Origin of the sequence: Ciceribacter lividus (genome assembly GCF_003337715.1) — a bacterium.
Classification (GTDB): domain Bacteria; phylum Pseudomonadota; class Alphaproteobacteria; order Rhizobiales; family Rhizobiaceae; genus Allorhizobium; species Allorhizobium lividum.
The window spans coordinates 224,094-279,451 of sequence record NZ_QPIX01000007.1 but is presented as its reverse complement, the minus strand read 5'-3'; the positions used below and the strand labels follow the sequence as shown (position 1 = coordinate 279,451).

Sequence of the window (55,358 nt, the reverse complement as noted above, 5' to 3'; positions counted from 1 at the left end):
CGCAACTGGCGCATTGTCGGCATCGCGCAAGGAACTCGACGTGATCGGCTTCCTGTTCCTCGCTGCCGTAACGGGCATTGGCGGCGGCACGCTGCGGGACGTCGTACTCGGCAGTCTGCCGGTCTTCTGGGTGATCGATCCCGGCTACATCCTCGTCTGCGTGTCGATGGGTGCACTGGTCTTCTTCACCGCACACCTCTTCGAATCTCGCTATCGACTGCTGATCTGGCTCGATGCCATCGGGCTTTCGGCCTATTGCGTCATGGGCGCTGCCAAAGGTCTGGCGGCCTCCGGCTCGCCGACCGTGGCGATCGTCACCGGCACCCTGACGGCAGCAGCCGGCGGCATACTGCGCGATATCATCGCCGGCGAGCCTTCGGTTCTGCTTCGTCCCGAGATATACGTTACGGCGGGCCTTGTCGGAGCATGTGTATTTACTGGAGCGACAGTCGCTGGAGCGCCGGTTTTCGTGGCGTCCGGGGCTGGTGCTCTGACGGCATTCGCGATTCGCGGGGGTGCCCTGCGCTTCGGCTGGAGCTTTCCCCGCTACAAACCGAGGCCCGGCAGGTCGCCGGAGGACGTATTGCGATGAGGGGGTAACCGGAGGATTACGCGCCCTTTTGCCGCAGGCGGATGACCACGTCGACGTGACTGATCTCCAGACCTTCGGGAGGTTCCGGCAGGTTGTCGATCACGATATTGCTCACCGGGATGTCGAGGACTTCGTTCTCTCCCTCAATGAAGAAGTGATGATGGTCCGAGACGTTGGTGTCGAAATAGGTCTTGGCGCTTTCGACGGCGAGCACGCGGATAAGGCCGGCTTCCGTGAACTGGTGCAGGGTGTTGTAGACGGTCGCAAGAGACACGGGAACGTCAGCCGCAAGGGCTTCTTCGTGTAGTTCCTCGACCGTCAGGTGTCGATCACCCTTGGCGAAGAGCAGGCTGGCGAGCGCAATGCGCTGGCGCGTGGGACGAAGCCCAGAGCGACGCAGTCTCGCTTCCGTTTCCTTGAGGCGTTCTGCCATCATGGAGTTGCTCTCCGGTTCTACTCGAATGCTGGTCTTCTTGTTTAGCGATATAACTTCTAAGCGGGAGGCTTTCAATACTTCAGTGCAGGTATACGGCGGCAGGGCGCCGGAGATACGGTATTTTCCTCCGATTGACTCTGGCCGCGCCGCGATGCTTCCTGTATGGCCACGGCTGAAATATGCGGCTTGAGGCGAGAGCAAGGCTGTCCAACGGCCGACAGGGGCGATTGTGGGACTTCATTTTGTCCCTATCTTGCTCTATGGGTCCAACATTCGCGCAAGCCTGGGGACGACGAAGAAGAATGAAACCGAGACAATCCAGCTACAACTACGAAGAAATCCTGTCCTGTGGTCGCGGCGAGCTTTTCGGCCCCGGCAATGCGCAGCTCCCCCTGCCACCGATGCTGATGGTCCATCGTATCACGGACATCTCGGAAACCGGCGGCGCATTCGACAAGGGCTATGTCCGCGCCGAATACGACGTCCACCCGGACGATTGGTATTTTCCCTGCCACTTCCAGGGCAATCCGATCATGCCCGGCTGCCTCGGGCTCGACGGCATGTGGCAGCTGACTGGCTTTTTTCTCGGCTGGCTGGGTGAAGAGGGTCGCGGCATGGCGCTCTCCACCGGTGAGGTGAAGTTCAAGGGTATGGTCCGTCCTCACACCAAGCTCTTGGAGTACGGCATCGACTTCAAGCGGGTCATGCGCGGCCGCCTCGTGCTGGGGACTGCCGACGGCTGGCTGAAGGCGGATGGCGAGATCATTTACCAGGCGACCGACCTTCGCGTAGGTTTGTCGAAGGATAAGACGGCCTGATCTCAGGCACCGTCCAATTGTGATAACGAGAAGGTCTGTTGAGATGAGAAGGGTAGTTGTTACGGGTCTGGGTATCGTTTCCTCCATCGGGAACGACGCCGCAGAGGTTACGGAATCCCTGCGCAATGCGAAGTCCGGAATCTCCTTCTCTCCCGATTTTGCCGAGCACGGTTTCCGCTGCCAGGTCTGGGGGAAGCCCACGCTGGACCCCACCGATCTTGTTGATCGCCGCGCGATGCGTTTCCTCTCTCAGGGGGGGGCATGGAACCACGTCGCGATGAAGCAGGCGATCGCTGATTCGGGGCTTGAGGAATCCGATATCAGCGGTAATGAACGCACCGGCATCATCATGGGCTCGGGCGGTCCGTCCACGCGCACCATCGTCGAGGCAGCCGACATCACCCGCCAGAACAACAGCCCGAAGCGCATCGGCCCGTTTGCCGTGCCCAAGGCCATGTCGTCGACCGCGTCGGCGACGCTCGCCACCTGGTTCAAGATCCATGGCGTAAACTACTCGATCTCGTCGGCTTGCTCGACTTCGGCGCATTGCATCGGCAATGCGGCCGAAATGATCCAGTGGGGCAAGCAGGACGTGATGTTCGCCGGTGGCCATGAGGATCTCGACTGGACCATGTCGGACCTCTTCGATGCCATGGGTGCGATGTCTTCGAAGTTCAACGACACGCCCGGCAGTGCATCACGTGCCTATGACGCCTCGCGTGACGGCTTCGTCATCGCCGGCGGCGCCGGCGTTCTCGTTCTGGAAGAGCTGGAACACGCCAAGGCCCGCGGCGCCAAGATCTACGCGGAAATCGTCGGTTACGGAGCGACCTCGGACGGCTACGACATGGTCGCACCGTCGGGTGAAGGCGCCATCCGCTGCATGCGGCAGGCACTCTCGACGGTGACGGGGGAGATCGACTACATCAACACCCACGGCACGTCGACACCGGTCGGTGACTCCAAGGAAATCGGCGCGATCCGCGAAGTGTTCGGGACAAAGATCCCGCATATCCAGTCGACCAAGTCGCTGACTGGTCATTCGCTGGGCGCTGCCGGTGTTCAGGAGTCGATCTATGGGCTTCTGATGATGCAGGAACGTTTCATCGGCGAAAGCGCGCACATCAGCGAACTGGACCCGGAATTCGACGGTGTCCCGATCGTCCGCAAGCGGATCGACAACGCCAAGATCGACACCGTGCTCTCGAACTCCTTCGGCTTCGGTGGCACCAACGCCACGCTCGTGTTCCAGCGTCACAATGGATAACGGAATGATTGCCTCTATGCAGGGAAAACGCGGCCTCATCATGGGCGTCGCGAACAACCACTCTATCGCCTGGGGTATTGCCAAGGCGCTTGCCGGCGCTGGCGCCGAACTCGCCTTCACCTACCAGGGTGAAGCTTTGGGCAAGCGCGTGAAGCCGCTTGCTGCCGAACTCGGCTCGGATTTCCTCCTGCCTTGCGATGTGGAGGATCTCGCTTCCGTCGACGCAGTTGTCGCGGCCCTGAAGGAGCGCTGGGGCACGCTGGATTTCGTCGTTCACGCGATCGGCTTCTCCGACAAGAACGAATTGAAAGGGCTCTACGCGGACACCTCGCGTGAGAATTTCGTGCGCACGATGGTCATCTCCTGCTTCTCGTTCACGGAGATTGCCAAGCGTGCCGCCGAGATCATGTCAGACGACGGATCGATGCTGACACTGACCTACGGTGGTTCGGTTCGCATCATGCCGAACTACAACGTCATGGGTGTCGCCAAGGCGGCGCTGGAGGCGTCCGTGCGCTATCTCGCCGGCGATTATGGTCCGCGTGGCATCCGCGTCAACGCCATCTCCGCCGGTCCGATCCGCACACTTGCCGGTGCAGGGATCGCCGACGCCCGCGCGATGCTGTCCTGGCAGCAGAAGAATTCGCCGCTCCGCCGGACGGTGACGATCGAAGACGTGGGCGGTTCTGCTCTCTACCTGCTGTCCGATCTCTCGCGTGGCGTGACCGGAGAGATCCACTACGTCGACTCCGGCTACAACATCACGTCGATGCCGACTGTCGATCTCTTGAACAAGGCCGACACGGAATAGATTTCCGGAAAGACGAAGAATAGAGAAGCCCGGCGCTGATCGCAGCACCGGGCTTCTGCCGTTTCATGGGACCGAGCCGTCAGGCCTTCATTTCTTGGCCCATAGAATCTTGTAACGGGCGTTACGACAGGTCTCTCCGTGTTCGCGGAAGTTCTCGCCGAGTGTCGCCTCGTAGGGAAGGCCGCGATTGGCGACGAGCATCAGCGTTCCACCGCCACGCAGTGCCTGACTGGCGGCGGTGATCAACGCCTTGCCGAGCGATGGTTCGGCTGCGTGTCCCTCGTGGAAGGGTGGATTCATGATGACCAGGTCGTATTTCTCCCTGATCGGCTCGCGCGCGAGATCCTGCCAGAAGAAACGTGCAGAGACGTCCGGGCAGTTCGCCGCCATGTTGGCCTTGGCGCATTCGAGCGCTTGGTAGTCGGCTTCGAAGAGGTCGATACGGTTGACCCGGGGGGAGCGCTCCGCAAGCATGACGGAAAGATAGCCCCAACCGGCTCCGAGATCGGCAGCATTGCCGTCGAAGTTTTCCGGCAGGCGGCCTGCGAGCAGCTCTGAACCGGCATCGATGCGGTCGTGGGAGAACATGCCGGCAACGGTGCGAAAACGGCCGTCAACCGTGACATGGGCCGCCTCGAGCACGCCGACCGCCGCCGACCGCTCCTCGGGAACAACGAACCATAGCGCCACACCATGGTACTTCGGCATATGGTCTACGACGAGCCCAAGTGCATCAAGGCGCTTGCGCAGCGGCTGAATGCCATCCTCCTTGCCGCCTGCCACGACGATGAGGCCTCCCGTCTTTGTACGCTTCAATGCCTCGGCAATCCGGTTCTCGTTCTCGCCGCGATGCTTTCCGCAAAGGACCAGAGCGCCGTCGTAGCCGTCTCCCTCCGGCAGAGGCAGTGGCTCGGCGCCTGCAGCCTCCAACTGGAGGTAGGCCGGGCGTAGCCCCTGCACGGCGACGACCGCCGCCGCGAAGCCGCTCGGAGGGGCAATTCCGGCTTCTGCACCAAGGAACAGAAAGCGCTCTCCTGCCTGCGGCATCGGCAACACGTCGGAAGCGAAGGGGTGGAACAGGGTCTTCAGGGTATCGCGGCTCATGGCTCGGTCTTCTCTCTCGGCGAACAAAAAAGGCGCGGAATTTCTCCCGCGCCTCGGATCGGGGACGAAACGTGCTTATTCGGCAGCCTCGCCGTCGTCCTTCTTCTTCTCGGCAACGATTTCCTTGCCGGTCGCCTGGTCCACGGCCTTCATCGACAGGCGGACCTTGCCGCGTTCATCGAAGCCCATGAGCTTGACCCAGACCTTGTCGCCTTCCTTGACGACGTCCGTGGTCTTGGCGACGCGCTCGGAAGCGAGCTGCGAAATGTGGACGAGACCGTCGCGAGCGCCGAAGAAGTTGACGAACGCGCCGAAGTCCGCGGTCTTGACGACCGTCCCTTCGTAGATTGCACCAACTTCCGGCTCTGCCACGATGGAGTGGATCCACTTGCGGGCAGCCTCGATCTCCTTGCCGGAAGACGAGGCAATCTTGACGGTGCCGTCGTCTTCGATGTTGATCTTCGCGCCGGTCTTCTCGACGATTTCGCGGATGACCTTGCCGCCGGAACCGATGACTTCGCGGATTTTGTCGACCGGAATGTTCATAACTTCGATGCGTGGCGCGAATTCGCCGAGTTGGCCGCGGCTCTCGGTGATGGCCTTCGCCATTTCGCCGAGGATGTGCTTGCGACCGCCCTGCGCCTGGCCGAGTGCAACCTTCATGATCTCTTCGGTTATACCGGCGATCTTGATGTCCATCTGCAGCGAAGTGATGCCATCCGCCGTGCCGGCGACCTTGAAGTCCATGTCGCCGAGGTGGTCTTCGTCGCCGAGGATGTCGGAAAGAACGGCGAAACGATCACCTTCGAGGATGAGGCCCATGGCAATGCCGGCGACGGGCTTGGACAGCGGAACGCCGGCGTCCATGAGAGCGAGCGAGGTGCCGCAGACGGTCGCCATCGAAGACGAACCGTTCGATTCCGTGATCTCGGAGACCACGCGCAGCGTGTAGGGGAACTGCTCGGCGGTCGGCAGCATCGGGTGGATTGCGCGCCAGGCGAGCTTGCCATGGCCGATTTCGCGACGGCCCGGGGAGCCCATGCGACCCGTTTCACCGACCGAGTAGGGCGGGAAGTTGTAGTGCAGCATGAAGTTTTCTTTGTACATGCCGGTCAGGCTGTCGACATACTGCTCGTCTTCGCCGGTGCCGAGCGTGGCAACGACGATGGCTTGGGTTTCACCACGGGTGAAGAGGGCCGAACCATGGGTGCGCGGCAGGAGGCCGACCTCCGCGATGATCGGGCGAACGGTCTCGAGATCACGCCCGTCGATACGGCTCTTGGTGTCGAGAATGTTCCAGCGGACGATCTTCGCCTGCAGGTGCTTGAAGACGGCGCCGACTTCTTCGGCCGAGTACTTGGCTTCGCCTTCTTCCGGAAGGAAGTGAGCCTTCACCTTGGCCTTGACGGCATCGACAGCGGCGTAACGCTCGGCCTTCTGCGTGATCTTGTAGGCGTCACGCAGTTCGGCTTCGGCGATCGAGAGCATCTCGGCTTCGAGCGCGGAATGATCTTCCGGCTCGAATTCACGCGGCTCCTTGGCAGCGACTTCGGCGAGCTTGATGATCGCATCGATGACCGGCTGGAAGCCGCGGTGACCGAACATGACCGCGCCGAGCATGACGTCTTCGGGCAATTCCTTGGCTTCCGATTCGACCATCAGCACCGCGTCCTGCGTGCCGGCGACAACGAGATCGAGGCTCGATTCGTCCATCTCGTCGAGATGCGGGTTCAGAACATATTCACCGTTGATGTAGCCGACGCGGGCGCCGCCGACCGGGCCCATGAAGGGTACGCCGGAGAGCGTGAGTGCAGCCGAGGTGGCGACCATCGACAGGATGTCCGGGTTGTTTTCGAGGTCGTGCTGGATGACGGTAACGACGACCTGCGTGTCGTTCTTGTAGCCTTCCGGGAAGAGGGGGCGGATCGGACGGTCGATCAGGCGGGAAACGAGCGTCTCGTTCTCGGAAGGACGACCTTCGCGCTTGAAGTAACCGCCCGGGATCTTGCCGGCAGCATAGGTCTTTTCCTGGTAGTTGACGGTGAGCGGGAAGAAGTCCTGGCCGGGCTTCGGCGCCTTGGCCGAAACGACGGTGGCGAGAACGACGGTTTCGCCATAGGTCGCGAGAACGGCGCCGTCGGCCTGACGGGCGATCTTGCCGGTTTCGAGCTTCAGCGGGCGGCCTGCCCACTCGATTTCTACGCTATGAATGTCAAACATTGTCTTTTCCTTCTCCGCGGAAAGCAGCGCTCATGTTCCTTCTTGCGGAACAGGCCGTCGCGGCCGCGGGAATGCTGACGTATCACGGGCAAGACAGCAGGAAGCTCTTCAGGTGGCTCATGGCGTCAGCGGTACGATATTCCGCGCCATCACGCCCCGCGCGCTCTCGAAGCCGAAGCCTCGTTGCGCGTGCCAGACCATCCTGGCAAAAGCACCCGGCAATCCTGCCCCATGACAGGTCATCGGTTGGTTCTGGCGGCACCGGCCCATCCGGCCCGCCCTATGTTGCTGCCCGGGAGCAGTTTCGCTCCGGCCGGGCCTTCGGGACATTAGTCCCGATAGAAAGCCGGCGGACCTCCGCAAGGAAGTCCGCCGGAACATGTTAGCGGCGAATGCCCAGGCGAGCGATCAGGCCGTTGTAGCGGGCCTCGTCCTTCTTCTTGAGGTAGTCAAGAAGCGAACGACGGCTGGAAACCAGGGTCAGAAGGCCACGGCGGGAGTGGTTGTCCTTCTTGTGGCCCTTGAAATGTTCCGTCAGGTTGTTGATCCGCTCGGTCAGGATCGCGACCTGTACTTCCGGCGAACCCGTGTCGCCTTCCTTGGTCGCATATTCCTTGATCAGGGCAGCCTTGCGCTCTGCAGTAATCGACATCGCAGTATCCTTTCAATGTCAGGAGAGAAGACGCCATATGCCGAGATGTCGTCCAGCATTGGCCATGAAAAGCAGGTGGACGGACCGCCATGCTGGCGCTGCCTATAAACCATTCAGGCGAGAATTGGAAGCGCTGATTACAGGCTGCCGCTTCAGGTAAAAACCCGCCGTGGATGAAACTCTCCACCGGCAATCTCGCCGATCGCGACCAGCTTCCCAGCGGCAAGCGCCACCGCTTCCGGCTCCGCAACTGGTGCATCGCGACCACGCAGGATGATCGGATTGCCCATGCGAAGACGATGCGCCTGATCCTCGCTCACCCTGATCTGCGGCAAGGCGGCGAGCGCCTCGCTGGTGTCGATGAGAAATTCGTCCAGCGCCGCCAGCCGCTCGTCGCGGTCCTCGATTTTTTCCAGTGCGACAAGGTCCGCCAGCGGAACCATGGTCTCTTCCGCAAAGGGGGCGACATAGGTGCGCCGGAGGAGAGATATATGGCCGTAGCAACCGAGGTCGCGGCCGAAGTCGCGGGCAAGCGAGCGCACATAGGTGCCCTTGCCGCATTCCACCTCGAAATGTGCCTGGTCCTTCTCGCACTTCAGCAATGTCAGGCGGTGAACCTCGACTTCGCGCGACGGGATGTCGACGGTCTCGCCGTCACGTGCCAAGTCATAGGCGCGTTCGCCTGCGATCTTGATTGCAGAGAACTGCGGAGGCACCTGCGAGATGACGCCGGTGTACCGTGGCAGTAGCGCTCGTATCGCCTCTTCGGTCGGCCGAGCCGTGGATGTCTGCGTTACGTCGCCTTCGAGATCGTCGGTCGAGCGCTCTTCGCCCCACGTGACGGTGAACTCGTAGATCTTTCTGCCGTCCATGACGTAAGGAACGGTTTTCGTCGCATCACCGAGCGCAATCGGAAGCATGCCCGAGGCGAGCGGATCGAGCGTGCCGGCGTGGCCGGCCTTCTGGGCGTTGAACAGCCACTTGATTTTGGAAACCGCTTCCGTTGAACCGAAATCGGCAGGCTTGTCGAGGATCAGCCAGCCCGAAACGGGGCGGCCCTTGGGCTTGCGAGGCTTGGACATGCGTCTCTATTCTTGTTCGTCGTCTCGGTCGGCGTCGAGATCTCGGCTGACTTCGGGCGAGCGCAGCAGCGCATCGATCTTCTGGTAGTTGTCGAAACTGGTATCATCGCGGAAGCGAACTTCCGGCATGTACTTCATCTGCCGCAGTTGCGGGCCGAGGCGGCCACGAATGTACTTCGCATTGCGGTTCAGCGCATCGATGACCGCATTGTGGTCGGGGACGCCGAGCGGCGTCACATAGGCCGTGGCAATCTTCAAATCCGGCGACATGCGGACCTCGGAGATGGAAATCACGGTCTTTTCGATCAGTGGATCGCGTACTTCGCCGCGCTGCAGAACCTGGGTGATCGCGGCGCGAACCTGTTCTCCGACGCGGAGCATGCGCTGGGATGGAGCGGAAGAGGTTGGTCTGGTCATCGTCATCCTGCCTTAAACAAAGCGAGCGCCGGATCGCCGGCGCCCGCAACTTGTTCGGATTGTGATCGCCGGCTTTAGAGCGTGCGCGTAACGTGCTCCACGCGGAAGCACTCGATAACGTCCCCGGCACGGATGTCTTCGTAGTTCTCGAAGGCCATGCCGCATTCCTGCCCGACAGGTACTTCCGAGACTTCGTCCTTGAAGCGCTTGAGCGTCTTGAGCTTGCCTTCGTGGATGACGACGTTGTCGCGTACCAGGCGTACACCTGCGCCACGCTCGACCTTGCCTTCGGTGACGCGGCAACCCGCGACCTTGCCGACCTTGGTGATGTTGAAGACCTCGAGGATCTCCGCATTGCCGAGGAAGGTCTCGCGCCGTTCCGGTGAGAGAAGACCCGACATCGCCGCCTTCACGTCATCCACCAGGTCGTAGATGATGTTGTAGTAGCGGATCTCGATGCCGCCGCGTTCAGCCGCCTGGCGGGCTTGCGTGTTTGCGCGGACGTTGAAGCCGATGATGGCAGCGTTCGACGCCTCGGCAAGCGAGATGTCGGACTCGGTGACGCCGCCGACCGCCGAGTGGACGATGCGCGCACGCACCTCCTCGGTACCGAGCTTGTCCAGCGCGCCGGCAATCGCCTCGATCGAACCCTGCACGTCGCCCTTGATGACCAGCGGGAATTCCTTCATGCCGGAAGTCTGAAGCTGGCTCATCATCTGTTCGAGCGAACCGCGAGAACCCGACTGGCGGGCCGCCGCCTTGTCGCGTGCCAGACGCAGACGATACTCGGAGATCTCGCGAGCGCGGGCCTCGTTCTCGACGACGGCGAACTTGTCGCCGGCTGCCGGCGTGCCGGAAAGACCGAGAACCTCGACCGGCATGGCCGGACCGGCTTCCTTGACGTGGTCGCCCTTGTCGTTGACGAGCGCACGCACGCGTCCCCACTGGTCGCCGGCGACGATGATCTGGCCGGGGCGAAGCGTACCCTTCTGCACGAGGACAGTCGCGACGGCGCCGCGGCCGCGGTCGAGTTCGGCTTCGATGACCGTACCTTCGGCCGTGCGGTTCGGATTGGCCTTGAGGTCGAGGATTTCGGCCTGCAGCAGGATGGCCTCGAGCAGCTTGTCGAGATTGGTGCCGTTCTTCGCCGAAACCTCGACGTCGAGAACTTCACCGCCCATGGATTCGACGAAGACTTCATGCTGCAGCAGTTCCGTGCGGACCTTCTGCGGATTTGCCGTCGGCTTGTCGATCTTGTTGATCGCAACGATGATCGGAACGCCGGCCGCCTTGGCATGATTGATCGATTCGATCGTCTGCGGCATCACGCTGTCATCGGCCGCAACGACCAGGATGGCGATGTCGGTCGCTTGCGCGCCACGGGCACGCATCGCAGTGAAGGCGGCGTGACCGGGCGTGTCGATGAAGGTGATCTTCTGACCGTTCTGCTCGACCTGATAGGCGCCGATGTGCTGCGTAATGCCACCGGCTTCGCCCGCCACGACATTTGCGTTGCGGATGGCGTCGAGCAGCGACGTCTTGCCGTGGTCGACGTGGCCCATGATGGTGACGACCGGCGGACGCGGAAGCAGTTCGCCTTCCTCGTCGGCAACGTCAAAGATACCTTCCTCGACGTCGGACTCGGAGACCCGCTTGACGGTGTGGCCGAATTCGGTTGCGATGATTTCTGCCAGGTCGGCGTCGATGACGTCGCCGGGCTTCATCATCTGGCCTTCTTTCATCAGGTACTTGATGACGTCGACCGCGCGTTCGGACATACGCTGCGACAATTCCTGGATGGTGATGGTCTCCGGTAGCACGACCTCGCGCACGATCTTCTCGCGCGGTTCCTGCATCTGGCTGCGGCGGAACTTTTCCTGGCGGCGGCGCATCGATGCGAGCGAACGGCCGCGCGACGGCGCGCCTTCCTCGTCCACATCGGCTGTAGTGACGGTCAGCTTTCCACGCCGGCGATCCTCTTCACCCTTGGGCCGGGCGGGAACCTTTGCCGGGGCCGGCGCGACAACCTTGCCACGCGCAGGGCCACGAGCGGCGCCGCGTTCCTCTTCCTCTTCCTCCTCCTTCCGGCTGCGGCCGAAGACAGGAGCTGAAGGCGCTGCGGGGCGCGGGGCCGCGGGACGAACTTCGGAAGGACGAACAGGAACCGCTGCCGGTGCCGGAGCTTCGACTTCCTGTGCCTGCGTCCCTTCTTCCTTCACTTCCTCCGCACGACGCGCGGCGTCCTCGGCGGCACGGCGGGCAGCCTCTTCTGCTTCCGCCTTGCGGCGCGCTTCGTCGATGGCGCGCTGCTTGGTTTCCTCGACCTCGCGAGCCTGCGCCTCCACGAGGGCGCGGCGACGCGCTTCCATCTCTCCGGCGGACAGGTCGTGAAGGACGGCACCTCTCGGGCGCTCCTGACGAACGGGCTGTTGCGGCTGAGGTGGGCGCTGCTGCGGCGCGCTCGGCTGGTGAACGCGCGGAGCAGCGGGCGCGGCCGGCCGCGGGGCAGCCGGAGCCGGCTCTGCGGGGCGTGCCTGCGGGACAGGAGCGGAGGCTTTCTCGTCTTCGGGGCGGGTCAGGCGCCGCTTCCGCGTCTCGACCACAACCGCCTTCGTGCGACCGCGACCGATATCCTGGCGCACGGTACCTTGGCTCACCCCCGAAGGTTTCAGGGTGAGAGTCTTCTTGCCCGTTACGCTGAGTGTCTTGTCGTCTTTGTTGTCGGTCATTCCGTTCCCGTTCCTTCGAGCGTGGCCGGATGTCCTACATCGACCGCGTCGCTCAATTCCTGTTCATCGATGCAGTGGCCGGCCGAGCCGGTGACCGCGTCATTGTGGTTTCTGGCCGGCGCCACCCGTCGTTTGCGGCGCGCCGCCGCGATACGTTTTGAGCAGGTTTGCGCGTTTCACTACACCTTCACCCGCCTGCCCTGCAAGCGCCGCAGCATGGATAAAAGCATTCTGGCCCATCAGTTCTTCCATTTCCGCCTCGGACAGGAGACGAAAGGAGGGTATCTCCGCATCGGTTTCCATTCCGAGGTGCCAAGCCTTGCGTGCCTGGTCGATCTTTCTCACACCGTCGGCTGCAGCATCTGCCGCATGAAACACCGCGATGGCTTCGCCGCTGCGAACCGCCAAGTCGACCTTGGCGCTGCCGGTGATGAACTGGCCCGCCTTGCGGGCCATGTTCATCATCCCTGCAAGCTGGGCGACGAGCAGGCGGTCCACGCGTTGGCCGAGATCAGGATCAGCCTTCACATCCGCCTTCAGCGCGCGCGCGAAAAGCTTCTTTGCTACCGCCTTGTCGACCGCCTCGCGGCTTGCCGAAACCCAGCATCCGCGACCTGGAAGCTGCCGCTTCAAATCCGCGACGACGCTGCCGTCTGGACCGGCGACAAAGCGGATCAGCGTCTCCGGCGTTCCGCTCTGCCGCGTGACGATGCACGTGCGGCCGTTCATGTCCGCACTCTCAATGACATCGTCATTCGGCAAGCCTTCCGGCGCATCGCCTCGCATCATTCGGCCTTGTCTTCGTCCTCGGCCACTTCTTCGTCCACGACCTCAGCGGCGAGATCCTCCTCGGTGATCCAGCCGGCCGCCAATCGGGCCTGAACGATCATGTTTTCGGCTTCCGCGCGAGAAACGTCGAACTTCGAGAACAGTCCTTCGAACTTCTTGGTCTCGCCATCCTTGCGCTCGCTCCAGCCGACGAGATCGTCGGCTGCGCAGCCGGCGAAGTCCTCGATCGTCTTGATACCGTCTTCGCCGAGGGCGACCATCATCTGGGCCGTCATGCCGTCGATCTGGCGCAGGTCGTCGGAAACGCCGAGTTCCTTGCGTTTGGCGTCCATTTCCGCCTCGATCTTCTCCAGATAATCGCGGGCACGCGACTGGATCTCCTGGGCGGTGTCCTCGTCGAAGCCCTCGATCGACGCGATTTCGTCGAGATCGACATAGGCGAGCTCCTCGACCTGGGCGAAGCCTTCGGAGGCGAGCACCTGACCGATCATCTCGTCGACGTCGAGTGCATCCATGAAGAGGTTGGTGCGCTCGTTGAATTCCTTCTGACGACGCTCGGATTCTTCCTGCTCGGTCATGATGTCGATGTCCCAGCCGGTGAGCTGGGAGGCGAGGCGGACGTTCTGGCCGCGACGACCGATGGCCAGCGAAAGCTGCTCGTCCGGAACGACGACCTCGATGCGCTCGGCATCCTCGTCGAGAACGACCTTGGAAACCTCGGCAGGCTGCAGCGCATTGACGATGAAGGAAGCCGGATCCTGGCTCCAGGGGATGATGTCGATCTTCTCGCCCTGCAATTCGCCGACGACAGCCTGGACGCGCGAGCCGCGCATACCAACGCACGCGCCGACCGGGTCGATCGAAGAGTCATTCGAAATGACGGCAATCTTGGCACGCGAACCCGGGTCGCGGGCAACCGACTTGATCTGGATGATGCCGTCGTAGATTTCCGGCACTTCCATGGTGAAGAGCTTAACCATGAACTGCGGATGGGTACGCGACAGGAAGATCTGCGGACCGCGCTGTTCGCGGCGTACGTCGTAGACGTAGGCGCGCACGCGGTCGCCATAGCGGAAGGTCTCGCGCGGGATCATCTCGTCGCGGCGGATGATGCCTTCGCCGCGGCCGAGGTCGACGATCACATTGCCGTATTCGACGCGCTTGACGGTGCCGTTGACGATTTCGCCGACACGATCCTTGAACTCGTCGTACTGGCGATCCCGTTCGGCTTCGCGCACCTTCTGCACGATAACCTGCTTGGCGGACTGGGCGGCGATGCGGCCGAAATCCATCGGCGGCAGCGGATCGGCGATGAAGTCACCGATCTTGGCGTCTGGATTGCGGTCACGGGCAAGCTCGAGAGCGATCTGCGTGGAATAGTCCTCGACCTTCTCGACGACTTCAAGAAGGCGCTGCAGACGGATCTCGCCGGTCTTGGAGTTGATATCGGCGCGAATGTTGGTCTCGGAGCCGTAGCGCGAGCGAGCGGCTTTCTGGATTGCATCGGCCATAGCGGCAAGCACGATTTCGCGGTCGATCACCTTCTCACGCGCGACCGCGTCAGCGATCTGCAAGAGCTCGAGCCGGTTAGCACTGACTGCCATTGTCTTATGTCTCCGTCTTCACTGCCGGGGCCTGGCCCTCGAGGCGGTTAGTCTATCGGGGTTTCGTCGTCATTCTGGTTCGCCGCCTGGGCTCGAGCGGCCTTGTCGGCCTTCAGCGCATCGCGGATAAGATCGTCCGTCAGGATCAGCTTCGCTTCCGCCAGCGCTGTGAACGGAATGGTTACGCGCGGCTCCTCGCCATATGCGATCTGGTCTCGCTCGATGGTAAAACCGTCCCCGTCCACTGCCGTGATCTTTCCGCGAAACCGTTTGCGGTTGTCGACCAGAATCGACGTTTCGCATTTGACGAGATGGCCCTGCCAGCGTTCGAAATCGGACTTGCGCACCATCGGCCTGTCGATACCCGGGGAGGATACTTCCAGATGATAAGCCTTGTCGACCGGATCTTCGACGTCGAGAACCGGCGAAACCGCCATCGAGAGCTCTTCGCAATCCTCGACCGTCATGGTGCCGTCGTTGCGTTCGGCCATGATCTGGAGGGTAAGGCCGTTCTGGTTCAGGAGCCGAACCCGCACGAGCTTGAAGCCCATGGCGACGGCCACGGGCTCAATGATTTCAGCGATGCGCCGATCCAGACCGGTTTCCGTGACAATGCGCGGCTCGCGGTCCTGCGGCGCCGGTACTTGTTCCGACACGCGTCATCCTCCTGGATGAATTCTGCAGCTTTCCCGACCGCTAACAAAAAAGAGCGGGTCCTTGCGGCCCCACTCTTCATCTATCGATCAAGAATTTAGGCACGATATACGCTTGCTTGCGCGCAAATGCAAGCTTTGCGAGGAACCACGTCGTCCCGGTGCTATTTTCTCGTTCGAGATCGCGAGAGATAGGCAGCGTGCTTCAGATTTGCATATAGTGGCCCGCTCCGCTTCGAAAGTTGCAGGTGAACAGGACGTGTCGGACCGCAAATCGCCCTTGGCGCCACTGAAGAACGAATTCTACCGGACGATCTGGGTTGCAAGCATCTCGTCGAATCTCGGCGGACTCATCCAGGGCGTGGGAGCCGCCTGGCTGATGGCGTCCATTTCCCGCTCGGAGAATATGGTCGCCCTTGTCCAGGCATCCAACACCTTGCCGATCATGCTGTTCTCATTGCTCTCCGGGGCCGTCGCCGACAGCTTTGATCGCCGCAAGGTCATGCTGCTATCGCAGTTTTTCATGCTGGCCGTTTCGGTCTTGCTCGCCGCCTTTGCCTTTGTCGGACAGATTTCTCCGTGGTCGCTGCTGTTTTTTACGTTCCTGATCGGCAGCGGCACGGCGCTCAACAATCCGTCCTGGCAGGCTTCCGTCGGCGATATGGTGCCGCGAAGCGATCTCCCGGCTGCCGTCGCCTTGAACAGTATGGGCTTCAACATTACCCGAAGTGTCGGGCCGGCACTCGGAGGCATGATCGTCGCCGCGCTTGGTGCCGCTGCAGCCTTCCTCGTGAACGCCTTCAGTTACCTGCCGCTCGCCTATGCGCTCTATCGCTGGCGTCCGGAAGTTCCGCAGACGACCTTGCCTCGCGAGCAGCTGGGTGCCGCCATCTCTGCGGGACTTCGCTATGTCGCGATGTCGCCGAATATCATGAAGGTGCTTTTCCGCAGTTTCGTCTTCGGCCTGACGGTGGTCGCGATCCTCGCGCTCCTGCCGGTGGTCGCCCGTGACATGGTCGCAGGTGGGCCGCTCACCTACGGCATTCTGCTGGGCGCCTTTGGCGCAGGTGCGATCGCAGGTGCACTATCGAGTGCCCGGCTGCGGGAACTTCTTTCGAGCGAGGACATCGTGCGATTGTCGTTCGCAGGTTTCGCCCTGAGCACCGCAGTCGTCGGCATCAGCGGGTCGGCTTGGCTCACCGGGGCGGCCCTTCTCCTTGCCGGTGCCTGTTGGGTCCTCGCACTTTCGCTCTTCAATACGGTCGTGCAGCTCTCCACGCCGCGCTGGGTGGTCGGTCGGGCACTCTCGCTCTACCAGACGGCCACCTTCGGCGGCATGGCGACCGGCAGTTGGCTCTGGGGTCACGTGGCCGAAACCAACAGCGTCGGACACGCCCTCCTTGTGTCTGCACTGATGATGATTGTCGGCGTCGCAATTGGGTTCCGGCTGCCAATGCCGCCCTTTGCGTCGCTCGATCTCGATCCGCTCAACCGCTTCAATGAGCCGGAACTCCGGCTCGACGTAAAGCCGCGCAGCGGTCCCATCGTCGTGCAGATCGATTACGAGGTCGACGATGACGACGTGCACGAATTCCTTTCGTTGATGGTTGAAAGGCGCCGGATTCGTCTTCGTGACGGCGCCCGCAACTGGGCGCTGATGCGCGATCTCGAAAATCCGGAGGTCTGGACCGAGACCTATCACACGCCGACCTGGGTGGATTATGTGCGTCATAACCAGCGGCGGACAAAGGCGGACGCGGAAACGAGCGACCGCCTGCTCGCTCTTCACCGAGGCCCTTCAAAGCCCCGCGTTCATCGGATGATCGAGCGGCAGGGTATTCCGCCGGCCGATGACGTTTTCCACCAGACGCACATCGAGCCGCACTGAGGATCGTCAGCGAAGCTTCGCCTTCAGGCTCTCGTCGGGGAAACAGGTCGGCCGCAGACCGCCTTTCGCCTGCCACTCGCCGAGCGACCTGCGGGTCTTGTAGCCGGGCAGGCCATCGACCTTGCCGACATCATAATTTTTCGCGACGAGGGCCTCCTGCATGGCCAGGACGTCGGAGCGCAGCATCTTGCCGACGTCACCCCACTTGCCGACGAAAGGACCGCTGCCATAGGCGATGCGATCGGCGAGATTGCCGATGAAGAGCGCGTAGAGATCGGAGTTATTGTACTCCTTGAGCACGTAGAAGTTCGGCGTCACCAGGAATTCGGGTCCATGCGTTCCCGCCGGAACCAGCATCATCGTGGAAGCCGTCGCCTCACGGTCCGGAAACGGTTTGCCCGAGATGCGTCGGATACCCGTTGCCGCCCAGATGGAGAGAGGCTGTGCACGGTCCGGCCCTTCCTGGGCACAGGAGACGCCCTCCGGAATGGCGACCTCGTAACCCCAGCTGCGTCCCCTCTGCCACCCCTTGTGGACGAGATAGTTGGCGATGGAGGCCAAGCTGTCGGGAACGGAAGCCCATATGTTGCGACGGCCGTCGCCGTCGAAATCGACGGCGTGCTCGAGATAGCTCGTCGGCATGAACTGCGGCTGGCCGAGGGCACCGGCCCATGAGCCCATCATCTCGTCGGCGCTGACATCGCCACCATCGATCATGTGAAGGGCAGAAATCAGCTCGCGCAGAAAAAGGTTCTTGCGGGTCGACATGAAAGCCTTGGTCGCAAGCACTTCCACCGCGGGATAGGGCAGTTTCGCCTGGCCGAAGCCCGTTTCTCGTCCCCATATCGCGAGCACGACGGATCCCGGAACGCCGTAGGTCGTCTCGATTTTCTGAAGGGTGCGGGCGTGCCGCGTCGCGAGACTGCGACCGGTGGCGGCAAGTCCCTGCAGCCGTTTCTCCGAGAAATAGGCTCCCGGTGAGGAGAACTCCGCCTGACTCTGCTTGCGTTCCTTCGGGGGCTTGCTGCCCGGCGGCACAAGATCCGGCAGGTTCCAGTTGAGATGGAGGCCGGCAGTCGCGCGCTCGAACGCGTTACGGCTGACGCCTGATTTCTGCGCGAGCGGCCACAGATCCTGCTGCAACCACGCCTGGAACCCCGCCTCGATTGCGCCCTTGTCGAGTGCTGCGGCGGGAAGCGGAGAAAGGAACTGCAGAAGGAGGAAGAGGATGGCGGAGTGTCGTCTCATGGAACCTCGCATCACCCGCAATTGGGGCAGATTTCAGATCGCCGTGCGCGCCCTCAGTGCCGCCGACAACGTTCCCTCGTCCAGATAGTCGAGCTCGCCACCCACGGGAACGCCATGGGCGAGACGAGTGATTTTGACGTCCAGCCCCGCCAGATGATCGGTGATGTAGTGAGCGGTCGTCTGTCCCTCGACGGTCGCATTGACCGCGATGATGACCTCGCGGATGCCGCCTTTGGACACCCTGTCGACAAGTCCCTTGATGTTCAGATCGTCCGGCCCGACGCCGTCGAGCGGCGACAGCGTTCCGCCGAGCACGTGATAGGCCGCATTCATCGCGCCCGCGCGCTCCAGCGCCCAGAGATCGGAGACGTCCTCTACGACGATGATCACCGACTGGTCGCGCCGGTCATCGGTGCAGACGGTGCAAGGGTCGCTCGTATCGACATTGCCGCAGTGGGAGCAGATCTTGACCTTGTCGTAGGCGTCGCCGAGCGCATGGGCCAGCGGTCCCATCAACTGATCCTTCTTCTTGATGAGATGCAGCGCCGCCCGGCGGGCGGAGCGCGGTCCGAGACCGGGCACCTTCGCCAGCAGCTGGATCAGTTTCTCGATTTCGGGGCCGGTGACTCGCTTTGCCATGAGCGGTTTCTAGCGAATATCTGCGCGAAACGGAAATGCCTTCAACGCAGCCCTCGCCAGTGGGAAGACGAAGTGCGGAGGAATAGCCGATCGCCGCACGGCTGCCACGATCAGATATCGCATCAGAACGGCAGCTTCATGCCGGGCGGGATTGGGAGACCGGCCGTCATCTCCCTGGTCTTTTCCGCCATTACGGCTTCGGCCTTGTCCTTGGCGTCCTTGTGGGCGGCAACGATCAGGTCCTCGAGGATCTCGACCTCTTCTTCCTTGAAGAGTGAAGGATCGATCTTGAGGCCCTTGAGCTCGCCCTTGCCGGTCATCGTCACGGTCACAAGACCGCCGCCGGATTTGCCTTCGACTTCGAGAGCGGCGATCTCCGCCTGCATCTTCTCCATCTTGGCCTGCATTTCCTTGACCTTGCCCATCATGCCCATGATGTCGCGCATCGTCCCTGTCTCCCTGAAATATTGGCGAATGCCGTCTTAGAATTCGATGTCGTCGCCCGGAAGAATGTCGCCCTCGGCGGACTCTGCTGCCGAAGGGATGTCCAGCGTCTCGTCCTCGTTGCCGGTGGCACGAATGCGCACGTCCGTGATCCTCGCCCCGGGGAAGCGGGTCAGGATCGCCGCCACGTCCGGATCCTGGCGTGCGTCGAGGAGCCTCGCCTCGCGATTCGAACTTTCGGTTTCCGCAAGTGTCGGCCGGCCGGCTTCGCGCGACAGGATGACCATCCAGCGGATTTCCGTCCATTCCTCGAGTCGCCGCTGCAGGTCCCCTGCAAGCGTCTTCGGCGCTTCGGGTGGCAGATTGATCTCGAGGCGCCCGGGCTCCAGACCCACGAGCCGGACATAGGAACGCAGGAGAGCCTTGAGCTTCGGGTCACGGTTCTGTGTGCAGAGCTCGGCGATATCCTCAAGCGACTTGACGGGAACTTTGGGGACCGGTGTCGGCTTTGTTTCGATGCGCCCCAGGACAACTGGCTGCGATTCAGGTGTCGGCACACTCTGGAGATGGGCGGTCGGTCTTGGTGCAGTTGGCTGCATCGCGCGATCCGGCATCTGCCCGGCGACAGCAGCCGTGCGATAGGACGCCTGGGCGCCACCGCCGTTGCCTCCCGAGGGTGCAGCGGAATGGCTGCCGGTTTGGCCTCCTTCCGCCAATTCTGCAAGCCGGCGCGCAGCATCTTCCGGCGATGGCAAATGAGCCGCATGCGCAAGCCGAATAATGACCATTTCCGCGGCACCGGCAGGGCGCGCGGAATTTTCCGCTTCCGGGATGCCTTTCAGTAGCATCTGCCACATGCGGGAGAGCGTCGAAACGCTGATGCTGGTCGAGAGCTCGGCCCCGCGAACGCGCTCCACCTCACTGAGGGAGGCGTCCTGAGCCGCCGACGGTATGTATTTGAGCCGTGTCACGAGATGGGTGAAGTCGGCGAGGTCGGTCAGAACGACCGTCGGGCTGGCGCCCGACTCGTACTGGCTGCCGAACTCGGAGAGCGCAGCCGCGACGTCGCCGCGCACCACATGTTCGAAGAGATCGACGATGCGGGCACGATCGGCAAGCCCGAGCATCGCGCGCACCGCATCCGTCTTGACCGTCCCGCCGCCGTGGGCAATCGCCTGATCGAGCAGCGAGAGTCCGTCGCGTGCCGACCCCTCGGCAGCACGCGCAATCATCGCAAGGGCTTCCTCGTCGGCGACGATGCCTTCCTTGGCCGCAATCGTCGAGAACAGGCCGACCAGATCACTCGCACTGATGCGCCGCAGGTCGAAGCGCTGGCAGCGGGAGAGCACGGTGATCGGCACCTTGCGGATCTCGGTCGTTGCGAAGATGAACTTGACGTGTTCCGGCGGCTCCTCGAGTGTTTTCAGCAAGCCGTTGAAGGCTGCCGTCGAGAGCATATGCACTTCATCGATGATGTAGACTTTGTAGCGGGCCGAGACGGGGCGATAGCGAACCTGCTCGATGATCTCGCGGATGTCGTCGATACCGGTATGCGAGGCCGCGTCCATTTCGATGACGTCGACGTGACGACCTTCCATGATCGCCTGACAATGTTCGCCCGGGAGCTTGAGGTCGATCGTCGGCTTGTCGATCTCTGCAGTCTTGTAATTCAGCGCGCGCGCCAGGATACGGGCGGTCGTCGTCTTGCCGACACCGCGAACACCCGTCAGCATGTAGGCCTGCGCGATACGACCCGTCTCGAACGCATTCGTGAGCGTGCGGACCATCGGCTCCTGGCCGACCATCAGATCGGTGAAATCCTTGGGACGATACTTGCGGGCCAGGACTCTGTATCCTGCGGCGCCGCCGTTTGCATGTGCTGCTGTCGGCTCGAAGTCGCTCATCGCTCCTGCCAGCGTTAGAGTCGTCCCGTTCGGGTCTTTCGACCCTTCATCCTGCCGGCCATGTAGAACGGAAGGTGGGAGGCTGGCACGATGACCCGTGCCGGGCTCGTTAGGGCTGCTTCCTTCCGGACCTGACCCGGTTGGCGAGTGGCTCGTCCACCACCAACCTCCCGAGAGCACATATCGGCAATTACGGAAGCAAATGCAAGCCAAGCCGCCAAAAAACTGCTATCTATGGAGAAACGCTGGAAAAGGAGGCATTCTTGGTCAAGTTCGAGCTCGATGAGAGACTGACGCGCGACAGTGAGCGCCTGACGCTGCTCGGCCTCTGCGATGTCCGGCTCATGCGCGACAGCCGTTGGCCATGGCTCGTCCTCGTGCCGCAACGTCCGGATGTCAGCGAGGTCTTCGACCTCACGCCGCTCGACCAGGCAGTGTTGACCTTCGAGCAGAATCTGGTGGCGTCCGCGCTCAAGAGGGCGACTGGCGCTGTCAAAATAAACGTCGGCGCTCTTGGCAATATTGTTCGACAGCTTCATGTTCACGTTATCGCCCGCTTCGAAGGGGACGCGAATTGGCCGGGCCCCGTCTGGGGACACGGTTCGGCCGTTCCCTATGAGGCGCAGCCTTGCGGTGAATTCAAACGGAAGCTTCTCGAAGCCCTTCAGTCATGAGCAAATCCATCTTCGATCTCGACACTCCGCATCCCGAAGCCAGCACGCTTACCGCCTTTTCCAGGAATGGACTCGACCGACGTAGCGAACACCGGGAAGAGGACTGCCTGGAGCAGGCGCTCGCGGTTGAAGGCGCCCACATTCTTGCATTCGCCGGGCCGAAGCTCATCCTCAAGCACGACGGGCAGGTTCTTGATCCGCTGTTCGCGCCCTATGAATTGCCGGAGCTTGATCCCGACTTCGACAACGCTGTTCTCTTGGGATTCCAGCCGACAGGCGAGCCGCGGCTCGCCGTGCCCGTGCGCAGTGCGGCAGAGGAACTCGCCAATCACTACAAGGCCGCTGACGCCCGTTCGCTCTTTCGCGACGAACTGGTCGGCGAGGATCTGCAGGGCGAGGCGGCGCAGGCACTCAGCCTTCTCCAGTGGAACATGGACAACCGCTTCTGTGGCCGCTGCGGCAGCGCGACGGAAGGCCGAATCGGCGGGTACAAACGGGTCTGTCAGGCCTGCGACCACACGATTTTCCCGCGGACAGACCCGGTCGCGATCATGCTGGTGATCGACGAGACGCGCGATCTGTGCCTCCTTGGTCGCAATCATCGCTTCCCGGACGGCATGTATTCCTGCCTGGCTGGCTTCGTGGAACCGGGCGAGACAATCGAGAATGCGGTTCGCCGCGAAACCTACGAGGAAGCGGGGATTGAGATCGGCCGGGTGCGCTATCACGCTTCGCAGCCCTGGCCCATGCCCCATCAGATGATGATCGGGTGTTTTGCCGAGGCGCTTTCTAGCGAGGTCAGCCGCGATACCTTTGAGCTTGCCGACTGCCGATGGTTCACGAGGACCGAGGTCGAAGAGATGATGGCGTCGCGCGCCGCCAACGGCTGGACGACGCCGATCGAGGGAACGATCGCCAATCGTCTGCTGCGGGACTGGCTGGACTGGCCCCATTGAGGCGTCCCCCGGAAATTGCGAAAATCGTGCGGTCCAGGGGCGAGCGGACCTAGAGCTTGCCCCGCATCGGGTGGCCCTTGTAGACGCCGAGAATGCGGACTTTTTCCGAGAAGAAGCGCAGTTCTTCCAGGGCCTGCATGACCGGCGTGTCATCCGGGTGGCCTTCGATATCCGCATAGAACTGGGTTGCCACGAACTTGCCCCCGATCTGATAACTTTCCAGCTTCGTCATGTTGATGCCGTTCGTCGCAAAACCGCCGAGTGCCTTGTAGAGCGCGGCGGGAATGTTGCGGACGTTGAAGATGAAGGTGGTGACGATGAGTTCGCCAGGCGAAGAACGCTTGGCAATGGTCTCGTCGCGCGACAGGACGACGAAACGGGTGACGTTGTTCTCGGTATCCTCGACATTCTCGGCAATGATTTCGAGACCATAGAGATCGGCGGCAAGTCGCGGTGCAAGGGCTGCCATGGATCGCTCGCCGGTTTCGGCGACCAACTTTGCCGCGCCGGCGGTGTCGCCGGCGACGACCGGCTTCCAGCCATTGTTGCGGATGATCTTGCGGCATTGTCCGAGCGCGTGGATATGGCTGTGCACCGTGCGGATTTCGTCCTTCGCAACGCCGGGAAGCACCATCAGCTGGAATCGGATGGGCATGAAGTACTCGCCGACGATGTGCAGGCGGGACTCCGGCAACAGGTGATGGATATCGGCCACCCGCCCGGCGATGGTGTTTTCGATCGGGATCATGGCGAGGTCCGCGTCGCCGTTCTCGACGGCCACGAAGGCATCCTCGAACGTTGGGCAGGGAAGTGGCGACATGTCCGGGAACATGTCGCGGCATGCCATGTCGGAATTTGCGCCGAAATCGCCCTGAAATGCGATCTTGTTGGTCTTGTTCGTCATGGCGAGTCCGTTACTGGTTGTCTTTGGCAGCGAGAATCTGTCGAGCCTTGTCGAGATCCGCAGGGGTGTCGACGCCGAGCGGGATCGAATTGACGATCTCCACATCGATCCGCATATCCGCTTCAAGCGCCCGCAACTGTTCGAGTGACTCGCGTTTTTCGAGCGGTGAGGGTGGCAGCGAAACGAATTTCTCGAGTGCTGCACGGCGGTACGCGTAAAGACCGATATGATGATAGAGTGGTCCGGCGCCATGGGGAGCGGTCGCACGGGTGAAATAGAGCGCCCGAAGGCGGCCTTCCGAAAGCGGCGAGCCCACGACTTTGACGACATTCGGATTGGTCTTTTCTTCCTCGTCGGTAATCTCGACGGTCAAGGTCGCGATGTCAGTCCGCTCATCCTCGAGTGGCCGGAGGGCTGCACGGATTGTCTCGGGCTCGATCGTCGGCAGGTCGCCCTGTACGTTGATGACGGTATCGATCTGGCCGTCCGGATCGGCCTTGGTCAGCGCCTCATAGATGCGGTCCGAGCCCGAGGGGTGATCCGCGCGGGTCATGACGACCTCGAAGCCGGCCTTTTCGACCGCCTCGAAGGTGCGGGGATCGTCGACCGCCACGATGATCCGCCCGACATTGGCTTCGAGAGCGCGACGCGCGACCTGTACAATCATCGGCTGGCCACAGATGTCAGCGAGCGGCTTGCCGGGCAGACGGGTCGATGCCATGCGGGCCGGTATCAATACCAGTGTCTTCTCGAAAACGGGTTTGTTCATTGCCGGCCCTTCTAATCCCGCAGGAAAAGTGTCAAAAAGTCCCAATTCCGGGACCACAATCGTGTTGCAACTGTCAAGCAAAAGACATAGGTTCCGCCCGATTTCAAGATCGTCCGGTTCGTGACCGCCGGCTGCATGGGGAGCGTTTGCAGATGAATTCATATGTGAACATGGGCGTTGGAGCTCTGCTTGGGACCGTCTTCGTTCTGTTGACGGTGTCCATCGCCTCTGAAGGCATCTTCCGCTCGGAGAAGCCGGAAAAGGAAGGTTACGCCATCGTCGCTGAAGGTGCCGCGCAGCCTGAAGCTGGTGCCGAGGCCGCAGCCGCTGCGGAAACCCCGATCGCGACCCTGCTGGCAACCGCCGACGCCGCCGCTGGCGAAAAGGTCTTCAAGAAGTGCACAAGCTGTCATGACGGTTCCAAGGGCGGACCGAACAAGGTCGGTCCGAACCTCTACGGCGTGGTCGACCGCCCGGTCGCTTCGCACGAGGGCTTCGGTTACTCGGCTGCGATGAAGGATTTTTCGCAGGGCGGCTCGACCACCTGGACCTATGACAACCTGAATCACTTCATCACCGCGCCGAAAAAGCTTGTCGCCGGCACGGCCATGGGTTTCGCCGGCCTGAAGAACGAAAAGGAACGCGCGGATCTCATAGCCTATCTGCGCTCCCTGTCCGACGCGCCGGCTCCGCTTCCGACGCCGACGAACTGATCGGCTTCTCGAGCGATCTCGGAAATGATGCCCGGCCCTGTGCCGGGCATCTTCGTTTGTAACCCAGCTATTTTCGCCCACTCGCCTGACGCGACCGCTCAGCTCAATAGCCAGGCCCACAAGCTGACGGTTGCTACGCCGGCCGCCGTTGTCAGGGTGATCGTCGAGGCGGCGAGGCCATGCCCGACGCCAAAACGGTTAGCGATCAGCCATGCATTGATGCCGGTCGGCACCGAGGACGTCAGCACCATCGCCATCGTCCACTCGTGACCGAGGCCAACCAAGCGGCAAGCCCCCCAAACGCAGGCGGGCATCAACAGCAGCTTCAACGCCGAAGTGGCGCCGGCGATGCGGAAGTTCCCGGAGATACCGTACTTGTTGAGGGCCATGCCGAGGGAAAGCAGTGCCGTCGGCGCGGCCATCGCAGCGATCTGGTTGACCACGCTGTCCAGGACGCCGGGGATCGGCAGGCCGGAGACGTGAGCCACGACGCCGGCCGCAAGTCCGATGACCAGTGGGTTGCGGGCAAGATTGCCGCCAATCTGCGTGAAGATGGCGAGCAGTCCACGTGAACTGCCGCCGCTGATCTTTCGTTCGGCCTGTTCCATGAGAACCGTGCCGATGATCATCATGAGTGGCAGATGGACCGCGAGCAGAATGGAAAGCGCGACGATGCCATCGCTGCCGACGATGCGGCTGACGAGTGGCAGTCCGATGAAGACGTTGTTTGCAAAGGCTGAGGAAACCCCGGCGAGCACGCCGACACGCGCATCGCGCTCAAAGATGCGCGTTGCGATCAGATGACCAACGGTCCAGGTCACCCCGACGCCGGCAAAATAGGCAATCCAGAGTCGGAAAGGAGAGGCGCCGTGAAAGTCGGCCTCGGCGATCGTTCGAAAGAGTAGAACCGGGACCGCGACCTTGAAGACGAACTCTCCGAGCGAATCTCCGAGTTCGTCTTTGAGCAGCCCCGTTCTGACCAGGGCCCACCCGATCAGAATGAGTATGAAGATCGGCAGAACGTTAAGGGTAATCTCGGGCATTCGGGGAGATGTTCTCGGAGGGGAGGTGGAAGACGCGCCACTCTAACGTTGCAGTTCCGCGACGACCAGCCGTAAGTCCGGAGGGTGTACGTTTCCCGACGCTAATCTATAAGCCTTGTGGCAATGCCGCACCAGCTGCCGGATTGCGACGCCGCCAGTACATCCGTGGCTAGCGGCAATCCGGTGTCCGGAGATGATCGCTCCGTTCGGTGGCATGCCGGGAGACGGGGAATCGCATCTCGGCGCGTAAGGAGTTCTAGCCGCCCCATGTAACGGCCGTGTGACGTCGTGAAATCGTCGCAGGCTGGCGTTTGGCCTTCCCAACCGCGGAAAAAACGCTATGACCTCCGACGAACATGTCTCAGAGGGGATCCGCATTTCATGGTCAAGTTCGATGTGCTCACGGTGGGCAACGCCATTGTCGACATCATTTCCAGATGTGACGACAGGTTCCTGACGGAAAACGAGATCACCAAGGGAGCCATGAACCTGATCGATGCGGAGCGGGCGGAGAGGCTCTACGCTCTGATGGGGCCGGCGGTAGAGGCCTCGGGTGGCAGCGCGGGCAATACCGCCGCCGGCATTGCAAATCTCGGCGGTAAGGCTGCCTATTTCGGCAAGGTGGCCGACGACCAGCTTGGCAAGATCTTCATCCACGACATCCGCGCCCAGGGCGTCCACTATGAGACCCGGCCGAAGGGCAACAATCCCCCCACCGCGCGCAGCATGATCTTCGTGACGAGTGACGGAGAGCGCTCGATGAACACCCATCTCGGCGCCTGCGTCGAGTTCGGGCCCGAGGATGTCGAGGCCGAGGTCGTCGCGTCATCGAAGGTCACTTATTTCGAAGGATATCTTTGGGATCCGCCGCGTGCGAAGCAGGCCATCCTCGATTGCGCGCGCATCGCTCATGAAAATGGGCGCGAGATGTCGATGACGCTCTCCGACAGCTTTTGCGTTGATCGGTACCGCGCGGAATTTCTCGATCTCATGCGCTCAGGAACGGTCGATATCGTCTTTTCGAACACGCAGGAGGTGCTTGCGCTCTACGAAACGGACGACTTCGACCTTGCACTGGAGCGACTGGCCCGGGACTGCAAGCTGGCGGCCGTTACCATGAGTGAGAAGGGTGCCGTGATCGTGAAGGGGGCAGAACGTATCCGGGCCGATGCAATGCATATCGATGAGCTTGTCGACACCACTGGCGCGGGCGATCTCTTCGCAGCCGGTTTCCTCTACGGCTATACGCAGGGGCGCTCGCTTTATGACTGCGGACGTCTCGGTTGCTTTGCCGCCGGTGTCGTCATCCAGCAGATCGGCCCGCGCCCGCTGATCTCGCTGGAGCAGGCCGGCCGGGAACTCGGGCTTATTTGAAGGCTTCGCCGGGATAGGCGCCCCAGATCTCCGCTTGCGAGACCCAGCCTTCGACGCCGTTTGCCTCGGCATGGCACCAGTTTCCGTTGCATTCGTCCAGCGTTAGGACGACGCCTGGTTCCAGTTTGGCCACGACGGCCGCGGTCGGCAGCGAATCGCGCCGCAGGTTTACATAGACATTGTCGCCACGCATCCACGGTGCGGCGATTGCCGTTCGTTCACCCGAAAGCAACGACTGGTTCACCCAGCCCTCGGTCCCGTCAGCGTCACGGATGCGTCGCCAGTTGTCGTATTCCTGGATAATTTCGACGGGCAGCCCGGACTTGAGATAAAGCCAAGAGACTGCATAGTCGGTGCTCGGTCCGATGCGCATGTTGACGCGCTTGGCCTTGAGGCTGACGAAACGTGGAAGGGGCAGGCCGCTCAGGCCTTTCGACACCTGGGCTCCGGCGGCTGCAGGAGCTGCGACGGTCGCTGCGAAGACCAGACTTGCAACAAGACCGATTCGAAGCACAAGTTCACGCATGGTCGTTCCATCATCCAACGAGGTCGGGATCTCTCCGGTGGGCTCGCGCCGCCATGGCGGCTCTGCGACGAAAACCCAAGTCCGCCGTTGCGAGTTTTGTTTGTCTTCGCTGGCGGGTTTGGTAGAAATTGCCCTGAGTGGTGGGATTATCATCGCACTTGGTTAATGACCTCTGAACAAGGTATCGAACGTTCCCATGACGAACAAGAAAAGACCGAAGGTTTACATAACCCGGAAACTGCCGGACGCCGTGGAAACCCGCATGCGCGAACTCTTCGATGCCGAGCTCAACATAGATGACAGACCCCGCACGCAGCCGGAGCTGGTGGTTGCGATGCAGACGGCCGATGTTCTCGTGCCGACGGTCACCGACAGGATAGACGCGGCACTGATCGAGCAGGCCGGTCCTCAGATGAAGCTGATCGCCAGCTTCTCGAACGGCTTCGACCATATTGACGTCGACGCTGCGGCCCGCAAGGGTATCACGGTCACCAACACGCCGAACGTGCTGACAGAAGACACTGCCGACATGACCATGGCCCTTATTCTGGCCGTGCCGCGCAGGCTCGTCGAAGGCGCACGAATCCTGATCGAAAATCCTGGTGACTGGGCGGGATGGTCGCCGACCTGGATGCTCGGACGCCGGATATGGGGCAAGCGGATCGGGATCATCGGTATGGGGCGCATCGGTACCGCCGTTGCCCGCCGCGCCAAGGCGTTCGGCCTCTCGATCCACTACCACAATCGGAAGAGGGTCAATCCGGCAACCGAGGAAGCGCTCGAGGCAACCTACTGGGACAGTCTCGACCAGATGCTCGCTCGTGTGGACATCGTCTCGGTCAACTGCCCGTCTACGCCTGCCACCTTCCATCTTCTGTCGGCACGTCGGCTCGCGCTGATGCAGCCGACCAGCTACATCGTCAACACCGCTCGCGGCGACATTATCGACGAATCCGCCTTGATCCAGTGCTTGCGCGAGGGCAAGATCGCCGGCGCGGGCCTCGACGTCTTTGAAAATGAACCAGCGATCAATCCGAAGCTGGTGAAGCTTGCAGCCGAGGGCAAGGTCGTGCTTCTCCCCCATACGGGCTCCGCCACCATCGAAGGCCGCATCGACATGGGCGACAAGGTCATCATCAACATTCGCACCTTCTTCGACGGGCACCGACCACCGAACCGGGTTCTGCCCGGTCGGGCGTAAAAGTCACGAGAGCGCCTTGCGCATCTCGATCGAAGTCGTTCGGTCGAAGCCTGGATGCCGGTTCTCGGCCGTCTTGACGAAACCGTAGCCTGCAAAATAGCTCCGGTTGCGGGTGAGCTCAACCCGCACTTCCAGCCGCAAGGCGCAAAGGCCCTCCGCCCGCGCTATTTGCTCTGCAAGCATCAAAAGCCGACCACCGACACCTTTTCCCTGCGCATCCGGCAGGACGGCCAGCTTCCCGACATACAGCGTTTCCGGCGGCTCCGGTCGCAGGAAGACGCAGCCGACGATGCGATCGCCCTCGAGAGCCACATAGGCGATTTCGCTGCCACTTTTGTCTTGTAGCACCTGAGGCGTCAGCCGTGCCGCGGAGGAGGGTGGATCAACGACGCCTTCCATGTACGCGAAGGCCGAGAGAATGACCTGCAGCAGTTCGTCATACCGTTCGAAGTGGTCATCGATACGCGCTATCTGGATTGCCACTGCAGCCCCTTTGCCCCCTTGGTCAACTGCCCGATGGCGCGCGGCGCTTGTAGCGAACCGTGTCGAAGCGTCCGGCAAGAGCATCATACAGCAAGAGCCTGCCGACGAGCGGCTCGCCGATGCCGGTAATGAGCTTGATCGCTTCCATGGACATGAGCGTGCCGATGACGCCGGTGAGGGCGCCGATGATTCCGGCCTCTGCACATGAGGGTACGAGCCCGGGTGGCGGAGCGGAGGGGAAAAGATCGCGATAAGTCGGATTGGCGAGGCCATCAGGGCCGGCTTCATAAGGCTTCAGCACGGTCAGCGATCCGTCGAAGCGCCCGACTGCCCCGGTAACCAGTGGCACGCGCGCGTGCTCGGCCGCATCAGCGGCCGCATAGCGCGTGTCGAAATTGTCGGAGCCGTCGATCAGGAGGTCAAAGCGCCCAAGGTGGCGCTCCGCCATGTCGGCTGAAAACCGTTCCTCGTAGGAAAGGACCGTGACGTGCGGGTTAAGCCGGGCAATTGCCCCCGCGGCGCTTCGGGTCTTCATCTCGCCGATTGTGCCGCTGTCGTGAATCACCTGCCGTTGCAGATTGGAGAGCGAGACGCGATCGTCATCGACGATACCGAGCGTGCCGACGCCGGCTGCCGCGAGGTACTGGAGAACAGGCGAACCCAAGCCGCCGGCACCGACGACCATCACGCGTGCCCTCTTGAGCTTCTGCTGTCCAACTCCGCCCACTTCGGAGAGCAGGATGTGACGCTTGTAACGGGATATCTCTTCGGGGGTCAGTGCTTCCATGAGCGGATGATGGCACGCTTTGCCTGCCGGAGAAAGTATCCCGGTCAGACGTTGAGGTGGCCGTCGCTCACGGTGACAAACCGGGCTCGGTCACCGAGCGCGGAAAACATCGACTTGTCTGTTCCCGTCATGAACGCCTGACCGCCGAGCGCATCGATACGGTCGAACAGCGCGGCGCGTCGACCCTCGTCGAGATGGGCGGCGATCTCATCGAGAAGGAGGATCGGCGCGTGTCCGGTCATATTGGCGACGAGCCGTGCATGGGCAAGCACCAGGCCGACGAGCAGTGCCTTCTGTTCTCCCGTAGAGCAGCGCTCGGCCTCCATGTTCTTCTCACGGTGACGCACGAGAAGATCGCTGCGGTGAGGACCTTCGAGCGTTCGTCCAGCGGCGGCATCACGGTAGCGTCCTTCCGCCAGTATTGCCGCGTAGCGGTCTTCGAGATCGATCGCCGGAGCGGCAATTTCATCGTCCAGGAAGCCGGAGAGCGCAAGGCTGGCGGAAGGAAATGCCGAGGACAGATCCTGGGCGTCAACGAGGGCCGTGAGCAAACCCAGCATCTCCTGGCGCGCGAGCGCCATTGCCACCCCAAGGGACGCCATTTGCCTTTCAACGCCGCCGAGCCAGGCAGGGTCGAAGCGCCCTTCGGCGAGGAGTCGGTTGCGCCCGCGCATCGCCCGCTCGAAATCGCTCGCGCGTCTGCCGTGCGCCGGATCAAGCGACAGGACCAAACGGTCGAGGAACCGCCGCCGATCGGCCGAAGGACCGGTGAAGAGACCGTCCATCGCGGGTGTCAGCCAGAGCACGCGGAGATGATCGGTGAGTTCATCGACGGATTTTGCGGCTGTGCCGTTGATGCGGAGGCGCCGCACCAGAGCGTCGTCTCCGCCATCCGTGCCGGTGCCGATCTCGACGTCACCCTCCATTCCCTCGAGGTCGGCGAAGACCGCAAACCCACCGGCTGCGCCGACGCGTGCGACATCTGCAAGAGCGGCGCGGCGAAGCCCCCTGCCGGGGGAGAGGAAGGAGACCGCTTCCATGAGATTGGTCTTGCCGGCCCCGTTTTCACCGGTGAGGACGACATGGCGGCTGTCGAGCGGCAGCGACACCCTCGCATAGTTGCGGAAGTCGGTAAGCTTCAGCTCGCGGAGAAAAACTCGATGCGTCATCGTTGCCGGTTTCAGTGTTCCCCACGACCTAGGCGGAATGTCCGGCGAAGGCAAGGACGAGCGTCGATTTTCCGCCCTACGAGTACGTGGGACGGCGCGACGATCTGCCGGTGGCGATCCAGGTTCACCCTCATATATTATCGAAACGAGATGAATGAGCAGCACGAAGACCTGAAGGCGTAGCCCATGATGCCCGATCGCGACGAACTGACACCTGAGGAGGCGCGCCGGGATCACTGGGAAATGCTGCACTTCCTCGCGTTCAATGCGGCCTTCGGCGCCCTTCTGGGCGTTGGCGTTACCGTCCTTCTGATATGGTTTGACGTCGGCGGGCTTGGCACACGGATCGTTCATGCGCAAAATCCGATCCTGCCGGCAGTCCTCATCGGCGCCCCTTTGGCGTTGACCTTCGCCGCGGCCGTGACCGCCTCGGCGATCATGCTGATGCCTTACAGGAAGAAGAAACAACGTTAGCTCGGACGGGAGCAATTGACTCATCGAGCCGGTTTTCTGCATGAACGCGTGAGACCAACCCGAGGCGGAGAGTGCCATGTCAGAAGAAGAGAACCGCATCACGCGTCTCGAGGAAATGCTCGCCCATCAAGGACGGGTGATCGAGGAGCTTTCCGAACAGCTTGCCAGCCAGTGGAAGGTCGTCGAGCAGACCCGTGCCAAGCTCGACAGGCTGACGGAACGCTTTCTGGCGCTGGAGGAACAATCACTCGACGCGCCGGCGATCACCCGGCCGCCGCATTACTGATCGCGGACAGGTTATCCCCGACCCCGGATGCCGTCGAGAATGGTCTTTACCACCTTTCCAGCCTCTTCCTCGTCAATTTCGAGGCGGTTGGTCAGCAGCCTTATCCAGGCAAAGCCCGAGAGCATTTCCGCCACGAGTTCCGGGTTCACCTCTGCGCCGATATTCTCGCGCGCCTGAGTCGCCCGGATTTGCGCTCCCAAATGTTTGCGGCGCTCCGCCAGATAGGCCCCCAGCGCCTCGCACGCGGCCTGATCGGTCTGCGCTTCGGCGATCACGGAACGGAAAATTGCGCCACTGCCGCCTCGACGCCAAAAGGCCAAGAGTTCCGTCAGGAACCAGGTGAGGTCACGTTGCAGGTCTCCGGAATCCGCATGCAGATGGGGGTTCTTCTGACGATGGTAGGTGTCGAGAAGGAGGGCCGCCTTGTTCGGCCACCATCGGTAGATCGTCGGCTTGCCGGCCTTCGCGCGCTTGGCGACAGCTTCAATGGAGAATGACTTCGGCCCGTGCTCGGCAAGAATTTCGGCGGCAGCCTGCAGGATCGCCTCCTGGCTCGCCGGATTGCGTTGGGCCCCGATCGAGGTGCGGCGTTTGGTGAGGTCTTGGTCGTCGTTCATCGCTGTAGCCATTTCGATGCCCGACAATAGCACAAGAAAGCACTTGAACGAAACGGCTCGTTTCTATATAGAACGAAACGTTCCGTTCATATGGAGTTCCTCATGGCGCATACAAATTCCGCCCAGGCCGGCAGGGTACCCGTCCCGTCGAAGTTCCGCCTCGCAATGATCATGCTGGTTGCCGTCTATCCGTTCGTCACGGCGTTGCTCTACATCGTATTGCCGCTGACCGAGAGTTGGCCCCTCTGGCAACGTACGCTGGTGATCGCACCGGTGATGGTCTTCTCGATCATCTACGGTATCGCGCCGGCGATTCAGCGACACTTCGGCTGGTTTGTCGCCCGGTTGCCGCGCCCATAGGTGACTGACCAATGGTCAAGAACAAGAAAGGCCGGGAGAACGCATCCCCCGGCCTTTCCAACGTCTGCATACCTTCGTGCTCAGTCGCTGAGCGTATCGAAGAAGTCCTTCATCCGGGCGAAGAAGCCGCTGGACTGCGGGTTGTTTTCCTTCGACGAGATCTGTTCGAACTCCTGCAACAGCTCGCGTTGACGTTTGGTGAGCTTCTGCGGCGTTTCGATCTGGATTTGGATGTAGAGATCACCCGTCTGCGACGATCTCAGCACCGGCATTCCTTTCGCCTTCAGGCGGAACTGCTTGCCGGCCTGCGTGCCTTCGGGAACCGTTACGCGCGACTTCGTCCCGTCGAGCGTGACCACATCGAACGTGCCGCCGAGCGCAGCGGTTGTCATCGAGATCGGGACCGAGCAATAGAGATCGGCGCCGTCGCGCTGGAAGAATTCATGCGGCTTGACCGAAAGGAAGATATAGAGGTCTCCCGCAGGGCCGCCACGCAATCCTGCCTCACCTTCTCCCTGCAAACGAATACGCGTTCCATCCTCGATGCCGGAGGGGATGTTGACTGAAAGCGAACGCTCCTCGGTGACCCGGCCCTGTCCATGGCACTTGGTGCAGGGGTCGGAGATCGTCTGACCGCGACCGTGACAGGTCGGGCAGGTCCGCTCGATGGAGAAGAAGCCCTGGGCGGCTCGAATCCGGCCGCTACCCTGGCAGGTGGCGCAGGTCGTCGGCTTCGTTCCCGGCTTTGCCCCGGTCCCCGTACAGACGTCGCAGGTAATCGAGGTTGGCACGCGGATTTGCGCCGTCTTGCCCGTGAAAGCTTCCTCGAGGGTGATTTCCATGTTGTAGCGCAAATCGGCGCCGCGTTCGCGGCCGCCGCTGGAACGGGCTCGTCCGCCACGTCCACCGCCCATCATCTCGCCGAAGATATCTTCGAAAATGTCGGAGAAGCCGCCGCCGGCAAAGCCGCCACCCTGGAAACCGCCGCCGCCCATGCCGCCCTGCTCGAACGCCGCATGACCGAAGCGATCGTAGGCTGCGCGCTTCTGCGGATCCTTCAGCGTCTCATAGGCTTCATTGATTTCCTTGAACTTCCGCTCAGCATCCTGGTCTCCCGGATTCTTGTCCGGGTGATACTTCATCGCCAGCTTTCGAAAGGCACTCTTCAGTTCCTTCTCGTCCGCGGTGCGGACAACCCCGAGGGTTTCGTAGTAATCTGCTTTTGCCATGGTCTTACAAAGCTCTCAAGGCCTTCTCCACACTCGTGTGGCTGCCGGTGTTCCTTCCTATCAGCTTCTCGCAGGCCCGCACATCCTGGCGGAAATCCGCTGCTGCCGATATCGCATCCTGAAAGAGAACGCGCCGGCCCTCTCCTTGGTTGGAGAGGCCCTCGGCGGCAGAGACCGCCGCGAACGCAAGCGAATGCGCAGCCATGTCGCAGGCGGTCGCTTCCTGCCCTTGTTCACGGCGCTTCAGGGCGGCGTCAATAAGCTGACCCAATTCACCGACGGTTTTCGCCAGCGCATTGCTGTCCCGACGACCGAGTGCGCGCACAACGCTCGCTTCCGCGGTGCTAACCTTGCGAAAAACATCTTCCGGGCGAGCAGCGGTTTCAGCGCTTGCGGTCACCGCCGTCGCGCAGAGGATCAACGAAAATGCGGCTGGCCCGAAGGCCAGCCTCTCGAGTGTCAGACGCTTCGTCGGCCTCCGCATCAGGCGGACTTCTTCGCGTCTTCGTCCTTGACTTCCTCGTAGTCGGCGTCGACGACGTCGTCATCGCCCTTGGCAGATGCTCCACCCTCGCCGGCTTCCGCCTGCTGGGCTTCGTAGATCGCCTGACCAAGCTTCATGGAAACCTCCATGAGCGACTGGGTCTTGGCCTGGATGTCGTCGGCGTTGGGCTCGGAAGCCTCGACAGAGGTCTTGAGGGCGGCGATGGCATCTTCGATCGCCTTGCGGTCGCTCTCCGAAACCTTGTCGCCATATTCCTTCAGCGATTTCTCCGTCGAATGGATCAGGCTTTCGGCATGGTTCTTCGCTTCGACACCTGCACGACGCTTCTTGTCATCCTCGGCATGCGCCTCGGCGTCCTTGACCATCTTCTCGATGTCGGCGTCGGAAAGGCCACCGGAGGCCTGGATGCGGATCTGCTGTTCCTTACCGGTACCCTTGTCCTTCGCAGATACCTGGACGATGCCGTTGGCATCGATGTCGAAGGTGACTTCGATCTGCGGCACACCGCGCGGAGCCGGCGGCAGGCCGACGAGGTCGAACTGACCGAGCAGCTTGTTGTCGGCCGCCATCTCGCGCTCGCCCTGCGACACCCGGATGGTCACTGCTTGCTGGTTGTCGTCAGCCGTCGAGAAGACCTGGCTCTTCTTGGTCGGGATCGTCGTGTTGCGATCGATCAGACGGGTGAAGACACCGCCGAGCGTTTCGATGCCGAGCGACAGCGGGGTCACGTCGAGAAGCAGGACGTCCTTGACGTCACCCTGCAGGACGCCGGCCTGGATGGCGGCACCCATGGCGACCACTTCGTCCGGGTTCACACCCTTGTGCGGCTCCTTGCCGAACAGCTGCTTTACGGTTTCCTGAACCTTCGGCATACGGCTCATGCCACCGACCAGAACCACTTCGTCGATTTCGCTGGCGGAAACGCCCGCGTCCTTCAGGGCCGCCTTGCACGGTGCAACGGTGCGCTGGACGAGATCGTCGACCAGGCTTTCGAACTTGGCGCGGGTGAGCTTCATCGTCAGGTGCTTCGGACCGGAAGCGTCGGCCGTGATGAACGGCAGGTTGATTTCGGTCTGCTGCGCCGAGGAGAGCTCGATCTTCGCCTTTTCGGCAGCTTCCTTCAGACGCTGCAGAGCAAGCTTGTCGTTCTTCAGGTCGATGCCGTTGTCCTTCTTGAATTCGTTGGCGAGGTATTCGACGAGACGCATGTCGAAGTCTTCACCGCCGAGGAAGGTGTCGCCGTTGGTCGACTTCACTTCGAAGACGCCGTCGCCGATCTCCAGGATCGAAATATCGAAGGTACCGCCGCCAAGGTCGTAGACGGCAATCGTCTTGCCTTCCTTCTTGTCGAGGCCATAGGCCAATGCGGCCGCCGTCGGCTCGTTGATGATGCGCAGGACTTCGAGGCCCGCGATGCGGCCGGCGTCCTTGGTTGCCTGACGCTGGGCATCGTTGAAGTAGGCGGGAACGGTGATGACGGCCTTCTCGACCTTTTCGCCGAGATAGGATTCGGCCGTTTCCTTCATCTTCTGAAGGACCATGGCGGAGATCTGAGACGGGGAATAACCCTTGCCGTTCGCCTCGACCCACGCGTCGCCGTTGTCGCCCTTGACGATATGGAACGGGACGAGGCCCTTGTCCTTTTCGACGGTCGGGTCCTCGTAGCGGCGGCCGATCAGTCGCTTCACCGCAAAAAGCGTGTTGGTCGGATTGGTCACGGCCTGGCGCTTTGCCGGCTGACCTACCAGACGCTCGCCATCATCGGTAAATGCCACCATTGACGGCGTGGTGCGCGCACCTTCGGAATTCTCGATAACTTTGGCGTCTTTGCCGTCCATCACGGCGACGCAAGAATTGGTCGTTCCAAGGTCGATACCGATTACTTTTGCCATGTCATTCTCTCCTTGAAGCAAGCTGTCGGAACCCCGAACAGGCATTCCCCTGACAGCCCCTCGACGTGGATGGTCCTAAAATCGCAGTCTCGTCTGCGGTTATGTCGCGTATATAAGAAGCGGTTTTTCCGACTGCAAGGCTCCAAATCGGCTGTAATCCAGTAAAAAGAACAGATTGGGCGTCACCGGGGGAGGCGGTTTTCGCCGGTGCCGGACGCGGCGGGTGCCAGCCGTCGGGGACCTTGATGCAGCTTGCCGCTCACTGTCCCATGATGATGTCGAGAAGTGTCGTTCGCCGAGCGGCCTGCGGCGGTGTCGCATCCCCGCGGCCTACTTCGCCGGGCGGAATCGGCGCCTGCCGCACCCCCGGGGCATTGCCCTTCGCCGCGGCCGGCGAGACGGGGGCTGCGGGAACGGCGGGATAGCGTTCCTCGGCGGGTGAGAAGACCTCCGAAATGATCGAGCCGATCGAAAGCGGTTCCGGCTGCTGCTGCATGTCTTGCGGTTCGTAGGGTGCGCCGCCGAGGGGCATCGGCGTCAGACCCGAATGAGCGTCCGTCATGAACTCGTGCCATGCTTTCGCCGGCAGACCGCCGCCCGTCACCTTCTTCATCGAGGTGCCGTCGTCGTTTCCGAACCAGACGCCCGTCGTCAGGTTGCCGGTATAGCCGACAAAAAGCGCGTCGCGGAAGGATTGCGTGGTTCCGGTCTTGCCGGCAGCCGGCCAGCCCTTCAGGCGTGCGTTCTTGCCTGTACCGTCCTCGATGACATGCGTCAGCATCATGTTCATTGCCGCGACGATCTGCTCGCTGAGAACCTGCGGCGGATTGGCGTAGTCATTTTCATAGAGGATCTTGCCGTCGGGTGTCGTGATGCGGCGAACAACGTGCGGGGTTGCCTTGTAGCCGCCGTTCATGAAAGGAGCATAGGCCGACGTAAGTTCGAGCAACGACACTTCCGAGGTTCCGAGCGCGATCGACGCATTCGCCTGCAACTCGGATTCGATGCCGAGGCGGTGGGCGACCTTGACCACGTGTTCGGGGCCGACCTCCATCACGAGTTCGGCGGCGATGGTGTTCAGGGAGTTGGCGAGCGCGGAAGTTAACGTGACCGGACCGCGATACTTCTGGTCATAATTCTCCGGTGTCCACTTGCCGATCCTGATCGGCGCGTCGTTACGGACCGATTCCGGCCGCAGTCCGATTTCAAGTGCGGAGACATAAACGAACGGCTTGAAAGCGGACCCCGGCTGACGCTTCGCCTTGACAGCGCGGTTGAACTGGCTCTCGGCGTAGTCCCTGCCACCAACGAGAGCACGGATCGCTCCGGTGCCGTCGATGGAAACCAGGGCTGCCTGGGACGCCTTCGACTTTTCGCCGTCACGAGCGAGCATGTCGAGGAGCGCCGCTTCCGCCTTCTTCTCGAGCGACATGTCGATCGTCGTCTCGACGACCAGATCGTCCTCGACCGTTCCGACCAGCGTGCGCACGTCGTCCATCACCATGTCGGCCACGTACTGGCCGGCACCCGACCAGTAACGCTTCGCGCGGGTAGGCGGCTGCGACATGGCCGTCTTGATCTCGTCGTCGGTGATGAAACCGGCCTCGCGCATTGCGCCGAGAACGACCTGGGCGCGAGCCTCTGCAGCTTCGGGGTCGCGCGCGGGTGACAGCCGGGACGGAGCCTTCAGCAATCCCGCCAACAGCGCAGCCTCGCCAAGGTTCACTTCGCGTGCCGACTTGTTGAAATAGCGCCTCGACGCCGCCTCGACACCGTAGGCATTGGAACCGAAGTAGACGCGGTTCAGGTACATCGCGAGGATCTGGTCCTTGGTGTACGTGTGCTCGAGCCAGAAGGCGAGCAACACTTCCTGCACCTTCCGCTCGATCGTCCGTTCCGGCGAGAGGAAAAGGTTCTTGGCAAGCTGCTGCGTCAGCGTGGAGCCACCCTGGGTCCCGCGTCCGGGCAGAGCGTTGTTGATGATCGCCCGGACGAGCCCGAAGGGGTCCACCCCGAAATGGGAGTAGAAGCGGCGGTCTTCAATCGCGATCACCGCCTGTGGAATGTACGGAGACATGTCCTCGAGCGCGAGAGCCTCGCCGCCGGTCATCCCGCGGTTGGCGATCACCTCACCCTCGACGGAGACGATCTTGATGTTCGGGGGGCGCTCCGGAATCGACCAGGTGCTCGCGCTCGGCATCCGTGCGCCGTAATAGGCGACAATCCCGGCCAAGACGATGCCGCCCCATAGCCCGAGTACGACTGACCAGTAGACTATTCTGCGCAGAAGGCCGCTCAGCCCCCCTTCGCGTTGGCGCTTCGGACGAGACCGGGTCGGCTTGCGAGATCTCGGCTTGCTGCCGCCCTTCCCGACAGAGGATCCGCGTGTGATGCGGTCGCCGGCAGACAGCCGAAAATCATCATCACCGCGCCCTCCTTCGAAGGTCGGCTCAACACGCTTGTCCGCTCTGCCTCGTCCTGCCATTCGCTGCCGGTGGTGCTCCTGATGTTGGCGCCGCCGTCATCTGTCCCCGGGCGTCGTAGCGACCGTCCTGAGGCGACATCGGCACCTTGTCTAATCGCGGCCGCCTTCAACCTTAAATGCGGCGATTTAAGGGGAGGTTAAAGAAGGGCCTGACGAATATCTATGTCTTTCAAGGCACTAGTCGTTCTCACCGCGTGCGCCGGTCACTGGCAGAGATCGGCCCATTCCGCCCCCGTCAGCGCAGTCAGGCGCTGCGGGGCGATCCGAACGGCCGCGTTGGTCGCACCCGCTGCTGGGACAACCTCGTCGAAGACCTGAAGTGAAACGTCGCAAAAGATCTTGATCGGCGAGGGCAGCCCGAAGGGGCAGACTCCGCCGACCGGATGAGAGGTGGTCGCCAGCACCTCCTCGGCATCGAGCATCCGCGGTTTGACACCGAACCGGTCCTTGAACTTGCGATTGTCCAAACGCTTCGTTCCGGCAGCGACCACGAGCACCGGCTCGGTGCCGATCCGCAGGCAGATCGTCTTGGCGATCTGGTCGGGTTCCACCCCATGCGCCTCGGCGGCGAGCGCAACAGTCGCCGAGCTTGCTTCCGTTTCGATGACGGCGATCTCGGGGGCGTGGCGGCTGAAGAAATCTTTGACAGACTGAAGGCTCATTGCAGTTTCCAGAACAATCGATGTGACATCAATAAAGCTTAGGCGGTGCCGAGCATTCAAGATCGCTCGTATTAACCTCATGTTAACCTTGAGGCGACAGCATCGTCGTCATGAGGTCGGTCGGCGCAAGTTGAACGCGCCGAGAAGCGAGGCATCACCCATTTCCGGTCCTGACCACGGATGTACTGGCAGGACCGGTGAAATGGAAGAAAAGGTCGGGTCGTCCCCGGCCTTTTGCTTTTCGGCTACCTGGCACTTGTCGCGAGCGCGTCCAAGATGCGGATCCACGACCGGATGCCCTTGTGGAAGGACTTGAGGTCGTACTTCTCGTTGGGCGAGTGGATGCGATCGTCGGTCAGCCCGTAGCCGACCAGCAGCGAGTCCATCCCGAGCATTTTCTGGAAATCGCCGACGATCGGGATTGAGCCACCCATGCCGATGACCACGGCCGGCTTCGGCCATTCTTCCGACAGTGCGTTTTTCGCCTTCGTCAGCACCGGCGAATCGTATGAGAGCTGGATTGCCGGCGAACCGCCATGCTCATGGAATTCGACCGAGCAGTCCGCCGGGATCTTCGAGCGGACATAGGCACGGAAGCTCTCGCGGATCTTTGCCGGATCCTGGTCTCCGACGAGCCGGAAGGAGACCTTGGCCGACGCCTTCGCCGCAATGACCGTCTTGAAGCCTTCACCGGTATAGCCACCGGTGATTCCGTTGACTTCGGCCGTCGGGCGCGCCCAGGTCAACTCCAGCACGGAGCGGCCTTTCTCCCCTGCCGGGACCGAAAGCCCGACCTGGCCGAGGAAGTTTTCGGCCGTGCGGCCGAGGATTTCCCACGAGGCCTTGATGTTGGCGGGCGTTTCTTCGACGCCGTCGTAGAAACCGGGCAACGTCACCCGGCCCGTTTCGTCATGCAGGCCCGCAAGCACGTCAACGAGAATGTGAATCGGGTTTGCCGCGGCACCTCCGAAGAGGCCGGAATGAAGGTCGCGGTCGGCGGCGGAAATGACGATCTCCTCTCCGACGAGCCCGCGAAGCGCCGCGGCGATCGCCGGCGTTTCACCGTCCCACATGCTGGTGTCGCAGACGAGCGCGAAGTCGGCCTTCAGTTCCTCGGCGTTCGCGGCGAGGAACGGCTTCAGCGAAGGAGATCCCGATTCCTCTTCGCCCTCGAAAAGAATGGTGATGCGGACCGGGAGCGTCCCGTTGATCTCCTTGTAGGCTCGGCATGCCTCTACGAAGGTCAACAACTGCCCCTTGTCGTCGGAGGTGCCGCGGCCGGTGATCACCTTGCGGCCGGCTTCGATCTCCTTGATCGCCGGCTCGAAAGGATCGTTTTCCCAAAGATTGAGCGGGTCGACGGGCTGGACGTCGTAGTGTCCGTAGAACAGGGCGTGCGGTGCATCCGGCGACCCCGCAGCGTGATGCGCCACCACCATCGGATGGCCGGGCGTGTCCCGGACCGAGGCCTCGAAGCCGAGCGCCGTCAGTTCGCGCACCAGCCATTCCGCCGCTTTGCGGCAATCCGCCTTGTAGGCAGGGTCGGTCGAAATCGATTTGATTCTGACGAGATCGAAAAGCCTGTCGAGGCTCTGGGGAAGCGCCTTGTCGGCGCAGTCGAGTACGGCGGAAATGTCGCTCATCATCCTGTCCTGTCGTTTGAATCGGGCGGACGATAGCCGAAACCATGTCGGGTGACGAGGCTGGCAGACGACAAATTGATGTGTGGAACGATGATCATCGGCAAAAGCAAAGCCGCCGTGGCTTGGAGGAGGGGCCACGGCGGCTTCGCCGAAAAGCTGGGACAAAGGCCCGGAGAGGGGGATAAGGCCTTTGCCCAAGTCTGAAGCGGCGGGGGACGGGCCTCTTTCAGACTACGGCGTGATCAGTCGCCGATGACCAAGAGATGAGATGCAGAATGCGGCTTTTCAAGGGAATGCTGGATTACAAATTTGTAAGATTCTCAGGAAGGCCGTTCGGGCCTCCGGCGCCCGTAGAGAAGGAAGCCGATATCAAGCGCTGCCACCACGCCTGCGGCGGCCACGAAGCCGCGAAAAGTGGTGTCGAGTGGTGCGTCCGGCTTAAAATTGATGAATGTAATCAAAGTCCCGAACAAGACGGCGTTCAGGAGCTTGAATTCGATCCATGTCGCCAGACTGCGTGTCGCGTCATACCGTTCGGGAAAACGGGCGCGAAGTCCCTCCTGTGACAGAAAGTACATTCCGCTACCGAGTGCCTTCAGGAAGATGAGCGATGCGGAATCTTCTAGCATCCACGATATGGCGGCGTACAGCGACATGAACAGGCCATAGAAGATGTAAGTTCTGATGATCGGGTTCATCGTGTTCCCCTCGGAATGCGGCGCCATATCGCCGAGCCAGTTTAAATCAGGATCAACAAACCGCAATGGACCTTTGCGCCGTCGCAGGCTATCCATGCATCTATGAAAAAGGGCGATCATCTTTTCCTCGTTGACGGTTCGGGCTTCATCTTCAGGGCGTTCCACGCCCTGCCGCCGCTCACCCGAAAATCGGACGGCCTGCCGGTGGGCGCAGTCGCCGGCTTCTGCAACATGCTCTGGAAGCTGTTGACGGATGCGCGCGATACTTCCGTCGGCGTGACGCCCACCCATTTCGCCGTTGTCTTCGACTATTCCTCCAAGACGTTTCGCAAGGAGCTCTACGACGCGTACAAGGCGAACCGCTCGGCGCCGCCGGAGGACCTGGTGCCGCAATTCGGACTGATCCGTGAGGCGACCCGTGCTTTCAACCTTCCGTGCATCGAGAAGGAAGGCTTCGAGGCCGACGACATCATCGCGACCTATTCGCGCCTGGCGGAGGCCGTCGGCGCCGACGTCACGATCATCTCTTCCGACAAGGATTTGATGCAGCTCGTGACCCCCAATGTCCACATGTATGACAGCATGAAGGACAAGCAGATCGGCATCCCGGATGTCATCGAGAAGTGGGGCGTGCCGCCTGAGAAGATGATCGACCTGCAGGCGTTGACCGGCGATTCGACGGACAACATTCCAGGCATCCCGGGAATCGGGCCGAAGACTGCCGCCCAGCTGCTCGAAGAGTATGGTGATCTCGATACGCTGCTTGCGAGGGCCGGCGAGATCAAGCAGGTGAAGCGGCGCGAGAACATCGTCGCAAATGCAGATCTGGCGCGACTTTCGCGCACGCTCGTCACCCTTCGTACCGACGTGTCTCTTGATGTACCGCTGGACCAACTGGTGCTAGAAAACCAGAACGGCCCTCTGCTCATCGGCTTTCTCAAGACGATGGAGTTCAATACCCTAACGCGCCGCGTGGCCGAAGCCTGTGGCTGCGATGCAAGCGCGATCGAGCCGGCGCCGGTGAAGATTGAGTGGGGTTCGACCGCACACGGACCTGATCTCGGCGCCGGCGAACTGCCGGCTGAGAACGGAGCCGCGGCCGTTGCGTCCCCCGTCGCGGGTTCGGCAATCGCATCGGCCGCCGTTCCCAGCGGCCCGACGCCTGCTGATCTTGCCAAAGTCCGCGCGGACGCTTTCCACGGGAAGACGATCGATATCGGCGGCTACCAGACGATTCGTGATCTGCCGACGCTGGCGACATGGATTGCGGCTGCACGCGAAACTGGCCTCGTTGCCTTCGACACGGAGACGACCTCGCTCGACCCGATGCTGGCCGAGCTCGTTGGTTTCTCGCTGGCGATCGCGGACAACGCGCACTCCGCCGGATCGACCGAAATCCGTGCGGCCTATGTACCGCTTGCCCACAAGACGGGTGTCGGCGATCTGCTGGGCGGAGGCCATGCCGACGGACAGATTCCGATGGCTGAGGCACTCGCTGCCCTAAAGACGCTGTTGGAGGACCGCTCGGTCCTCAAGGTCGGCCAGAACCTAAAATACGACTACCTGCTGATGAAGCGGCACGGCATCGTCATCGAGAGCTTCGATGACACGATGCTGATCTCCTATGTCCTCGAGGCGGGCCGCACCAATCACGGAATGGACGCGCTTTCGGAGCGTTGGCTTGGTCACACGCCGATCGCCTACAAGGAGGTCGCGGGCTCCGGAAAGTCGTCGGTGACATTTGACCTGGTCGACATCGACAGGGCGACCGCCTATGCGGCCGAGGATGCGGACGTCACCTTGCGGCTCTGGATGGTGCTGAAGCCGCGGCTCGCCGCCGATGGCCTGACCAAGGTCTACGAACGGCTGGAGCGACCGCTCATCCCGGTTCTCGCGCGCATGGAAGAGCGCGGCATCACCGTCGATCGCCAGATTCTTTCGCGCCTCTCCGGCGAGCTTGCCCAGAAGGCGGCGGCTTACGAAGCCGAGATTTACGAGCTTGCCGGCGAGCGTTTCAACATCGGTTCGCCCAAGCAGCTCGGCGACATCCTGTTCGGCAAGATGAGTCTGCCGGGTGGGTCTAAGACAAAGACCGGCCAGTGGTCGACCTCCGCGCAGGTGCTGGAGGACCTGGCTGCGGCCGGCGTCGAGCTGCCGCGCAAGATCGTCGACTGGCGCCAGCTCACCAAGCTCAAGTCCACCTACACGGACGCGCTGCCGGGTTACGTGCATCCGCAGACGAAGCGCGTGCATACCAGCTATTCGCTTGCTTCAACCACCACCGGCCGGCTTTCGTCGTCCGAGCCCAATCTGCAGAACATTCCCGTGCGGACCGCTGAAGGCCGGAAGATCCGGACCGCCTTCATTTCGACGCCAGGCCACCGCCTTGTCTCGGCCGACTACAGCCAGATCGAGCTTCGTGTGCTTGCCCACGTCGCCGACATTCCGCAACTGCGTCAGGCGTTCGCCGATGGCATCGACATCCACGCGATGACCGCTTCGGAGATGTTCGGCGTTCCTGTCGAAGGCATGCCGGCCGAGGTGCGTCGTCGCGCCAAGGCGATCAACTTCGGCATCATCTACGGCATCTCCGCCTTCGGCCTCGCGAACCAGCTCGGCATCGAACGCTCGGAGGCGGGAGAGTACATCAAGAAGTATTTCGAGCGCTTCCCCGGTATCAGGGACTACATGGAATCGACCAAGGCCTTTGCTCGCGAAAACGGCTATGTCGAGACCATCTTCGGTCGACGCGCGCGTTACCCGGAGATCAAATCCTCCAATCCCCAGGTCCGCTCATTCAACGAGCGCGCCGCGATCAACGCGCCTATCCAGGGATCGGCTGCCGACATCATCCGCCGTGCGATGATCAAGGTCGAGCCGGCGCTCGCGGCCGCAGGGTTTGCAGAGCGGGCGCGCATGCTGCTGCAGGTGCATGACGAACTGATCTTCGAAGTCGAAGAAGAAGCGGTCACCGGCGCAATGCCGCTGATCGTCTCCGTGATGGAGCAAGCAGCCATGCCGGCGATCTCGATGAAGGTGCCGTTGAAGGTTGACGCTCGTGCGGCGACCAACTGGGACGAGGCGCACTGAGCGGCGTTAGAAGTGTCCCTGCTGGGCTGACACGTGGTCACGAATCGCTTGCATCATCAACGAGAGTGACGCACTCGGCTCGACCCCGTCGCGGGTGGTCAACCCGACGGCGCCCCGTGTTTCGCTCGTGTCGATATCGAGAGCAACCAGCCGTCCGCTGGAAAGTTCATCTGCGACGACGCCGCGCGAGATGATCCAGACCGCATCATTGCGTGCGACGAATGCGCGGCCGAAGGAGTCGGAAACCGTTTCGATCGTGCGCGGGAGTTCCGGGATGCCGTTGGTGAGGAAAAGCCGGTCGACGAAGGGGCGGATGACCGCTCCGGACGGTGGCATCAGGACGACGAAGTTCGCGAGCGCATTGAGCGTGAAATTGCGCCGGGCAAGCAACGGATGCGAAGCGCGCACGACCAGCACGACTTCCTCGGTGTATAGCGGTTCGAAGAATAGGCCTGTCATGACCTCCGGCGCCGCCAGCCGGCCGACCACGAGGTCAAGCTCGCCGAGCCGCAGCGAACTGAGCAGTGCCCTGTTCTCGCCTGAGGCGATCGTCACCTGGCTGCCGGTGCCGCTTGCGAGAAACTGTGCCACGGCCCCTGGCATGAAGGTCGCCGAAGCGGTCGGCAGCGTTCCGATCCGAACAGGGGGTCCCTCCGACTTCAGTGCCTGTGCCACGGAGTCCATCCCGCGTTGCACGGCGGCAAGGCTCTCGCCGGCATGCTTCAGGAAGATCTCGCCGAAATGGGAGATGCGGATCCCGCGGCCTTCGCGTTCGAAGAGGGGCACTCCAAGAATGTCCTCCAGTTCACGGACGGTGCGTGTCACTGCCGGTTGGGTGATCGCGAGCGCGTCTGCGGCCTTGCCGACGCTGCGTTGACGGGCCACTTCCAGGAAGGTCTGCAGGTGACGAAACTTGATCCTTGCATCCATGAATCATGCCGATTTGGTTATGGAATTTGGCCAAAATATCATTTTACCGAACAAAAATCATTAGCTACCTTTCCTGTCAGAGGAGAAAGTCATGGCCTTTGCCGCGATCAACGGAATTACGGTTCACTATGAATTCATCGGCGATCCCGGCGCCAAGCATACCATTGTCTTCTCGAATTCGCTGGGGACCGATTTCCGAATCTGGCTGCCGCTCTTCGATGAACTCGGCGACGATGTCTCCATACTCCTCTATGATTCCCGCGGGCACGGTCTTACCGGTCTGGGCGCTGCCGGGTTCGTAATGGAGGATCTCGTCGACGATCTTGTCGGCCTCGTGGATCATGTCGGCATCGACAAAGTCGTCTTCTGTGGCCTTTCGGTTGGCGGAATGGTCGTGCAGGGTCTCTGGCGTAAACGACCGGATTTGGTGCGCAAGCTGGTGCTCTGCGACACGGCACCGAAGATTGGCACTGCGGAAGCCTGGGACGGCCGGATCGAGGCGATCCGCAAGAGCGGTCTTGCCGGCATTGCTGACAGCGTCATGGAGCGTTGGTTCACGAGTTCGTTCCATGAGGAGCGGCGGGTGGACCTCGCCGGCTATCGCCTGATGTTGGAGCGACAGTCAGCGGCAGCCTATATCGGCACTTGTGAGGTGATCCGCGATACGGACCTTTCCGCGATCCCGCCGACGATCACCGTCCCGACACTCTGTATCGTTGGCGACCAGGACGGGTCCACCCCCCCGGACCTCGTCCGCGGCATGGCCGACATGATCCCCGGTGCCCGCTTCGAAGTCATCGAAGGATGCGGTCACATCCCCTGCGTGGAGCAGCCACAGCGGCTGGCCGCGTTGATCGAACCCTTTGTCAGGAAGGCATGAAAGGACGTTCATGAACGAGGCCGCAGACAAGTCTCCCCGTTATCGCGAGGGCATGGCCACACGCCGGCGCGTGTTGGGAGACGGTTACGTCGACCGGACCGAGGCACAGAGATCCGCCTTCGATGAGCCCTTTCAGGACCTCATTACCGAGGCCGCTTGGGGCCATGTCTGGTCTCGGCCAACCTGGACCAAGCGCGAGCGCTCGATGGTCACCATCGCGCTGCTGGCCGCACTTGGCCACCACGAGGAAGTTGCGTTGCATGTTCGTGCGACCGCCAACACCGGCGCCAGCAGGGAAGACATCATGGAGGCGCTTCTCCATGTGGCGATCTATGCGGGTGTGCCGGCTGCCAATCACGCGATCAAGGTAGCCAAGGCGACGCTGGAGGAGATGGAAATGTCGAACGGTGGGATGGAGGAGAGACGTGAAGAACACCATGCCTGAGACGGGGGCATTCTTTCCCCGCGACCGCGAAATGCATCCGCCGGCCTATGCGCCGTGGTACAAGACCACGGTTCTTCGCTCGCCACAGCGCGCGCTGATTTCGCTGGAAGGTACGAAGAGCGAGATCACTGGGCCGGTCTTCGGCCATAACATGCTGAACGAGTTCGACAACGATCTCATCCAGAATTATGCGCGCCCCGGCGAAAGTCCGATCGGCCAGCGCATTCTCGTGCATGGACGAGTGCTCGATGAGCGTGGCAAGGGTGTTGCTGGTGCCTTGGTCGAGTTCTGGCAGGCAAATGCTGGAGGACGGTACCGTCACAAGAAGGAGACCTACCTCGCGGCCCTCGATCCGAACTTCGGTGGTGTCGGGCGCACTATTACCGACGAGGACGGCAACTACTGGTTCAAGACGATCAAGCCGGGCCCGTATCCCTGGCCGAACGGGGTCAACGACTGGCGCCCCGCGCATATCCATTTTTCGATCTTCGGCCACGGCTTCGCCCAGCGCCTGATCACCCAGATGTACTTCGAGGGCGACCCGTTGATCTGGATCTGCCCGATCGTCAAGACGATTCCCGATGAGGAAGCGATCAGGCGTCTGATTGCACCCCTCGACCTCAACGCGACGATCCCGATGGACATGCGCGCCTACAAGTTCGACATCGTCCTGCGCGGACGGCGTTCGACGATGTTCGACAATCGCAAGGAGGGCAACTGAGATGGTTCAGCCGCTCGGTTATCTGAAGGAATCACCGTCGCAGACGGCCGGTCCTTACGTACATATCGGTTGCACACCCAATTTTACCGGCATCGAAGGGGTATTCGAAAAGGACCTCGGCGCCGGTCCGCTCTACAACGAACGCGCAAGGGGCGAACGTATAACAATCCGCGGCCGCGTGATCGACGGATCGGGCACGCCGCTCAAGGACGCGCTCATCGAGATCTGGCAGGCCGACGCCGACGGGCTCTACAATAGCCCCTCGGAGACGCGCGGAAAGGCAGATCCGAACTTTGCCGGCTGGGGCCGCTGTCCGGCCGACATGGAGACTGGCGAGTACATTTTCGAAACGATCAAGCCGGGGCGCGTGCCGTTTCGCGATGGTCGGGTCATGGCTCCCCACATCACCTTCTGGATCGTCGCCCGCGGCATCAATATTGGCCTTCATACGCGCATGTATTTCGCCGACGAAGCGGAAGCGAATGCCGTTGATCCGGTGCTGGTGCGCATCGAGCACAAGGTACGGGTCCCGACGCTGATTGCTGCCCGTGACGGAGACACTTACACCTTTGACATCCATCTCCAGGGCGAAAACGAAACGGTGTTCTTCGACATCTGAACCCGCAAACGTCATTTTCGGCAAGCCGGCACGCGACATTGCCGATGCTTGCCGGACGGGCCGGAAGGGGCCATGAAATGAACAAGACAATTGCAGACGTGGCCGAAGCCGTTGCCGAAATCGGTGACGGCGCCACCGTGATGATTGGTGGCTTCGGGGGTTCTGGGGCGCCGATCGAGCTGATCCACGCCCTGATCGACAAGGGGCCGAAGAACCTGACGGTCATAAACAACAATGCCGGCAACGGCCGCATCGGCATTGCGGCCATGATCGATGCGGGCATGGTGCGAAAGATGGTCTGTTCTTTTCCACGCTCGTCCGACCCGCGCGCCTTCACGGAAAAGTATCTCGCCGGCGAGATCGAGCTCGAACTGGTTCCGCAGGGCACGCTTGCCGAGCGTATCCGCGCTGGCGGTGCTGGCATCCCGGCCTTCTATACGCCGACCGCCTACGGTACCGAACTCGCAGAAGGCAAACCGGTCGCCGAATTCGACGGTCGGCACTATGTCCAGGAGCGCTGGCTCAAGGCCGATTTCGCGATCGTCAAGGCCGAACTCGGCGACACCCACGGCAATCTCACCTACAACAAGGCCGGCCGCAACTTCAATCCGCTGATGTGCATGGCGGCAGCAAGAACGATCGCGCAGGTTTCCAGGATCGTGCCCGCCGGAGGCATCGATCCCGAGCATGTCGTGACGCCCGGCATCTTCGTGAACGCCCTCGTCGAGGTGACGAATCCACAGCAGGAAGAAGTGCTCATACGAGCCGGAGTGGCCTACGCATGACGACCGTTGCGCGCGAAGACAAGAAGCTCTCCAACGCCCAGATCGCCTGGCGTGCCGCGCAGGACATCGCCGACGGCGCCTATGTCAATCTCGGGATCGGCTTTCCGGAAATGGTCGCCCGCTATCAGCCGGAGGGCCGAGAAGCCATCTTCCACACGGAAAACGGCATCCTGAATTTCGGTGAGCCGCCACCGGAAGGTGAGGAAGATTGGGACCTCATCAATGCCGGGAAGAAGGCAGTGACGCTGAAGCCCGGAGCCTCTTTCTTTCACCATGCCGACAGCTTTGCCATGGTGCGTGGCGGACACCTGGATGTCGCCATTCTCGGGGCCTACCAGGTTGCCCAGAATGGCGATCTCGCGAACTGGCGTGTCGGTTCCAAGGGAGTGCCCGCGGTCGGTGGAGCCATGGATCTCGTACACGGGGCGAAGCAGGTTTTTGTTATCACCGAACACGTCACCAAGGATGGTCAGCCGAAACTTGTCGAGCGCTGCACGTTTCCGCTGACCGGTGTCGGATGCATCACCCGTGTCTATACGAGCCATGCAGTCATTGACATTGTCGGCGGCAAGTTCGTGGTGCGGGAAAAGCTGGCGGCCATGACCATGGACGAACTCCAGGCCATGACCGGTGCGAAACTCCATGCCGACCGTCCGGTCGCCGACCTTGTCGTGCCGGCACTCTAAGGACTTCATCATGACCGACGCCTTTATCTGCGACTATATCCGGACGCCCATCGGCCGCTTCGGCGGTGCCCTGTCGGCGGTCAGGGCTGATGATCTCGGCGCCGTGCCGCTGAAGGCACTGATGGAGCGCAATGCCTCGGTCGATTGGGAAGCCGTCGATGACGTGATCCTTGGCTGTGCCAATCAGGCTGGCGAGGACAATCGCAACGTGGCACGTATGTCGCTGCTTCTCGCCGGATTACCGGTGTCGGTCAGCGGCACCACCATCAATCGTCTGTGCGGTTCGGGTATGGACGCGGTCATTACCGCCGCGCGCGCGATCAAATCGGGCGAGGCGGATCTGATGATCGCCGGCGGCGTCGAGAGCATGAGCCGCGCGCCATTCGTCATGCCAAAGGCGGACACCGCCTTTTCCCGCCATGCGGAGATCTACGACACCACCATCGGCTGGAGGTTCGTCAACCCGCTGATGAAGAGCCGGTATGGTGTCGACTCCATGCCCGAAACGGGTGACAATGTCGCAATCGAGTGCAGCGTTGCACGGGAGGATCAGGATGCCTTCGCGGTCCGCAGCCAGGCAAAGGCGGCGGCTGCCCAGGCGAACGGTCGTCTGTCGAAGGAGATTACGGGCGTGACCGTTCCGCAGCGAAAAGGGGAGGATGTCGTCGTCGATCGCGACGAACATCCGCGCGCCACGAGTCTGGAGGCGCTCGCGCGGCTGAAGCCTGTCAACCAGCTGGATGGGACCACCGTTACGGCAGGGAATGCCTCGGGCGTCAACGATGGTGCCGCAGCTCTCATCATCGCCTCGGAAGAGGCCGCCCACCGGCATGGTCTGACGCCGGTCGCCCGCATCCTCGGTGGGGCAACGGCCGGCGTGCCGCCGCGGGTCATGGGCATCGGCCCGGCGCCCGCTTCGCAGAAGCTGATGACTCGTCTCGGCATGGATGTTGCGCAGTTCGATGTCATTGAGATCAACGAGGCCTTCGCAAGCCAGTCGCTTGCGACGCTTCGCCAGCTCGGCCTCCCGGATGACGATCCGCGGGTCAACCGCAACGGTGGGGCCATCGCGCTTGGACATCCGCTCGGCATGTCCGGCGCCCGCATCACCGGCACGGCGGCGCTCGAACTCGCATTGACAGGCGGTCGCTATGCTCTTTCTGCGATGTGCATTGGGGTCGGTCAAGGTATCGCGATCGCCCTGGAACGGGTGTGACCATGCTCACCGGGATCACCTATCTCGACGGCCTGCTCGGTGACGGTGAAATCGCCGGTTTGCTCGGCACTAACGCGGACGTGGGCGCCATGCTGCGCTTCGAGGCGGCGCTTGCGCGGGCTCAGGCGACAGCGGGTATGGTGGACGAGGAAGCCGCTGCGGCCATCGAGTCCGCCTGCGCGCGTTTCGTTCCAGACATGGAAGCGCTGACGAGCGCGACGGCACGCGATGGCGTGGTGGTGCCGGAGTTGGTCCGTCAGCTGCGCCGCGCGGCCGGCGAGCGGCATGGCGGGTTCATCCATCTCGGTGCGACCAGTCAGGATGTCATCGATACCGCCGCGGCCCTGAAGCTCGCATCCGTCTTCGATGTTTTTGATAGCCGGCTAATAAGCGTCCACTCGCAGTTCGATGTGCTTGAGTCGCGCTTCGGTGGAAATCGGCTCTTGGCGCGGACGCGCATGCAGGTGGCGGTGCCAATTACTGTCGGTGACCGGCTGAGAGCCTGGAAGAGCCCCCTCGAACATCTGGCTGCGGAGTTGCCGCACCAGCGCGAACGTGTCCTGATCCTGACGCTCGCAGGTGCGGCGGGGACGTCGGAGAAATTCGGAGACCGGATCTTCGCGATACGGCGGGCAATGGCCCGCGATCTCGGGCTTTTCGTCCCCGATTACGCGCCGCATACGGACAGGGGCCGGATCGCGGATTTTGCCGGCTTCCTGTCGCGTCTCACCGGCGCCTTCGGCAAGATCGGGCAAGATCTCGCACTCATGGTCCAGAACGGCATCGATGAGGCGGAGATCTCGGGAGGTGGCGGCTCCTCCGCCATGCCGCACAAGCAGAACCCGGTGAGGGCCGAAATACTTGTTGCGCTCGCGCGCTACAATGCAACCCTGCTCGCTGGTGTTCATCACGCGCTTGTCCATGAACAGGAACGGTCGGGCAGCGCCTGGACGCTGGAATGGCTGCTCATGCCGAAGATGATCGAGGCGGCGGGGCTTTCGCTCATCCACGGGCACGCCTTGCTTGCGGCGATCGAGCGGCTTGGAGATCCTGACTGAACGTCAGGCGACGCCGTTGCGCTCCGCGAGCAAATTCACGAGTATTCCCGTCAATTTCTCGCCAGCATCGGCGAGAGCGCCGCTATTGTCGATTGTCACGGTTTGAAAACCCTCGGGAATTGCCAGCGGGCCTCGCTGCAGTCGCTTGCTGACGTCGGCCTCGCCCTCCCTGCCGCGCTGCTGCAGCCGATGTGCCAGGATATCCGCCCTTGCGACGATATTTGCGACGAGCAGTCGGGGGAAGGCCTCAGCGAAGTCGTCGAGCGCGGAGCGGGAGCCGTTGGCGACGACCACATGCCCGAGAGCCAACTTATTTTTGACGGAAGCCGGTATCCCATAGCGGAGGCCATGGGCGTCCCAATGAACGGCAAAGCCTCCCTTCTCGCGCATGTCCTCGAAGTCCTCCGCGGAGACGGCGAGGTGATCTTCGCCGCCGGCCTCGCTGTCACGAGTGATGAGGCGCCGGACGAAGTGGATGTCCGGTCGCCCCGCAAGACGTCTTTGAGCATATGAGATCAGGCTGTCCTTGCCCGCACCGCTCGGCCCGACGACCGCCACGAACGTCCCGAAAGATTCCGGGAGAGGGGACATCGACGCTCCATTTGTCATCAGGCGACCCGCCGTCCTTCCCGCCAGACCGCACGAACGACCGGCACACCTGCCCGCCGGCGCACCCGGACCAGATCGGCGCGGAGCCCCTCGGCAATGCGACCGCGGTCGGACAGTCCCACCGTCTTGGCGGGTGTCGCCGTCACCATCGCGAGCGCCTGCGGCAGAGAGAGGTTCGGCAGTGCGTCGGCAAGTACGAAAGGAGCGTGCAGCAGGCTGAGCGGCACATAGTCGGAAGACAATACGTCCAGAACGCCGCGTTCGGCAAGATCTCGGGCGGCGATGTTGCCCGAGTGCGATTTGCCGCGCACGATGTTCGGAGCTCCCATCAGCACGCTCATGCCCGCCTTGTGGGAGGCTTCGGCCGCATCGAAGCTGGTCGGAAACTCTGCAAGCTTGACGCCGTAGCCGATCGCCTCGTCAACGTGGTCGAGCGTTGCGTCGTCGTGGCTCGCGATGGTGATGCCGCGTTCGGTGCAGTTCTTGGCCAGGGCATCGCGGTGTGGGGCAGCATAGCGCGCGGAGGATTCCTGACGGCGTGCGACGAATTGCGCAAAGGCATCTTCCGAGAGGCCGCGCTTTTTCTTGTAGTAGAGCGTGTACTGCTCCATCGTCTGGAACTGGCGCTGCCCAGGCGCATGGTCCATCAATGAGACCAGACGCACATGCGGGTCGCGCTCGAAATCGGAGAAGTGCTCCAGGACGTCCGGAGCCGAGACCTCGCAGCGCAGATGCAGAAGGTGCTCCGCCCGCAGCCGGTCCTCGCGCTCGGCCGTCTGAATGGCGTCTGCCATCTCGCGCATCTCGCCTTTCATGAAGCCGCCGTCCTCGTCGGAACCCATTCGCAGGCAATCGAAGACTGTGGTTATGCCGGAGGTCACGACCTGTGCGTCGTGCGCCTGGATCGCCGAGATCTTGTCCCAGCGCACGCCTGGCCGCGGCGAGTAGTGCGCTTCCAAGTGGTCGGTGTGCAGTTCGACCAGACCCGGAATGATGTAGTCGCCCTCCATGTCCTCTCCGCCGGTCGTCTGGCCTTCCGAGAAGGAGGCGATGCGACCGTCGCGAATGACAAGCGTGCCGGAAATGATATCGTCCTTGAGGACGATGCGGGCGTTGGTGAACACGGATTCGATGGTCATCGGTCGGTTGTCCTTTCGATCAGGCGCCAGACAAAGGCAGCCAGGAATGAATGGTGAAGGGAGTCCCGTGCTCTTCTTCGACATAGAGGGCGAGACCGGAAATGCTGAGCGGACGGCCGACGAAGTCGGCGAAGCTGGCATCGAGAAGGCGGCGCACCGCCGCCGCTCGGCGGGGTTCGACAGGTCCGGTCAGTGTCATGTGGAAGCGGAATTCCTCCATGACGTAGGGATAGCCCCATCGGACAAGATTGGAGCGCTGAGCCTCGCTCAAGGCCTCCGGCTTGCGCCGCGCGATATCCGCGTCGTTCAACGGTGCGCGATAGGCCTCGAAGGCCTCGACTACCCCGGCAGCAAATGTCTGTAGCGGCAAGAACGGCTGCTCCGGAACGAGTGCGAAGAAGCGGTCGAGTTGCCCGATCAGAACCGAGGGGAT

55 protein-coding genes and 1 other RNA gene (2 of these 56 cut by a window edge) are annotated in these 55,358 nt (G+C 61.9%); 22 read left to right on the top strand and 34 right to left on the bottom strand.

The genetic code is table 11. The features are described from left to right. Positions 1-592, top strand: the 3' portion of a protein-coding gene (locus tag DFR48_RS14430; RefSeq protein WP_114363826.1) for a trimeric intracellular cation channel family protein. It extends 47 nt beyond the left edge of the window; the window shows 592 of its 639 coding nt (coding positions 48-639); its start codon lies off the left edge, out of view; it ends in the stop codon at positions 590-592. Between the two features lie 16 nt (positions 593-608). Here the strand turns inward: DFR48_RS14430 and irrA are convergent, their stop codons facing one another. Next, complete coding sequence (gene irrA / locus DFR48_RS14425; protein WP_114363825.1) at positions 609-1,028, bottom strand: iron response transcriptional regulator IrrA; 420 nt, start codon at positions 1,026-1,028, stop codon at positions 609-611. Between the two features lie 302 nt (positions 1,029-1,330). On the opposite strand from irrA, the gene fabA reads away from it, so the two are divergent. From fabA to fabI, 3 genes are read left to right on the top strand one after another with little or no spacing between them, the layout of a single operon-like run. After that, the gene (gene fabA / locus DFR48_RS14420) at positions 1,331-1,846 is read left to right on the top strand and encodes a 3-hydroxyacyl-[acyl-carrier-protein] dehydratase FabA (protein ID WP_112686142.1); all 516 of its coding nucleotides are present in this window, start codon (positions 1,331-1,333) and stop codon (positions 1,844-1,846) included. 43 nt (positions 1,847-1,889) lie between these two features. Then, the gene (fabB, locus tag DFR48_RS14415) at positions 1,890-3,113 is read left to right on the top strand and encodes a beta-ketoacyl-ACP synthase I (protein ID WP_114363824.1); all 1,224 of its coding nucleotides are present in this window, start codon (positions 1,890-1,892) and stop codon (positions 3,111-3,113) included. A 4-nt stretch (positions 3,114-3,117) separates the two neighbouring features. Beyond that, a complete protein-coding gene (gene fabI / locus DFR48_RS14410) occupies positions 3,118-3,924 on the top strand; it encodes an enoyl-ACP reductase FabI (protein ID WP_114363823.1) in 807 nt (268 codons plus the stop codon). Positions 3,925-4,011: 87 nt separating this feature from the next. Here fabI and DFR48_RS14405 read toward each other — a convergent pair whose 3' ends face one another. From DFR48_RS14405 to rimP, 9 genes are all read right to left on the bottom strand, one after another. After that, positions 4,012-5,028, bottom strand: coding sequence for a class I SAM-dependent methyltransferase (locus DFR48_RS14405; protein ID WP_114363822.1), 1,017 nt, complete (start codon positions 5,026-5,028; stop codon positions 4,012-4,014). A gap of 75 nt (positions 5,029-5,103) precedes the next feature. Then, positions 5,104-7,248 (bottom strand): polyribonucleotide nucleotidyltransferase, encoded by a 2,145-nt coding sequence (pnp, locus tag DFR48_RS14400; RefSeq protein ID WP_114363821.1) that lies wholly within the window; start codon positions 7,246-7,248, stop codon positions 5,104-5,106. Between the two features lie 382 nt (positions 7,249-7,630). Further along, on the bottom strand, positions 7,631-7,900 hold the full coding sequence (rpsO, locus tag DFR48_RS14395; protein WP_112686132.1) for a 30S ribosomal protein S15: 270 nt from the start codon (positions 7,898-7,900) through the stop codon (positions 7,631-7,633). 152 nt (positions 7,901-8,052) lie between these two features. After that, a complete protein-coding gene (gene truB, locus DFR48_RS14390; RefSeq protein WP_114363820.1) occupies positions 8,053-8,982 on the bottom strand; it encodes a tRNA pseudouridine(55) synthase TruB in 930 nt (309 codons plus the stop codon). 6 nt (positions 8,983-8,988) lie between these two features. Beyond that, entirely contained in the window at positions 8,989-9,399 is a 411-nt protein-coding gene (gene rbfA, locus DFR48_RS14385) for a 30S ribosome-binding factor RbfA (protein ID WP_112686128.1), read from the bottom strand. Between the two features lie 74 nt (positions 9,400-9,473). After that, positions 9,474-12,128 carry a translation initiation factor IF-2 gene (infB, locus tag DFR48_RS14380; RefSeq protein WP_114363819.1) on the bottom strand — a complete coding sequence of 885 codons (2,655 nt, stop codon included), beginning with the start codon at positions 12,126-12,128 and terminating at the stop codon, positions 9,474-9,476. Between the two features lie 99 nt (positions 12,129-12,227). Beyond that, a complete protein-coding gene (locus DFR48_RS14375) occupies positions 12,228-12,914 on the bottom strand; it encodes an RNA-binding protein (RefSeq protein ID WP_114363876.1) in 687 nt (228 codons plus the stop codon). After that, on the bottom strand, positions 12,914-14,521 hold the full coding sequence (nusA, locus tag DFR48_RS14370) for a transcription termination factor NusA (RefSeq protein ID WP_114363818.1): 1,608 nt from the start codon (positions 14,519-14,521) through the stop codon (positions 12,914-12,916). Before nusA ends, DFR48_RS14375 begins: the two co-directional genes overlap by 1 nt. Positions 14,522-14,568: 47 nt before the next feature. Further along, positions 14,569-15,177, bottom strand: a complete 609-nt coding sequence (gene rimP / locus DFR48_RS14365; RefSeq protein WP_114363817.1) for a ribosome maturation factor RimP — start codon at positions 15,175-15,177, stop codon at positions 14,569-14,571. A 256-nt stretch (positions 15,178-15,433) separates the two neighbouring features. Here rimP and DFR48_RS14360 point away from each other — a divergent pair, with 256 nt between their 5' ends. Further along, on the top strand, positions 15,434-17,062 hold the full coding sequence (locus tag DFR48_RS14360) for an MFS transporter (protein ID WP_114363875.1): 1,629 nt from the start codon (positions 15,434-15,436) through the stop codon (positions 17,060-17,062). Between the two features lie 6 nt (positions 17,063-17,068). Here the strand turns inward: DFR48_RS14360 and DFR48_RS14355 are convergent, their stop codons facing one another. From DFR48_RS14355 to ffs, 5 genes are all read right to left on the bottom strand, one after another. Continuing rightward, entirely contained in the window at positions 17,069-18,310 is a 1,242-nt protein-coding gene (locus DFR48_RS14355) for a lytic murein transglycosylase (protein ID WP_114363816.1), read from the bottom strand. 33 nt (positions 18,311-18,343) lie between these two features. Next, positions 18,344-18,949 carry a recombination mediator RecR gene (recR, locus tag DFR48_RS14350; protein WP_114363815.1) on the bottom strand — a complete coding sequence of 202 codons (606 nt, stop codon included), beginning with the start codon at positions 18,947-18,949 and terminating at the stop codon, positions 18,344-18,346. 122 nt (positions 18,950-19,071) lie between these two features. Beyond that, complete coding sequence (locus DFR48_RS14345; RefSeq protein ID WP_114363814.1) at positions 19,072-19,395, bottom strand: YbaB/EbfC family nucleoid-associated protein; 324 nt, start codon at positions 19,393-19,395, stop codon at positions 19,072-19,074. A 36-nt stretch (positions 19,396-19,431) separates the two neighbouring features. Next, on the bottom strand, positions 19,432-21,297 hold the full coding sequence (locus DFR48_RS14340; RefSeq protein ID WP_114363813.1) for a DNA polymerase III subunit gamma/tau: 1,866 nt from the start codon (positions 21,295-21,297) through the stop codon (positions 19,432-19,434). Between the two features lie 74 nt (positions 21,298-21,371). Further along, positions 21,372-21,468: signal recognition particle sRNA small type (gene ffs, locus DFR48_RS14335), an RNA gene on the bottom strand. A gap of 92 nt (positions 21,469-21,560) precedes the next feature. On the opposite strand from ffs, the gene DFR48_RS14330 reads away from it, so the two are divergent. Both DFR48_RS14330 and nudC read left to right on the top strand, forming a co-directional pair. Beyond that, complete coding sequence (locus tag DFR48_RS14330) at positions 21,561-21,971, top strand: HIT domain-containing protein (protein ID WP_114363812.1); 411 nt, start codon at positions 21,561-21,563, stop codon at positions 21,969-21,971. Further along, positions 21,968-22,927, top strand: coding sequence for an NAD(+) diphosphatase (nudC, locus tag DFR48_RS14325; RefSeq protein ID WP_114363811.1), 960 nt, complete (start codon positions 21,968-21,970; stop codon positions 22,925-22,927). Before DFR48_RS14330 ends, nudC begins: the two co-directional genes overlap by 4 nt. Before the next feature lie 49 nt (positions 22,928-22,976). Here the strand turns inward: nudC and DFR48_RS14320 are convergent, their stop codons facing one another. After that, positions 22,977-23,831 carry a prephenate dehydratase gene (locus DFR48_RS14320; RefSeq protein WP_114363810.1) on the bottom strand — a complete coding sequence of 285 codons (855 nt, stop codon included), beginning with the start codon at positions 23,829-23,831 and terminating at the stop codon, positions 22,977-22,979. A gap of 10 nt (positions 23,832-23,841) precedes the next feature. Continuing rightward, positions 23,842-24,600 carry a 3-deoxy-manno-octulosonate cytidylyltransferase gene (locus DFR48_RS14315; RefSeq protein ID WP_114363809.1) on the bottom strand — a complete coding sequence of 253 codons (759 nt, stop codon included), beginning with the start codon at positions 24,598-24,600 and terminating at the stop codon, positions 23,842-23,844. Positions 24,601-24,752: 152 nt separating this feature from the next. Here DFR48_RS14315 and DFR48_RS14310 point away from each other — a divergent pair, with 152 nt between their 5' ends. Beyond that, a complete protein-coding gene (locus DFR48_RS14310; RefSeq protein WP_114363808.1) occupies positions 24,753-25,313 on the top strand; it encodes a c-type cytochrome in 561 nt (186 codons plus the stop codon). A 98-nt stretch (positions 25,314-25,411) separates the two neighbouring features. Here the strand turns inward: DFR48_RS14310 and DFR48_RS14305 are convergent, their stop codons facing one another. Further along, positions 25,412-26,356, bottom strand: a complete 945-nt coding sequence (locus DFR48_RS14305; RefSeq protein ID WP_114363807.1) for an AEC family transporter — start codon at positions 26,354-26,356, stop codon at positions 25,412-25,414. Between the two features lie 381 nt (positions 26,357-26,737). Between DFR48_RS14305 and DFR48_RS14300 the strand changes: the two genes are divergently transcribed. After that, positions 26,738-27,730 carry an adenosine kinase gene (locus tag DFR48_RS14300; protein ID WP_114363806.1) on the top strand — a complete coding sequence of 331 codons (993 nt, stop codon included), beginning with the start codon at positions 26,738-26,740 and terminating at the stop codon, positions 27,728-27,730. On the opposite strand, the gene DFR48_RS14295 is transcribed toward DFR48_RS14300, so the two are convergent. Then, a complete protein-coding gene (locus DFR48_RS14295) occupies positions 27,723-28,256 on the bottom strand; it encodes an SH3 domain-containing protein (protein WP_114363805.1) in 534 nt (177 codons plus the stop codon). The genes DFR48_RS14300 and DFR48_RS14295 overlap by 8 nt on opposite strands. Before the next feature lie 196 nt (positions 28,257-28,452). Between DFR48_RS14295 and DFR48_RS14290 the strand changes: the two genes are divergently transcribed. Then, positions 28,453-29,457: a 2-hydroxyacid dehydrogenase gene (locus DFR48_RS14290; protein ID WP_112686094.1), complete on the top strand. Its 1,005-nt coding sequence runs from the start codon at positions 28,453-28,455 to the stop codon at positions 29,455-29,457. A 3-nt stretch (positions 29,458-29,460) separates the two neighbouring features. Here the strand turns inward: DFR48_RS14290 and DFR48_RS14285 are convergent, their stop codons facing one another. The 3 genes from DFR48_RS14285 to recF are packed head-to-tail and all read right to left on the bottom strand — an operon-like array spanning position 29,461 to position 31,896. Next, entirely contained in the window at positions 29,461-29,934 is a 474-nt protein-coding gene (locus DFR48_RS14285) for a GNAT family N-acetyltransferase (protein WP_114363874.1), read from the bottom strand. Between the two features lie 28 nt (positions 29,935-29,962). Beyond that, a complete protein-coding gene (locus DFR48_RS14280; RefSeq protein WP_114363804.1) occupies positions 29,963-30,727 on the bottom strand; it encodes a molybdopterin-synthase adenylyltransferase MoeB in 765 nt (254 codons plus the stop codon). A gap of 44 nt (positions 30,728-30,771) precedes the next feature. Further along, a complete protein-coding gene (gene recF / locus DFR48_RS14275) occupies positions 30,772-31,896 on the bottom strand; it encodes a DNA replication/repair protein RecF (protein ID WP_114363803.1) in 1,125 nt (374 codons plus the stop codon). A gap of 189 nt (positions 31,897-32,085) precedes the next feature. Between recF and DFR48_RS14270 the strand changes: the two genes are divergently transcribed. Together DFR48_RS14270 and DFR48_RS14265 are read left to right on the top strand one after the other, a co-directional pair. Beyond that, positions 32,086-32,370 carry a hypothetical protein gene (locus DFR48_RS14270; protein ID WP_245415614.1) on the top strand — a complete coding sequence of 95 codons (285 nt, stop codon included), beginning with the start codon at positions 32,086-32,088 and terminating at the stop codon, positions 32,368-32,370. Positions 32,371-32,446: 76 nt separating this feature from the next. After that, positions 32,447-32,656 carry a SlyX family protein gene (locus DFR48_RS14265; RefSeq protein ID WP_114363802.1) on the top strand — a complete coding sequence of 70 codons (210 nt, stop codon included), beginning with the start codon at positions 32,447-32,449 and terminating at the stop codon, positions 32,654-32,656. An 11-nt stretch (positions 32,657-32,667) separates the two neighbouring features. On the opposite strand, the gene DFR48_RS14260 is transcribed toward DFR48_RS14265, so the two are convergent. Continuing rightward, positions 32,668-33,273, bottom strand: a complete 606-nt coding sequence (locus DFR48_RS14260) for a TetR/AcrR family transcriptional regulator (protein ID WP_114363801.1) — start codon at positions 33,271-33,273, stop codon at positions 32,668-32,670. Between the two features lie 102 nt (positions 33,274-33,375). Between DFR48_RS14260 and DFR48_RS14255 the strand changes: the two genes are divergently transcribed. Next, entirely contained in the window at positions 33,376-33,633 is a 258-nt protein-coding gene (locus DFR48_RS14255) for a putative antibiotic biosynthesis monooxygenase (RefSeq protein ID WP_114363872.1), read from the top strand. 80 nt (positions 33,634-33,713) lie between these two features. Here DFR48_RS14255 and dnaJ read toward each other — a convergent pair whose 3' ends face one another. The 7 genes from dnaJ to DFR48_RS14220 form a co-directional block, all read right to left on the bottom strand. Continuing rightward, positions 33,714-34,862: a molecular chaperone DnaJ gene (gene dnaJ, locus DFR48_RS14250; RefSeq protein ID WP_114363800.1), complete on the bottom strand. Its 1,149-nt coding sequence runs from the start codon at positions 34,860-34,862 to the stop codon at positions 33,714-33,716. Between the two features lie 4 nt (positions 34,863-34,866). Continuing rightward, positions 34,867-35,262 carry a hypothetical protein gene (locus DFR48_RS14245; RefSeq protein ID WP_245415613.1) on the bottom strand — a complete coding sequence of 132 codons (396 nt, stop codon included), beginning with the start codon at positions 35,260-35,262 and terminating at the stop codon, positions 34,867-34,869. Between the two features lie 83 nt (positions 35,263-35,345). Continuing rightward, entirely contained in the window at positions 35,346-37,259 is a 1,914-nt protein-coding gene (dnaK, locus tag DFR48_RS14240; protein WP_114363798.1) for a molecular chaperone DnaK, read from the bottom strand. Between the two features lie 259 nt (positions 37,260-37,518). Beyond that, the gene (locus DFR48_RS14235) at positions 37,519-39,744 is read right to left on the bottom strand and encodes a transglycosylase domain-containing protein (RefSeq protein ID WP_114363797.1); all 2,226 of its coding nucleotides are present in this window, start codon (positions 39,742-39,744) and stop codon (positions 37,519-37,521) included. A gap of 203 nt (positions 39,745-39,947) precedes the next feature. Continuing rightward, positions 39,948-40,406 carry a YbaK/EbsC family protein gene (locus DFR48_RS14230; RefSeq protein WP_114363796.1) on the bottom strand — a complete coding sequence of 153 codons (459 nt, stop codon included), beginning with the start codon at positions 40,404-40,406 and terminating at the stop codon, positions 39,948-39,950. Between the two features lie 245 nt (positions 40,407-40,651). After that, positions 40,652-42,049, bottom strand: coding sequence for a dipeptidase (locus DFR48_RS14225; protein ID WP_114363795.1), 1,398 nt, complete (start codon positions 42,047-42,049; stop codon positions 40,652-40,654). A gap of 320 nt (positions 42,050-42,369) precedes the next feature. Beyond that, positions 42,370-42,867, bottom strand: coding sequence for a hypothetical protein (locus tag DFR48_RS14220; RefSeq protein WP_147273544.1), 498 nt, complete (start codon positions 42,865-42,867; stop codon positions 42,370-42,372). Between DFR48_RS14220 and polA the strand changes: the two genes are divergently transcribed. Beyond that, positions 42,850-45,837, top strand: a complete 2,988-nt coding sequence (gene polA, locus DFR48_RS14215; protein WP_114363793.1) for a DNA polymerase I — start codon at positions 42,850-42,852, stop codon at positions 45,835-45,837. The two genes, DFR48_RS14220 and polA, sit on opposite strands and share 18 nt — an antisense overlap. 6 nt (positions 45,838-45,843) lie before the next feature. On the opposite strand, the gene pcaQ is transcribed toward polA, so the two are convergent. Next, positions 45,844-46,767 (bottom strand): pca operon transcription factor PcaQ, encoded by a 924-nt coding sequence (gene pcaQ, locus DFR48_RS14210; RefSeq protein ID WP_114363792.1) that lies wholly within the window; start codon positions 46,765-46,767, stop codon positions 45,844-45,846. A 91-nt stretch (positions 46,768-46,858) separates the two neighbouring features. On the opposite strand from pcaQ, the gene pcaD reads away from it, so the two are divergent. The 8 genes from pcaD to DFR48_RS14170 all read left to right on the top strand — a co-directional run bounded on the left by pcaD (position 46,859) and on the right by DFR48_RS14170 (position 53,177). After that, complete coding sequence (gene pcaD / locus DFR48_RS14205) at positions 46,859-47,647, top strand: 3-oxoadipate enol-lactonase (RefSeq protein WP_114363791.1); 789 nt, start codon at positions 46,859-46,861, stop codon at positions 47,645-47,647. Between the two features lie 10 nt (positions 47,648-47,657). Further along, a complete protein-coding gene (pcaC, locus tag DFR48_RS14200) occupies positions 47,658-48,092 on the top strand; it encodes a 4-carboxymuconolactone decarboxylase (protein ID WP_114363790.1) in 435 nt (144 codons plus the stop codon). Further along, positions 48,073-48,813, top strand: coding sequence for a protocatechuate 3,4-dioxygenase subunit beta (gene pcaH, locus DFR48_RS14195; RefSeq protein ID WP_114363789.1), 741 nt, complete (start codon positions 48,073-48,075; stop codon positions 48,811-48,813). The genes pcaC and pcaH overlap by 20 nt, the downstream gene beginning before the upstream one ends. A 1-nt stretch (position 48,814) precedes the next feature. Then, positions 48,815-49,432, top strand: coding sequence for a protocatechuate 3,4-dioxygenase subunit alpha (pcaG, locus tag DFR48_RS14190; RefSeq protein ID WP_114363788.1), 618 nt, complete (start codon positions 48,815-48,817; stop codon positions 49,430-49,432). A gap of 77 nt (positions 49,433-49,509) precedes the next feature. After that, on the top strand, positions 49,510-50,217 hold the full coding sequence (locus DFR48_RS14185; RefSeq protein WP_114363787.1) for a 3-oxoacid CoA-transferase subunit A: 708 nt from the start codon (positions 49,510-49,512) through the stop codon (positions 50,215-50,217). Then, on the top strand, positions 50,214-50,903 hold the full coding sequence (locus DFR48_RS14180; protein ID WP_114363786.1) for a CoA transferase subunit B: 690 nt from the start codon (positions 50,214-50,216) through the stop codon (positions 50,901-50,903). Before DFR48_RS14185 ends, DFR48_RS14180 begins: the two co-directional genes overlap by 4 nt. Before the next feature lie 10 nt (positions 50,904-50,913). Next, complete coding sequence (gene pcaF, locus DFR48_RS14175; protein WP_114363871.1) at positions 50,914-52,119, top strand: 3-oxoadipyl-CoA thiolase; 1,206 nt, start codon at positions 50,914-50,916, stop codon at positions 52,117-52,119. 2 nt (positions 52,120-52,121) lie between these two features. Continuing rightward, positions 52,122-53,177: a 3-carboxy-cis,cis-muconate cycloisomerase gene (locus DFR48_RS14170; protein ID WP_114363785.1), complete on the top strand. Its 1,056-nt coding sequence runs from the start codon at positions 52,122-52,124 to the stop codon at positions 53,175-53,177. 3 nt (positions 53,178-53,180) lie between these two features. Here the strand turns inward: DFR48_RS14170 and phnN are convergent, their stop codons facing one another. The 3 genes in view from phnN to DFR48_RS14155 are tightly spaced (at most 19 nt apart) and all read right to left on the bottom strand, a layout consistent with a single transcriptional unit that may run on beyond the window. Further along, positions 53,181-53,768: a phosphonate metabolism protein/1,5-bisphosphokinase (PRPP-forming) PhnN gene (gene phnN, locus DFR48_RS14165; protein WP_245415612.1), complete on the bottom strand. Its 588-nt coding sequence runs from the start codon at positions 53,766-53,768 to the stop codon at positions 53,181-53,183. Between the two features lie 17 nt (positions 53,769-53,785). Further along, entirely contained in the window at positions 53,786-54,925 is a 1,140-nt protein-coding gene (locus DFR48_RS14160; protein WP_114363783.1) for an alpha-D-ribose 1-methylphosphonate 5-triphosphate diphosphatase, read from the bottom strand. A 19-nt stretch (positions 54,926-54,944) separates the two neighbouring features. Beyond that, positions 54,945-55,358, bottom strand: the 3' portion of a protein-coding gene (locus DFR48_RS14155) for a DUF1045 domain-containing protein (RefSeq protein ID WP_114363782.1). Its footprint extends 276 nt past the window's final position; only the last 414 of its 690 coding nucleotides appear in the window; its start codon lies beyond the right edge, outside the window; it ends in the stop codon at positions 54,945-54,947.

Excerpts from the sequence above, each read along its gene's own strand:
- irrA (WP_114363825.1), bottom strand. The coding sequence starts at position 1,028 with ATGATGGCAGAACGCCTCAAGGAAACGGAAGCGAGACTGCGTCGCTCT.
- fabA (WP_112686142.1), top strand. The coding sequence starts at position 1,331 with ATGAAACCGAGACAATCCAGCTACAACTACGAAGAAATCCTGTCCTGT.
- fabB (WP_114363824.1), top strand. The coding sequence starts at position 1,890 with ATGAGAAGGGTAGTTGTTACGGGTCTGGGTATCGTTTCCTCCATCGGG.
- fabI (WP_114363823.1), top strand. The coding sequence starts at position 3,118 with ATGATTGCCTCTATGCAGGGAAAACGCGGCCTCATCATGGGCGTCGCG.
- DFR48_RS14405 (WP_114363822.1), bottom strand. The coding sequence starts at position 5,028 with ATGAGCCGCGATACCCTGAAGACCCTGTTCCACCCCTTCGCTTCCGAC.
- pnp (WP_114363821.1), bottom strand. The coding sequence starts at position 7,248 with ATGTTTGACATTCATAGCGTAGAAATCGAGTGGGCAGGCCGCCCGCTG.
- rpsO (WP_112686132.1), bottom strand. The coding sequence starts at position 7,900 with ATGTCGATTACTGCAGAGCGCAAGGCTGCCCTGATCAAGGAATATGCG.
- truB (WP_114363820.1), bottom strand. The coding sequence starts at position 8,982 with ATGTCCAAGCCTCGCAAGCCCAAGGGCCGCCCCGTTTCGGGCTGGCTG.
- rbfA (WP_112686128.1), bottom strand. The coding sequence starts at position 9,399 with ATGACCAGACCAACCTCTTCCGCTCCATCCCAGCGCATGCTCCGCGTC.
- infB (WP_114363819.1), bottom strand. The coding sequence starts at position 12,128 with ATGACCGACAACAAAGACGACAAGACACTCAGCGTAACGGGCAAGAAG.
- DFR48_RS14375 (WP_114363876.1), bottom strand. The coding sequence starts at position 12,914 with ATGCGAGGCGATGCGCCGGAAGGCTTGCCGAATGACGATGTCATTGAG.
- nusA (WP_114363818.1), bottom strand. The coding sequence starts at position 14,521 with ATGGCAGTCAGTGCTAACCGGCTCGAGCTCTTGCAGATCGCTGACGCG.
- DFR48_RS14355 (WP_114363816.1), bottom strand. The coding sequence starts at position 18,310 with ATGAGACGACACTCCGCCATCCTCTTCCTCCTTCTGCAGTTCCTTTCT.
- recR (WP_114363815.1), bottom strand. The coding sequence starts at position 18,949 with ATGGCAAAGCGAGTCACCGGCCCCGAAATCGAGAAACTGATCCAGCTG.
- DFR48_RS14345 (WP_114363814.1), bottom strand. The coding sequence starts at position 19,395 with ATGCGCGACATCATGGGCATGATGGGCAAGGTCAAGGAAATGCAGGCC.
- DFR48_RS14340 (WP_114363813.1), bottom strand. The coding sequence starts at position 21,297 with ATGAGCGACTTCGAGCCGACAGCAGCACATGCAAACGGCGGCGCCGCA.
- nudC (WP_114363811.1), top strand. The coding sequence starts at position 21,968 with ATGAGCAAATCCATCTTCGATCTCGACACTCCGCATCCCGAAGCCAGC.
- DFR48_RS14320 (WP_114363810.1), bottom strand. The coding sequence starts at position 23,831 with ATGACGAACAAGACCAACAAGATCGCATTTCAGGGCGATTTCGGCGCA.
- DFR48_RS14315 (WP_114363809.1), bottom strand. The coding sequence starts at position 24,600 with ATGAACAAACCCGTTTTCGAGAAGACACTGGTATTGATACCGGCCCGC.
- DFR48_RS14310 (WP_114363808.1), top strand. The coding sequence starts at position 24,753 with ATGAATTCATATGTGAACATGGGCGTTGGAGCTCTGCTTGGGACCGTC.
- DFR48_RS14305 (WP_114363807.1), bottom strand. The coding sequence starts at position 26,356 with ATGCCCGAGATTACCCTTAACGTTCTGCCGATCTTCATACTCATTCTG.
- DFR48_RS14300 (WP_114363806.1), top strand. The coding sequence starts at position 26,738 with ATGGTCAAGTTCGATGTGCTCACGGTGGGCAACGCCATTGTCGACATC.
- DFR48_RS14295 (WP_114363805.1), bottom strand. The coding sequence starts at position 28,256 with ATGCGTGAACTTGTGCTTCGAATCGGTCTTGTTGCAAGTCTGGTCTTC.
- DFR48_RS14290 (WP_112686094.1), top strand. The coding sequence starts at position 28,453 with ATGACGAACAAGAAAAGACCGAAGGTTTACATAACCCGGAAACTGCCG.
- DFR48_RS14280 (WP_114363804.1), bottom strand. The coding sequence starts at position 30,727 with ATGGAAGCACTGACCCCCGAAGAGATATCCCGTTACAAGCGTCACATC.
- recF (WP_114363803.1), bottom strand. The coding sequence starts at position 31,896 with ATGACGCATCGAGTTTTTCTCCGCGAGCTGAAGCTTACCGACTTCCGC.
- DFR48_RS14270 (WP_245415614.1), top strand. The coding sequence starts at position 32,086 with ATGCCCGATCGCGACGAACTGACACCTGAGGAGGCGCGCCGGGATCAC.
- DFR48_RS14265 (WP_114363802.1), top strand. The coding sequence starts at position 32,447 with ATGTCAGAAGAAGAGAACCGCATCACGCGTCTCGAGGAAATGCTCGCC.
- DFR48_RS14260 (WP_114363801.1), bottom strand. The coding sequence starts at position 33,273 with ATGAACGACGACCAAGACCTCACCAAACGCCGCACCTCGATCGGGGCC.
- DFR48_RS14255 (WP_114363872.1), top strand. The coding sequence starts at position 33,376 with ATGGCGCATACAAATTCCGCCCAGGCCGGCAGGGTACCCGTCCCGTCG.
- dnaJ (WP_114363800.1), bottom strand. The coding sequence starts at position 34,862 with ATGGCAAAAGCAGATTACTACGAAACCCTCGGGGTTGTCCGCACCGCG.
- dnaK (WP_114363798.1), bottom strand. The coding sequence starts at position 37,259 with ATGGCAAAAGTAATCGGTATCGACCTTGGAACGACCAATTCTTGCGTC.
- DFR48_RS14235 (WP_114363797.1), bottom strand. The coding sequence starts at position 39,744 with ATGGCAGGACGAGGCAGAGCGGACAAGCGTGTTGAGCCGACCTTCGAA.
- DFR48_RS14230 (WP_114363796.1), bottom strand. The coding sequence starts at position 40,406 with ATGAGCCTTCAGTCTGTCAAAGATTTCTTCAGCCGCCACGCCCCCGAG.
- DFR48_RS14225 (WP_114363795.1), bottom strand. The coding sequence starts at position 42,049 with ATGAGCGACATTTCCGCCGTACTCGACTGCGCCGACAAGGCGCTTCCC.
- polA (WP_114363793.1), top strand. The coding sequence starts at position 42,850 with ATGAAAAAGGGCGATCATCTTTTCCTCGTTGACGGTTCGGGCTTCATC.
- DFR48_RS14220 (WP_147273544.1), bottom strand. The coding sequence starts at position 42,867 with ATGATCGCCCTTTTTCATAGATGCATGGATAGCCTGCGACGGCGCAAA.
- pcaQ (WP_114363792.1), bottom strand. The coding sequence starts at position 46,767 with ATGGATGCAAGGATCAAGTTTCGTCACCTGCAGACCTTCCTGGAAGTG.
- pcaD (WP_114363791.1), top strand. The coding sequence starts at position 46,859 with ATGGCCTTTGCCGCGATCAACGGAATTACGGTTCACTATGAATTCATC.
- pcaC (WP_114363790.1), top strand. The coding sequence starts at position 47,658 with ATGAACGAGGCCGCAGACAAGTCTCCCCGTTATCGCGAGGGCATGGCC.
- pcaG (WP_114363788.1), top strand. The coding sequence starts at position 48,815 with ATGGTTCAGCCGCTCGGTTATCTGAAGGAATCACCGTCGCAGACGGCC.
- DFR48_RS14185 (WP_114363787.1), top strand. The coding sequence starts at position 49,510 with ATGAACAAGACAATTGCAGACGTGGCCGAAGCCGTTGCCGAAATCGGT.
- DFR48_RS14180 (WP_114363786.1), top strand. The coding sequence starts at position 50,214 with ATGACGACCGTTGCGCGCGAAGACAAGAAGCTCTCCAACGCCCAGATC.
- pcaF (WP_114363871.1), top strand. The coding sequence starts at position 50,914 with ATGACCGACGCCTTTATCTGCGACTATATCCGGACGCCCATCGGCCGC.
- DFR48_RS14170 (WP_114363785.1), top strand. The coding sequence starts at position 52,122 with ATGCTCACCGGGATCACCTATCTCGACGGCCTGCTCGGTGACGGTGAA.
- phnN (WP_245415612.1), bottom strand. The coding sequence starts at position 53,768 with ATGTCCCCTCTCCCGGAATCTTTCGGGACGTTCGTGGCGGTCGTCGGG.
- DFR48_RS14160 (WP_114363783.1), bottom strand. The coding sequence starts at position 54,925 with ATGACCATCGAATCCGTGTTCACCAACGCCCGCATCGTCCTCAAGGAC.